Origin of the sequence: Parapedobacter koreensis (genome assembly GCF_900109365.1) — a bacterium.
Classification (GTDB): domain Bacteria; phylum Bacteroidota; class Bacteroidia; order Sphingobacteriales; family Sphingobacteriaceae; genus Parapedobacter; species Parapedobacter koreensis.
In genome coordinates, this window is sequence record NZ_FNZR01000003.1 from 1 (window position 1) to 57671 (window position 57671).

The window sequence follows — 57671 nt, forward strand, 5'->3', positions numbered from 1 at the left end:
GACGGCACGGGAACGGATAGGTCTGTACATCCGCACGTTCAATGAAAAGAACAGCCGCATCATCGAAAACCTTGACCTGCGGTGATAAATTTGGTAGGACGTACGTTCGCGAAGCCCAATAATGAACAAACAGGATCATATACACCGAGGCCATATACCCTTTGTACGGTTCTTACTAGCACTGCTGGTAGGCATAGGAGCCAGCTATGCGGTGGCACCGCTGCGGCCCCTGTATGTCGCAGCTTGGTTCATGCTGATGCTCCTATTGATAGTTTTTATCGGCTTAGTTTGGCTTACACAGCTACGGCGGCATAAGAGTTATGGCATATTGGGCTTTTTGATCTTGTCGGCCTTAGCTGTGGTAGGATTGATCCAGTCTTGGCATTCCGATCCGGCAATAGATCGTTCGCATTTCAGTCGCTATGCATCCAGGGCACTGATTGGTTATGTGGCCGATGAGCCGCTCATGCGGGGAGATCACTTACGTTTTCCACTTGTGATTACTCAGCGGTACGGCAGTGATGGGGTCACCGCCGTTTCCGGCAGGCTGATGCTTACCGTCCGTATCGCAGATAGCCTGTCCGGGCCAGCACTGGGATATGGAGATGAGCTCCTTATTCCTGCCGCATACCAGGAGATACCACCTCCATATAATCCTGGCGAATTGGATTACCAACGTTATTTGGCTAATAAAAACATAAGGCATCAAACCTATTTACAGGCCGAAAGCGTAGAAAAGATAGGAAAAGATAAGGGTAATCCGCTTATGGCCCATGCACTTGCCCTGCGACAACAAATGGTTGACAAATTTTCACGATATATCACCGATAAGGATGCCTTTTCAGTGGCTTCTACATTGATTTTAGGTTATCGTGCAGATTTGAGCGAAGCGCTACTGCAAGCGTTTTCTAATACGGGCACCATCCATGTCCTTAGTGTGTCGGGTATGCATGTGATTATTGTATTCTGGGTGATGTCTAAATTGCTCTGGTGGATGGATCGGAATAAAAACCTTCGGATAGGTAAGTTTATCTTGTTGTTTACAGCCGTATGGGGCTATGCGTTGCTCACTGGCTTTTCACCTTCGGTATCACGGGCGGCCATCATGATCACTTTTGTCATGGCGGCCGCCACTTTCAAAAAACAAAACAGGGTATATAATAGCATTGCGGCCTCAGCGTTTTTTTTATTGTTATATGAGCCTAAATTTATTGCTGACGTGGGTTTTCAGCTTTCTTATCTTGCCGTGTTGGGTATTGTTTTCCTGCATCCCATATTGCAAACAGTACGGCCGGTAGCTAACCGATTGACTAAACCAATAGTAGACTATGCTTGGATGTCGGTTGCCGCCCAAAGTGGTGCCGGCCCGTTGGCTGCATATTATTTTCATCAGTTTCCCCTCTATTTCCTGCCCGCGAATCTACTTATCGTGTTGCCGGCAAGCGGTATTATGTACCTGGGATTTGCCCTATTGGTTTTGCCACCGGGGCAACTGGCCTCTGCGGTGGGAGTGGTACTGGAAAAGCTGATTTTGGGAGTTAACGGACTGCTGAATAACATGGAAGCATTACCGATGGCTAGCATACACGGGATCTGGATGACTTGGTGGCAAAACTTACTGATTTATTCTTTGATACTGGCGGCAGTGTTTGCGTTATCAATGCGAAGTAAACGCTGGGCTTATTGTGCATTAGTCTGCGGGGCATTCTTGCTGGTTTCATCATTTTCAGCAAATGTCCGGGCACTAGGTCAGGAAGAAGTGGTCTTTTTTAACACCAGAAGGGAAGTGGCCGTTGGTTTGATCAGTAAAGGGAAAGGATGGATATATAGCAGTTTGCCGTCCGTTGATGACCAAACCATTCGTTATTCTGTGTTGCCTAAATTGGAAGCTCATGTTCCTACATCAGCTATACGTTTCATCGCACAGGATAGCAGCTACCATGATCAACGGGTATATGCAAAAGAATCTATCGTTCAGTTCGGCGATTTAAGGTTCATGGTATACACGGGTAAAGTGCACTACACAGGGCATGTGCATGTCGATATACTTTTGCTACGAAATAATCCGCAAATCACTTGGGAAAAGCTGATGGAAACGGTCAGTTGCAGCAAATTGATATTGGACGGTTCCAACAGTGATTCGGTCATTAGCCACCTGAAGGCGGCAGCGGAGAATTCGGGAATCTCGGTATACGTGTTGAAAAATAATTTCGCATATGTGTGGGATAACAAGGCTTCATCGTAAGCAGGCAAAATCATTTTTTGCGTGGCAACGAGTAACCAACCGTCCATTCCACAAAGTCAGCTACCGCCTTATGCGCCTTGATGGAAACCCCCATGTAGGAGTTGCCAAATACCCGATAGCGTACGCCCATCCGTAAATAGATAGGGTCGGTTTCGCCATTGAATTTGTTACGGTGCACATACCATCCAATATTACCGTTAAGGTAGAGTCGGCTAGTAAGCAAATGGTCGATGTTAATAGCTGGCCCGCCTGAAAATAGTGCCCCGAAGGTGGATGCTTCGTTGCCAGCTTTTTCAGGATCCCTTCCCGAATCGGAGTAAAAAATATCGGCACCCAGTCCCAACCGCCATTTGTAACCCACTGGACGGTTCCAAAACAACCCCAATGTGGATTTGAAATATCGCCGGTCTCCCTGGTCAAGTTGTTTGACTCCGGCGGCATAGTGGAAATCAAATCCTCCGATTGTTTCCAAGGTAAGCACGGAATCTTTGCTGAAATCAAAATGCTTCGGTGCGGGTATATAGGTGAGTGCCACCGTGAGCGGCACCAAATTAATGCCCGAATTGGGCTTTTTTATGGAGCCGTTTGAGAAATGGTGGAATGCAAACCCTGTACCGATCTGGAAATGATTGCTTAGTTTGTAGTTGGCTTGGATGCCCACATCGATAAATACATTTCTATGCGTACCAAGCAGTTCATTGAATGGGTTGTTTTCCTCGTCATAGGGCTCGAAATTACTGGCCAGACCCAAGGATATCCGGTAATTAAAATCCCATCGGCTAAATCGTCCGGGCCTGATTGGGACGGCGATAAAACCATACAGTGCGTTGGGAGTGCCAATCTCTGCCTTTCGGAACGTGCTGGAATATAGTCCGATACCGTAAACCGGATAGTTGAACAACTGGTGATGGCTATCCGACCCGTGCTCGGTTTGCCAGCCGACCCTAAGATTGATCCCGTTGTAATAGATCTCGCCCAACTCTTCCCGGATACGATCATTTTTATAGAGCATCCCACCATTTTCAACTTCCAATTGGATCAGGATATTCGAAAATTTACCTGTTGGCTCCGTGGACAAACCTTTGAGGTGATCATACCTTGGAACAATTTGCGACAGACCGAGACCGGGCATCAACCAGAAGGTGTGAAAGAAGATCACCACCGCAAAGTTTTGCAAACGGAAAAGAGCGTGGTATTGCTGGAATCGATATGAAGCCGATAAACGTAGGGGCATATACGCGGGATATAGAATACGCTTTTACCTTGGCGAAGGTATCATCTTTTGTTTAAAATTCATCTTAAAAATGTATTTTCTTAACATTAGGTAGTGTTTTACTGCGAAAATCACCAGAGGCCTAAACCGCCCTGTGCTTATGCGAATAATTTTTCAAATACTCGGTATCATTTTAGCACTCGTCTCCTTATATATAGTGAAAGGGGATGGAAGTGGATCGTCCTTGGAACCAATAAGAAACCAAATAAAAGTCAAATGAAAATTTACCTTGTTCTTCTCATGTTTGTGATTGGTGCTGTATTAGCGCTTCATTTAAGTATGAATGCGCAAGTCGGCGTCATACTCAGGAACCCTAAAGTAGGCAATGCCGTGTTTTGGGTCATCGGTGCTATCACCGCTATCATCATTGGCCTTACAGCCCATGATTCAGAGAGCTTGAATCGCTTGAAAGATGTACCACTTTGGCTGCTCACCGCTGGTGCAATCGGTGCAACATTGGTATTTGGCATTGCATGGGCTATTCCGCAACTGGGTGCTGCACCGGCTTTTCTATTGATGATAGCAGGACAGGTTGTGGCGGGGATGGTTTTTTCACACTACGGTCTTTTAGGCTCGCCAATCGAGCCGATTTCATGGATTAAGGTATTGGGTGTCATTTTACTTATCAGTGGTGCTGGCATCGTATCATTCGCCAAATAAATAAAGCAGACAAGGAATTAATAATGGAAACTAAAAATCAATTTAACAGACGAGATTTTATCAGATTGATGGGACTTGGGGCTGCGACAGCTGCTTTATTGCCGCCATTAGCCGTATGGGGGGCGCGAGATCGGAAATTCCAAATAGGTGCTACCTTTATTTTATGGGGCTACGGTCCCGATAACCTTGAACCAGCCCTCAAGGATATTTCCGAGTTAGGATACCATGCCTTTGAAACTTTCGGTTCAGTCATCCAGGAGTGGGAAGAGAAGCGTGGCGGACTAAATCAGCTGATTGAAAAATATCAAGTCCCCCTCATTTCGGGATTTTGTATGACGGACGTCTTAGACCCATCTAAAAAGAAAGACGAGCTCAAAAAACTAGTTCACTGGGCAAGGCTTTTGAAAAAAAATGGCGGTAAAGTCGTGGAATATTGCGCTTCCGGCATCGACCGCGAAAAACTCAAATTCGATTATCGGGAGCACAAGCAATATATGATCGAATCCATGAACGACTATGCAAAAGCCGTGACCGACGAGGGGTTGGTATGCGCATTGCATCCCCACACGGGTACACCTATTGAAACCGAAGAAGAAGTCTATTTCGTCATGGAAAACCTGAATACCGACTACATGAAGTTTGGTCCGGATGTAGGACAACTGGAAAAGGGTGGGGCCGATCCGGTGAAAATCGTCAAGGACTTCATTCCGTTGATTGAGCATGTACACTTAAAGGATTTCGAAGGGGGAGACAATGGTTATTTAGGTTATGCGCCGTTGGGCGTGGGACATGTCAAACTGAAAAAGATCCTTGACCTTTTAGAGCAGAAAAGGGATCAAATGGCAGGCATGATTATGTTTGAGCTTGATTTCGACCGGGATATTACGCCAAGATGGACCCCAGATAAGGCCGCTGAACTATCTCGTGACTACCTGCAATCGCTGGGCTATACATTCAATCACTAAAACATAAAAAGTATATAATGACGGACAAAACATCCATTCGTAAGCTGGAGGCAATCATCGGTGGGAAAGCGGTGATCAGCGTTTCAAACGAGCATTTCGATATCTATAACCCCAGTACAGGCCAGGTACAAGCGTTGGCACCAAAATGTACACAAGAGGAGGTTGTTGCCGCCATCGAGGCGGCACATCGGGTATTTCCGTCCTGGGCGGATGTGCCCGTGATGAAACGTATTACTGTACTCTATAAATTCAGGGATCTCATCGAACGCCATGAAGATGAATTGGTCGAGTTATTGAGCCGTGAAAATGGGAAAACGCTCGGGGAAGCACGTGGGGATGTGCTCAAGGCTAAGGAAGTCGTGGAGCTGGCGTGTGGTACACCTTCGCTCATGATGGGCGAATCAGTGATGAATGTATCATCTGGCTTTGATACGGTATCTTACCGTGAGCCATTGGGCGTATTCGCAGGCATTGCGCCCTTTAATTTTCCGGCGATGATTCCCCTGGGCTGGATGGTACCCCTGTGCATCGCCACAGGTAATACTATCGTCTTGAAGGCATCCAACGTCACGCCGATGACGTCTTTCCGCATGGTAGAGTTGCTCTATGAGGCTGGCTTGCCAGCAGGAGTCGTAAACGTGCTGACCTGTGATGATCACGCGGCTGCTCCCCTGTTGGAACATCCCCATGTCAAAGGGGTCACGTTTGTCGGGTCCACACGCACTGGCCAATTTATCTATCAGAAAGCTTCTGAACATGGCAAACGGGTGCAGGCGCTGTGCCAGGCGAAAAACCATGCGCTGGTGCTTGAGGACGCTGATTTGGAAAAAACGGCACATGCCATCATCAATGCGGCCTATGGCTGTGCTGGCGAGCGATGTATGGCCCTGTCGGCGGTGGTGGCACAGGAAACCATCGCGGACGATTTGGTGCAGCTATTGGTCCAGTATGCCCAGGCACTGAAAGTAGGGCCGGGCTATCATCCGGATACACAGATGGGACCACTCGTCACCCCTGCTCACCATGAAAAAGTAACGGGTTGGATCGCTAAAGGCTTGGAAGAGGGCGCTCAACTGGTGTTGGATGGCCGTCAATTTATCGTGCCGGGATTTGAAGATGGATGTTACCTTGGACCTTGCCTATTTGACCACGTCACGCCGGAGATGACCATTGGTGATGAAGAAATATTCGGGCCGGTATTAAGCATAAAACGCGTAAAAGATTTTGAGGAGGGCCTTGGTATTATGAACAACAATCCCTATGCAAACGGCTCCATCATATTCACCAACAACGGACATTACAGCCGCGAATTTGCCAGACGTACCCATGCTGGCATGGTCGGGATCAATGTAGGTATTCCGGTACCGGTCAGCATATTCCCGTTTACCGGCCATAAGCAATCATTTTTTGGTGATTTGCACGCCATAGGCAAAGACGGTGTGCGCTTTTATACGGAATCCAAGATTGTAACCACCCATTGGTTTGGCCCCGGCGAAGGGAAGAAAATGGATGCCTGGGGCGGCGCGATGTAAACCCATGTCAAACAGCTAAATGATGAATAACACATAACAAATGAAGAAAGCATATTGCCCACCATTTAACTTACAAACGCGGTTGCGGTTCCTTGGCCATGACTGCATCGTGACAGATCTGAGCCATACGATTAGCAAAGAGGATCCAACATTTATCGGGCACCAACGTACACTAATATGGGATCATTTGACGCATGAAGAAACCCAGCAGATGGGATTGACCAAGCCGCCATATTCGTATAAAGTGGTAGGATTTACCTTGTGTGATCATTCCAATACCCATGTGGATGCCATCAATCATGTGGTCAACGAGCCGGATGCGCGGGCAATAAACCAACTGCCCTTGGAATGGTTCATGGCGCCGGGCGTTTGGTTTGATTTTGCATGGAAGGAGCCGCGCAGCTATATCACACGGCAGGATATCGAAACGGCAATCGCGCAAACCGGAGTACACATACAGCCGCAATCCGTGGCTTTGATTCATACCGGATGGTACAAAAAATGGAAGGATCCCTTCAATTACATCCGAGACTACCCTGGTCTGGATCGCAGTGCCATGGAGTACCTTAATGATTTGGGAGTCATCAGTGTGGGGGCCGATGCGCCGAGTATCGATAGTTATCACGAAGTGGCTGTGGTCAAAGAGCAACCAGCGCACATTGTATGCCGTGAACGGGAAATATTGAATATGGAAAACCTTGCGCAGGTAGACCTGATACCAACCAAGGAGTTTTGGTTTATTGGCCTACCGTTAAAAATCAAGGGTGGGTCGGGATCGCCATTTAGGGGAGTTGCTGTTGTGCCACAAAATTAACGTATTAAGATGACGACATATCATGAGATGGATGCTTTGGTGTTGAAAGGTGTCCGCGATTTTTCAATAGAACGGGTGTCTATTCCGGTGCCGGGAGATGACGAGGTCATCTGCAAGGTTGATACGACTTATATATGCGGAACAGACCCGCATATCATCGGGGGTGATTTTCCAGGGTTTTGGCCTACTGCTTTTCCATTTATCCCCGGTCACGAATGGTCGGGAACGGTCACCGTTGTGGGTGCGAAGGCCGCTGCTCTTGGCTGGCGGGAGGGCGACCGCGTCTGTGCGATTTCCCACTGTGGCTGTGGATATTGCAGCATGTGCCTGAAAGGACGCTACAACATTTGCTTGAATTACGGACATGAGGAACGCGGGCATCGCCAATATGGGCATTATACGCCAGGGGCATATGCACAATACATGCGTACTTCAGTGAAAAGCATCTTCAAGATACCCGATGAAATGGAATTGGAATATGCCGCTTGTGTAGACCCACTTAGCATCGCTTTATATACCGTCAAACGTTCGCGTATGGAGCCGGGTGACGATGTATTGATCCTGGGTACGGGACCGCAGGGGTTGATGGCTGTCTTATGCGCGAAGGCACTTGGAGCCGGACGAATCTTTGCTGTGGGCAATGGCGATCGCCTCAATAAAGCAGAAGAGCTGGGTGCTGTCCCGATTAATTACCGGAATGATGATGTACTTGGCCTACTGCGGCAGTTTACTGAAGGTAAGGGCGTTCCGGCGGTGCTTGAATGTGCGGGAACGGCAGCGTCACTGCAACTGGCCTGCCTCGCTGCGTCAAAGGGTGGGGTGATTTCGGTCATTGGTATCCCCCATACCGATCCAAGTATCCCACTGAAACGGATGGTGCTTGATGAAGTGGAATTGGTGGGCAACCGAGCCAACCCCAATACGGCTCAAGAGGCTATCGATCTGCTGGTCAATAATCGGATAGATCTGCACCCACTCTTGACACACCGCTTCTTATTGAAAGACTTCAAAGAGGCATTGCAGACCTTCGAAGACCGGATCGACGGGGCCATCAAAGTTGCTGTCAAACCGAATGAAATGGACTAATTGTAAAATGTAGCGATAATTAAGAAAACAGCTATGAGCGAAAAAGTGATGATTGTAAGTGGCGGGGCTTCGGGTCTGGGATTGGCCGCCGCAATCAAGTTTGCCCAACAGGGCTACGATATTGTGCTTGTGGACATTGACAAGCAAAAGGGAGAAAAGGCCGCGGAGCAGATCCAGAAGATGGGCAGGCAAGCGCTGTTCTGCGAATGTAATATTGCCGATGGCCTTCGGATACGGGAAGTGGCCCAGCAAACCAAGGAACAGTTTGGGCGCGCGGATGCGCTGATCAACAATGCAGGTTTGGAACTCCGGGGAAGTATCCTACAATGTACGGAAGAAGAATGGGAACGTACATATGCTATCAACCTAAAGGGAATCTACCACATGGCAAATGCATTTGTGCCCATGATGATCGAGCAGGGCAAGGGAGCCGTGATCAATACGGGATCCATCCTGGGATTCCGCACGGTACCCGAGCGGGCGGCATATTCTTCATCCAAGGGTGCCATTGATACGCTCACACGGAGTATGGCGCTCGACTTGGCCCCTCACCACATCCGGGTCAATTGTGTGGCACCTGGAGCCATTGATACACCCCTGTTGCGCGGTTCCATCAACGATTCGCCGGACCCTGCCGCGACGGAGAAAATCTTGGGTTCCAAAAGCGTATTTAATCGAATGGGCACGGCGGAGGAGGTAGCCAATGTGATGTATTTCCTGGCTTCGGATGAAGCATCTTTTGTCACGGGCGCTACCTACTTCGTGGATGGTGGTTGGTCGATATTATAATGGTAAAATCCTTTAATACAAGTTGTTTTGATTAGTTTAGTAGCTAAAAAATCTCAGTTGGCGAAAGGTCTTGTCCGCTTGCTGGAAATAAAGGATGCCGATATTCGGTTGTCCAATTTGTATCAGTGTCGCTACGCCGTAGATCAGGCCATCCACATCGGCGGTGCATCATCGGCAGTTATTCCGATGGTAAGCGTTTATTACAGTGGCGTATTGGATAGTGATGTTGCACAGCCGACAGCGCCCGATCAAGACTTATTTATATTAAGCAAAGGGCATGCCGTAGCTACCTTAGCGTCCATCTACGCGGACTTGGGGTATTTCGCCGATACGGTGTTGCAAAATTCACGGTCGATATCCAGCATACTCAATGGGCATCCCGGTCCCATATTGCCCGGTGTGCATTTGGCCACGGGTCCGATGGGGCAGGGCATGGGTGTAGCACAGGGGTTTGCCATTGCAGGGCAACGATCAGGCAATTTTGATGTCTATGCGCTTACAGGCGACGGTGAATTGCAAGAAGGTCCGATATGGGAGACGGTCATGTACGCTGGATACAAACGGCTGGAAAACCTGTGCGTTTTAGTCGATCACAATGGGGGGCAACTGGATACCACAGCCAAACTGCATTTTCCATATACCCATTTGGCTGCAAGCTTCCAAAGCTTCGGCTGGCGGGTGATAGAGGTAGATGCTACGCAATACCATGGTGTGGTAAATGCCTTGTATACCTTTAAATTTGGGCGGCGGGATGGTCGGCCAACCGTTATTATCTGCAATGCTACAAAGGGCCAAGGCGGTTATTCGGATTACATGAATAACCATAAAGTATCCATAGCGGCAAATTTGCTTGATCAGGAAGAAAAACTTCTCCAACAACGAAGGCTGAATCATATCCGTCGTTTTGGCCAATATTTCCAACGTTTACAAAACGAGCGCTTGTCCGATGTTTGCGAGGCGCTGGAGCAGTATGCCGATCGGTTGGGCTATGTGTATTCATCGACGGAAACAGCGGCACGTCTTTTCTTGGAAAAGAAACCGGTGACGGTGAAAACGGTGAAGGCTCCAATACGCGAAAAACGTATCCGTTTTGATGCTGCATCGTTGCCCAAATTAGAAATGGGAGCCAACTATATGCCGCATAAAGTGATTGAAATGGTAATGAAAGTATTTGCGAAGGATGACAAAGTCGTCTCTGTGGATGCTGATTTATCATCAACAAGCGGGTTGCAAGCCGGTGTAGGTTATGTAGATCAGACTCGGGCGCTGAATGTAGGCGTTGCCGAGGCCAACATGATGCTTATCGGGGAAGCTTTCGCCATACTGGGTGGAAATGTCTGGATAAGCACGTTCTGCCCGTTTTATGATTGGAAAGTGCTACGCCGTATAGCGGTGGGTTATCAGGAACGATTGGAAGCTATTGCTGCCAATAGTTGGCTGTCCGAGGGCCATGGCATTGATTTGACGTTGGTGGCAACAGCCGCCGATTTGGAAACCCAGTCAAATGGTGCTACGCATATGGGCAATGATGACGCCGTGATGCTCGATGGATTGGCTCATCTCAAGATTATCAACGCTTCCTGTCCGCAGCAATTATTGGGGATCTTGCGTTGGATAGCGCAGGGGAATAAAGGGATTGTGTACCTACGGATACTGCGGGCAGCCGCACCGGTGATTTATGCAAGTGATTTTGAGTTTGAATATGGTCGTTCATATGTTGTGAAGGACGCAGCGGAACCCGACATCACGGTGGTGTCCAGCGGACGTCAGGTGTTTGAATCCTTGGTAGCAGCAGACGAGTTGGCCGCCAGGGGAATCGCGGTAAAGGTGATAGACATGCCGTCCATAGACCAACAAGTGCTGTTAGCGGAATACCATAGCGGTAGACCTATAGTTATCGCGGAACAAAACAATGGCTACATCTGGAACAATTTCATTAAGGTACTCTTTGAAAACGAAAAACAGGTTGATACTGGACAGCTTTACGCTGTGAATACCGTGGGTAAAGGGCCGTTACAATATATTCACTCTGGTACTTATGCCGAGTTAGCCGACTATTATGGACTATCGGGGAGTCGGCTTAGCGACTACCTCATTGATTTATTAAACAAAAATTGAGATGACAATCATTCACGAAGATGATGTGCGAGAAACCTTACAACCAGGCAGGTATATGCGATGGCTTACTAATGACGATACGTTAAAAGCACAATACCTGTCCGTTTGTGTGATACGTGTGCTGCCGGGAGAGGCTGTGCGCCCGGCACATTCACACCCTAAGAGTGAGGAAGCCATTTATATTATTAGTGGTAATGGAAAAGTAATGATTGAAGGGGAGGTGGGAAATGTGAAGGCGGGGTCGTTGGTACTCTTTGAACAAGGTAAAGTCCATATGCTGAAAAATACCAGCACGGAAGAAATGAAGGTGGTTTGTTTTTTTGCCCCGGCAACCAGTCTGGACAATTACCTGTTGTTTGAGGACGTCCAAATTCCCGATTAATAGTTAACCGTTGCTTAGGTATCATAATTATGTTGTCCATCATGGGTAGGGTACGAAAACTGTCGAAAACCGAAAAATATGTGTCGGGTGAATTTCCTATAAAGCGTGTGAAAACCGTGAACGATTATGCACAATTACCCGATAGATCAGTATGGGAAGCGTTTAAGGAAGGGGATGAATTGGCGTTTGTCAATATCTACAGAACCTACGTCGATGTACTGTTTAACTATGGTTGCCAGTTTACTGCCGACCGTGAAATGGTGAAGGATTGTTTACAGGATTTTTTTGTTTATCTCCGCAATAGCCGGGCAGGCTTGGGAAAAACGGATAATATCAAACTGTACTTGTTGAAAGCCTTCAGACGACGTGTGTTCGACTACCTCAAAAAGACAAATCGGGAGATCCAACACAATGAATATTTTGCCTTTCTGCAATTTCCTATTGAACTATCCAGTGAATCCATGTATATCAACCGACAAATAGAGGCCGAACAACTGGTACGGTTGAATACAGCGTTGCAGGCCTTGAACACCAAGGAGCGGGAGGCGATTTATTACTTCTATTACGAAGGGTTGAGCTATGAACAGATCGCGGAAATCCTGCATGTTACCCATGTGTCATCTGCTCGGCGTATCGTGTATCGGGGATTGAGCCATCTGAAAAAGTTTTTTTAACCAATTATCCAGTTTTTATTGTTTTATCCGGTATCATGGATCGCCTTTCAGCCTTATTATATTAAGCACGTCAGGGCATACCAATTTGCTCGCACGTAACTAATTCGAACTAAAGATGATGAATATGTTATTAGTTAGATCAACTAAAAGGGGAAGACTTTTGCCCATTCTCAGCGCGGTTTTGTGTGCCTTCGTTGTCGCGGGGTGCAGCCGTCCCGATTCCGCTGACCAATATACGACATGGATGAACTATGGGGGGGGTGCGGATCAATCCAAGTATTCCAAATTGGATCGCATCGATAAATCAAATGTGTCCCAACTGTCCGTGGCGTGGTCATATGCCACAGGTGACAATACTTCTTACCAGTTTAATCCGATTATTGTAGATACCGTGATGTACGTACTGGCAAAAAACAGTTCCCTGGTGGCACTCCACGCAGTTACGGGCGAGGAACTTTGGATACATGCCAATCTGAATGGGATCGCTCGACGGGGGATAAACTATTGGGAAAGCAAGGATCGCTCGGACAGAAGGCTGATTTTTCAAATCAACGATTACTTGCAGGAAATCGATGCACATACGGGACAATCGATACGGACGTTCGGAAAGGATGGGTTGGTCGATTTGCGGGAAGGGCTTGGGCGTGATCCGGGGACGATTGCCCGCGCGCAGTCGGGCACACCCGGAGCAATATTTGAAAATCTCATTATCCTGGGGGCTTCCACCGGTGAGGGGTTTCTTTCTACACCCGGTTTTCTGCGGGCTTACGATATTCTGACAGGCGATCTGGCTTGGACATTCCATACGATTCCCCAACCGGGAGAATTTGGTTACGACACCTGGCCCAAAGACGCTTATAAATACATTGGCGGAGTCAATACTTGGGGCGAAATTTCCCTTGACGCGGAGCGGGGGATAGCTTATTTTCCGGTAGGTTCGCCTACGTACGATTATTACGGTGCTGACCGGATTGGCGCCAATTTATTTGGTAATTGTTTGCTCGCGCTGGATGCCCGTACGGGTGAGCGCCTATGGCATTATCAATTGGTGCATCATGACCTTTGGGATTATGACCCTTCTGCAGCTCCACAACTGGTCACGGTCAACCATGGTGGTAAAGCCATCGACGCGGTGGCTATCGCTACTAAACATGGGTTTTTGTTTGCGTTTGACCGGGTGACGGGCGAGCCGCTGTGGCCCATTGAAGAACGTGCTGTTCCTGCCAGTGACCTGCCGGGCGAAGAGGCTTGGCCCACACAACCGTTCCCAACCATATTGCCCCCCTTTGCCCGCCAGCAGATGACATCAGCTGACCTTACGCCGTTTTTCTTGAATCCGGACGAACGGGAGGAATGGACGCGTAAGATTGATAGTATGCAAACGGGTTTATTTACACCATTGTCTCACCTGAAGGCAACCGTCACACAACCCGGTGCAGTAGGTGGGGCCAATTGGGGCAGTACGGCCGCCAATCCCGCTACGGGTATGGTATACGTCCGTAGCATTGATTGGCCTTCGTTTTATGGGAAGATGATTAGACAGGAAGCCCCCGATGAGCAAGCGGAAGCTGCTGGTCCCGGGGAACTGAGTGGAGACGCATTATATGTCCAATATTGCCAGGCTTGCCACGCGAACGATCGATCCGGTGGCGTAGGTCCCTCGTTGGTGGGACTGTCAGCTCGCATGCAGTTCAATGAATTTCATCAGCTTGTATCAGGTGGCCGCGGTGAAATGCCGGCACTCCACCACCTCGATGAGGAGGCTGTCCAGCGCCTGTATAGATACCTGGCCCGGCTCGACAGAATGAGTCCGCAACGGACAAACGATACCGTGGAGGGGCCAGTGGTCGCATCGGGAGGCATACCGGGTGGTTTGGAATTGCGGAAAGCCCCGAATCTGGGTAGTTATGGGGGGAATGATTTCGGCCCACCCTATCCTGCAGGCGTTGAAGCGCCTTCGCTTCGCTACTTCGTTCCTCCCGGATGGGGACTGGAACATCCATACCTCATCAGTCCACCCTGGTCTACGATTACAGCATATGATCTAAATGAAGGGACGATTAAATGGACAAGGGCTATTGGTGAAGATAAGATGGCGGCAGCGGAAGGGGGAAAGAACACGGGAGTACCAAGGGCGCAGCGAAATGGCATGATTGTCACTGCCACGGGACTTCTGTTTTCTACCAGCAAAGATGGAAAAATATATGCATTTGATGCAGAGACTGGTGAGCAATTGTGGGCTGGTGATTTGCCTATGGGAACGGAAGGCCTTCCCTCGCTTTACCGAGTTGGAGGACGTGATTACTTGGTGGTCTGCGCGTCCACACCCATCCGCTGGTCGATAGATAAGGGAGAAGGAGACGAGCAAGAGCAAGCAGGTCAGCAGGGCCAATATGTCGTCTTTTCATTGCCTGAAAATGTCGGCCAATAAAAAAATCAAATTATTCGGTATCATTTTCCGATAGCGTCCCTTTATTATAATAGTAAGCGAATTGTAAGGTGAACGTGCACGAATTTGAAATATTCCTCCGGTTGATTATGAACAAAGGGTTCCGTGATTGGGTGATCAATCCCAACGAGGAACGAAATTATTTCTGGAGAAAATGGATGGCAGAACATCCCGACGCTACAAATGTGGTCAAGAAAGCACGAGAGTTTGTCGATCGGATAAGTTTCAAACATGAACAGCTTTCGGACGACGAAAAAGAAGCGTTGTTAGGAAAGATCATCGCTTCTGAAAAGCATCAGTTCAAAGGCAGTCGTACGTCCGATTTCTACAGCAACGTGAGGTGGTGGATGAAGGTGGTAGCGGTATTGGTGCTTTGTTTTGGCTTGATTTTGCTGACCGACGATTTCACATCGCGGATTCAGATTAAACCCGAGCGGTTTTTAAATGAATGCAAGATCATACAGACAGGAAAAGGGCAACGGCATAAGGAAATCTTACCGGATGGAACTACGGTTTACCTCAACGCGGAAAGTACGTTACAATTTCCATTACATTTTAATGCTGCTATCCGAAGAGTGGAGCTCAAGGGAGAGGCTTTCTTCGAAGTGGTACGCATCGACACGGTGCCCTTTATTGTTTCGGCTCAGGGAATTGAAACACAGGTGTTTGGTACTTCGTTCAATGTAAGGGCTGTGGAAGAGGAGCTCGCAACGGAGGTGTCTTTAGTGTCGGGCAAAGTCAGTGTTGATGTGGCGGGTAATAAGGAAGGAATAGGGGGTTCGGTCTTGAAACCAGGAGAACAGTTCAGCTATAATTGGCACTTGGGAAAATCGGAGAAACATACGTTTGACATCCAAGAAATAACCGCCTGGAAAGATGGTATCATTTATTTGAAAGATGCAAGCTTGGATGATTTTATTGTGAAAATGGAAAATTGGTATGGTGTTGATTTTCAGGTTTTCGGTAAAGCATCCAAGGAATGGAGAATCAATGGACGGTACCAAAATGAAGAATTAGACAATATCCTCAAAGGACTCATGTTTGTATATGGCATTAGTTATAAAATTGACGGGGACAATGTCATGCTGATAGTTAACCAATAAGTTATGCGACCCGACGTAGGTCAATAAAAAGCGTCAATAGTGACATTTTTTGATTTGTAGTATTGGCGACTAACGGCCGTGGTCGGTGATCTATAATAAATGTTAGTTATAACCAATTAATTAATAAAACCTATATTATGGAAATTTTTAGATTACACTTGTCGTTTAAGGCAAGAGGATTGGTATTGGGAATCCTTTTGTCACAACTGAGTATGACTTGGGTGTTTGCACGCCAACGTTTGCGTGACCAAGTAGCTGCTGTTTCGTTTGTACAGCATACCTTGAAACCAAGAGGGGTAACCAGCCTGTTGGAAGGAACGATCGATTTAAATATCCGCAATGTAAAAGTTGCCGAGTTGTTCCAAACGGTCGAAGCAAAAACCGGTTTGAATTTCGTCTATGACAAAGAAGTGCTGACCTACAGTAAAACGTTTACGATAAAGGAGCGTAATATTACTATCCGCGCACTATTGGACGAGATCTCACGACAATCCAAACTTCGCTTTAAGGCAGTCAGCAACAATATTAACGTCCGGTTAGTGGATGAAAAACATCCTGAACCGCTGGAATCCAAAAGCATGGCAGATGTGACCATAAATGGTCAGGTTCAGGACAAGGATAATGTACCACTGGCCGGAGTCACCATTAAGGCAGCGGGCGGCACCCAAGGTGCGGCAACCGATGAAGAAGGTCGGTTTTCCATCACCGTACCGGAGAATGCCGTGTTGGTATTCTCATTGATTGGCTATGTAGAACAACGTATTCCGGTTGGGCAGCAGCGCACGCTCCGCGTGACGCTGGCGGAAAGCACTTCTTCGTTGGAGGAAGTGGTGGTCGTTGGTTATGGTACGCAACGACGCAGCGACGTTACCGGTGCCATTGCTTCGGTTACATCGAAAGAGCTTGAAGATGAACCTGTGTTGCAAGTGGGACAGGCCCTGCAAGGTAAGGTGCCGGGATTGCAGGTATCACAGAACTCTGGTGCGCCGGGGTCCGGTTTGTTAATCCGCGTGAGGGGTACCGGTACAGTAAATAACTCCGAGCCTTTGTATGTGATAGACGGTAACCCCAATGTCGAAGCCATTGATATCGCACCCGATCAGATCGAGAGTATCCAGGTGCTGAAGAGTGCAAGTGCTGCGGCCATTTATGGCGCCCAAGGTGCCAACGGCGTCGTGCTGATCACGACCAAACAAGGCCGGGCCGGGAAAACCCAGCTGGACGTTAATTTTTCTCAGGGATTACAGCAGATTCAGCGGTATTTCCCGATGACCAATGCCATGCAATACGCCACCTTGTATAACGAAGGTCTGGTGAATGCCGGGCAGGCCCCACTCTATCCGGATCCGGAAGCGTTAGGCGAGGGGACCAACTGGCAAAAGGAAATATTTCGCCTTGCTCCGATGACGGATGTGGGTCTTGCCGCCAGTGGCGGTAATGAATCAAGCAGGTTTTATTTTTCTGCTGGTTACACCAAGCAGGATGGTATTGTTAAGAACAGCACGTTTGACCGGATTAGTCTTCGCGTCAATTCTTCACATAAGATCAATGATTTTATAAGTTTAGGGCAAAACCTGTCCACGAGTCTGGCCACGTACAGTAATATTTCGGAGTTTGGATATGGCGTATTAAATAGCACGTTAACAGCCAACCCGGAAATACCTGTAAAAAACCCGGATGGAAGTTGGGGTTTCTCCGCAAACTCTTTGAATTCCAGTAACCCGGCAGCTGCTTTAAGTTATGTCAATGATGACACCAAACGTCCCGTAATCAACGGGAATGCTTATCTCGATATTACGCCACTGGAAGGATTAGTTTTCCGTTCTCAGCTTAATTTCAATATGGGTAGAAGCGAACGAAAAACCTTTACACCGGTGTATCGGGTTTCTACTTCCCAGTTTAACGACGTGGCTACGCTTGCCGAGCAAGAAAGTCGCTTTAACGAGTACAGTTGGGCAAATACATTGACATACCAGAAAGAATTTGGCGAACACAACCTGGAGGTGTTAGGAGGTTTCACCGTACAGGAATCATACCGGCAAAATATTAACGCATCAGGAAGGGGGCTTCCTCCCGCAGCCACCGACAATGAGGGTATTCGTTATCTCGACCTTGCGATTTCCAATTTCAGCGCCACAGGGGGTGCCGGGGAATGGGGTATCCTATCTTATTTAGGACGTGTTAACTACAACTTTGCCGGAAAATATTTTACAACGGTTAATTTTCGTGTGGACGGTTCTTCCCGTTTTGGCGAAAACAACAAATATGGTAGTTTCCCTTCTTTTTCACTGGGGTGGAAAATATCGGAAGAGAATTTCCTGAAAGATGCAAATTGGGTAAGCAACCTCATGTTAAGAGGCGGATGGGGCTCATTGGGCAACCAGAGTTCATTGCCAAACTACGCTTTCGCGCACCTTGTTACGCCGAATGTTAATTACGCCTTTGGCAATGCCGTTGTAAGAGGCCAGGCACCCACTACCCTGGGTAATCCGGACTTAAAATGGGAGTCAACCCGGGAAACAAATCTCGGTTTTGATTTTACCGGATTCGGGGGGAAAGTGAATGCTTCTTTTGACTGGTATTATAAGAAAACGACCGATATGCTGTTGCAGGTGCCGCTGGTAGGATACGCAGGTATTACTACGGCTCCTTATGTAAATGGCGGTGATGTGCTTAATAAAGGAATTGAAGCCATGCTGGGGTACAATCATTCGACCAGCAGCGGAATCAATTTTGAAGTGTCGGGAAATATAGCCTTCAATAAAAATAAGGTAACCGCGCTGAGTAACTCGGGTACCTCCATTCAGCAATTCCTGAGTTTCGTAGGACTGATGAATTCCACACAGGTGGGAGCGCCGATCGCCTCTTTTTACGGCTGGATCGTGGATGGCGTGTTCCAGTCGGAGGATGAGATTGCAGCACATGCCGTTCAAAGTAACGGTACTGCGCCGGGCGACTTTAAATTCCGCGACCTGGATGGTAATGATGTGATCGATGCCAATGATCAGACGATTATTGGCAACCCGTGGCCCAAGTTTACATATGGCATAAATGGGGGGATTTCCTATAAAGGGTTGGATTTGAAAGTACTGTTGCAGGGAACTTACGGAAATGACATTTTCCAGGCGTTTAAATTCAGGACAGAAGGGGCAAGCTTCTTCAACTATACCAAGAATGTTTGGGATAACCGGTGGACAGGTCCGGGCACCAGCAACACGATGCCACGGCAGACCACAAGCGATCCGAACAACAACATGCGTTCTTCTACCTATTACGTAGAAGATGGCTCATACCTCCGGGTCAGAAATATTCAACTGGCCTATAACATACCCGTGAAACGGGCTCTTTTACGCAATGCGAGGGTATATGTATCGGTTCAAAATGCATTTGTGTTTACAAAATACCCAGGTTTTGATCCGGAAATAGGAACGAATCGGGACGCGAACCCGCTATATATCGGAATCGATGAGACCAATTATCCTATTCCCCGTATTTACACGGTAGGGTTTAATGTGGGTTTTTAGTGTCAAGAAATAAATTTTAGTAGAAGTAAAACTATTAAAGATGAAGTACTTAGCTTATATTACTATACTGTCCGGTTTACTTTTAACCAACCAAGGGTGTAAAAAAGTCTTATATAAGACGCCGTTGGCACAATTGAGTACTGACGTGAACTATGTAACGCCAGACGATGCCGTAAGAGCGGTAACCGCCGCTTATACGCCCGCTGCCGGCAACAATTGGTGTTGTACGTATGTGGGAACGGGTTATATGCATTGGGTGTTGGGGAATGTGGCTTCAGATGATACGGATAAAGGCGGTGAGTCCGGTTCTGACCAGTTATATGCGCAACAGGTGCAGCTTTTTAATATTCCCGCAGACAACGATGCGACCCGGTTTGCTTACCAGGTTTCCTATATAGGGATTCGCCGCGTCAATTTGGTGCTTGAGCATATTGTAAACATACAAATGGACGAAAACCTGAAAGCCCGCTTCCTTGCTGAAGTTAAGTTTTTGAGAGGCTGGTATTATTTCAATTTGGTGAAAGCCTTTGGTGATGTGCCGCTGGTACTTTCTTCCGAACTTGAATCTTTTGATTTGGTGCGGTCGCCCAAAGCGGAGGTTTGGGCGCAGCTTATTAAGGACTTTACCGAAGCGGAAGCGGTATTGCCGGAAGCTTCCGAATACAGTGCAGCAGATCATGGCCGCGCTACGAAAGGCGCTGCACAGGCCTATCTGGGTAAGGCATATTTGTATCTGAATGACTTTGCGAAGGCGGAAGAGTGGTTTGGTAAAGTAATAGCCTCCGGTCAGTATGCGTTAAGTTCAGACTACCTGGAAATGTTTATGAGAGCTGGAGAAACCAGTAGCGAACACATTTTCCAGGTTAAATTTTTAAACGACCAGGGTGCACAACCTGCAAATAATAATAATATCGGTACCACCTTTGGTAGTCGGGCCAAAAATGGCTGGGGCTTTAATTTGCCTACACAGGATTTCGTGGATGCTTTTGAACCCGGCGATCCGCGGCTAAACCAAACGGTTTATAAAAATGGTGATGTCATGCCGGATGGCTGGATAGCAAACGTGGGAAACAGCACGACAGGCTATCTTGTTAAGAAATACTACGTGCCGGATTATGAGCGAATACAAGGTTCAGTACAGGCGGGAAGAGACGATATCTATATGCGGTTAGGAAAGGTGTACCTGTGGTATGCCGAAGCAGCCAATGAAATCGGTAAGACCACAGATGCTTTACATTACCTGAATGAAGTGCGTAGGCGGGCCAGACAGGGTAATAATGACGTATTGCCCGATATTACGGTGACTGATAAGGATGCCTTGCGATCAGCCATCTGGCATGAGCAGCGAGTCGAATTCGGACAGGAGTATGAACGCTTCTTTGAGCTGGTACGGCAGGACCGTGCAGGACAGGTATTGAGAGCCTATGCTGCCAAATACAATACCGCCAAAGGCGAAGGGTTCAGGGATGGAATCAATGAGATATTTCCCATACCTCAAACCGAAATCAATTTGAGCGGAGGTAAAATAGTCCAAAATCCTGGGTACTGATGAAGTATTATAGCTATCTTTTTGCTGTGCTGTTTGCGTTTCAGGCAACAGCACAGCCTGCACAGGACAGCGCGGTGGTTGCGCCGAGCATGACGTTCCTGCCCGACTGGACGTTTAAGGGAAACGAGCTGGCAGAATGGAAGGCTCTGGGAAACACGGCATGGCACGCAACGGATGGCGAGCTGCGGGCGCAATCGTCATCGGGTAAGCCCATGCGGGGATGGTTGGTAAGCAACCAGTCTTATCAGGATATTGGTTTCAGGGCATTGTTTAAATGCGAGGGAACCGCCGAAACGGGATTGCTGTTCCGCTTGGAGCAGCAATCATCCGGATACCGCGGTATATACCTTTCTCTCAAAATTGGTGATGTGGGATTGTATGCAGTAACCCTGGATGCTGACGGAAATCTGCAACAGCAGGAGCCCCTGCGCCGGGCAGGGGGAATCTGGTATCGGTTGGCCCCGCCGCCGGAAGAGGACAGCCGTGCTGTCGGTAATTTTCAACGTCCCAACCCCCCCGATGTTTACCGCCCAATAAGTCCACCCAATACCGACTATCAGCAGGGCGTGTGGAATCAGATTGAAGTGTTTTTTGACTTAAATACCATCCGCGCATTTCTTAATGACGGTCGGGAAATCGGTGGAGCTGCCGATGCATACCTGGAAGGGTACGGACCGGTGGCATTGTATGCCGCAGGCGAGGGAAGTGTGCAGTTCAAGGATGTGGGCATCAAGGATATCGCCCTCCGCTTTACGCCGGATGAAGAAACGTCAGCGCATTTCAAGTCGCAGCGGATAAGCGATATGTATTATTCGTGGGGCGCTGATGCCGCGGATTTCAACCGCGATGGGCATCTGGATGTCATTTCGGGCCCCAATATCTTTTATGGCCCCGATTTTACCACCCATCGTGAAATTTTCCCGGCAATAGCGGTGAGCCCTTCAAAGGAATTTACCGCTGTCAATGTGCAATATACCTATGACTTCAACGGTGATGGCTGGCCCGATGTGTTGGTGAGCCCTTCGCGGGCGGTGCTGTACCTGAATCCAGGGAACGCTTCGCGCCGATGGGCAGAGCATGTCGTTATCAAGGAAGTTCAGACTGAAATCACGGATTTCAAGGATATCGACGGGGATGGCAAACCGGAGCTTATCTATGGCGCAAATGGTTCACTTCGTTATGCCAAGCCGGATGGCGATGATCCGACCCGGCCTTGGAAGGAATACCGTGTTTCCGAAGACGGGTATGTGCTGGCCCACGGCATCGGCACGGGTGATATCAATGGGGACGGCAAATTGGATATCCTCGGTCCCTACGGGTGGTGGGAACAGCCAGCCACGCTGGAGGGACAGTTATGGAACTACCACCCCGTCGCTTTCGGACGTTATGGCCATCGCGGCAGCAACGTAGGCGGTGCCATCATGGCCGTCTATGACGTCAATGGGGATGGACTGAATGACGTGGTCACCAGTCTCAATGTACATGGATTTGGCTTCGCTTGGTTCGAGCAGCAACGGGATGGGCGGGATAGCATTTCGTTTGTCCGGCATATGATCAGCGATGATTACTCAAGGGATGGCGCTGGAGGCGTGACCTTTTCGCAAGCCCATGGAGCTACATTTGCGGATGTCGATGGTGATGGTGTGCTCGATTTTATCGTGGGGAAGCGCTATTTTACACACCTGGACAATTATTATGATCCCGATCCTTATGGTCCGCCGGTGCTTTACTGGTACCGTACAGTACGTAACCCCGATGCCCCCGGTGGTGCGGAGTTTGTGCCGGAGTTGATCCACAACCGATCCGGTGCAGGGTCCGAAGTCGATGCCATTGACTTAAACGGGGATGGCCGGGTAGATATTATCACAGCGACCAACCGGGGTACATTTATCTTTTGGAACCAATACGAGTAGGCGAAACATGCATTTGATGATGATTCAACGGTGGCTTAAATTTTTCACGGTAGTCCGCGCCATGCTGTTGCTTGCCGGCATGTCGGTGTTTTTGCAGACATGCAGCGACAAACGCGAGGGAAATCCCCGCATCCTGGTATTCAGCAAAACGGCCGCTTTTTACCACGAGTCCATACCTGCCGGCAACGCCGCATTGCTTAAAATGGGTGCAAATAACGGTATTGACGTGGATACGACCACGGATGCGAATAGGTTTAACGAAGACAGTTTGAAGCAGTATTCGGCCGTGGTTTTCCTGAGTACCACCGGCGATATCCTCGATCAATACCAGGAAGTGGCTCTTGAGCGGTACATCCAGTCCGGTGGCGGATTTGTAGGTATCCATGCTGCAAACGATGCGGAATACGACTGGGGCTGGTATGGCCGATTAGTGGGCGCTTATTTCCAAGACCATCCCCGCCCCCAGGAGGCCCGGTTTCGGGTGGTGAATTCCCAGCATCCGGCTACCGAAGGGTTGCCGGAGACGTTTACTTATGCCGATGAATGGTACAATTTCAAACGCATTTCGCCTGACATCAAGGTGCTCATCACCATCGATGAGCATAGCTACGAAGGGGGTACCCATGGCGATAGCCATCCCATGGCATGGTACCATGACTTCGATGGCGGCAGGTCGTTTTTCACGGCATTTGGACACTCGGCCGAATCGTTTCAGGATTCATTGCAACTGCGGCACATCCTTGGTGGCATCCGTTATGCGATTGGAAATAATGAAAAACTGGATTATCGGAAAGCCAAAAGCAAACTTGTCCCCGAACGGAAACGGTTCGTGAAGACGCAACTGATGAAGGGCGAACTGTTTGAACCTACCGAAATGGCCTTGCTTCCCAATTCGGATATCTTGGTGGCCCAACGTAGGGGTGAATTGCTGCTGTATCAACAGGCTACGGGAACAATAAAGCAAGTGGGACAGTTGGATGTATACCATCGTACCGAAGTGCCCAATGTGAATGCCGAGGAGGGACTATTGGGAATGGCCCTGGATCCGGCGTTTGAAAAAAACAACTACGTATACCTTTTTTATAGCCCCACGGATACTTCCGTAAACCGCCTGTCCCGTTTTGTGTATGACCGGGATACATTGGATAGGGCGTCTGAGCAGGTTATCCTTCAGTTTTATTCACAGCGGGACATCTGCTGCCATACCGGAGGGTCCATCGCTTTTGGCAGTGACGGACTGCTGTATCTATCCACTGGCGATAATTCCACGCCTTTTGACCAACCGGATCCTTCCCGGTACAAAAATCAGGGATTTGCGCCGATGGATGGCCGCTCCGGTTTCGAGCAATACGACGCCCGCCGATCCTCCGGCAATACCAATGATTTGCGGGGCAAGATTCTCCGAATAAACGTACTGGCCGACGGAACCTACGATATACCGGAAGGCAACTTGTTTGCTGTGGGACAACAGCATACCCGGCCGGAGATTTACGTCATGGGCACACGCAATCCGTACCGCATATCCGTTGACCCGAAGACCAACTTTCTCTATTGGGGTGAGGTAGGGCCGGATGCTGGTGAAGACCGTGTGGACACGCGGGGTCCGCGCGGTTATGATGAGGTCAATCAAGCGCGCGAGGCTGGATTTTTCGGGTGGCCATTCTTTGTCGGAGCCAATTATGCTTATCGTTCGTATGATTACGGCACTGGCCAATCGGGGCCGTTGTTCGACCCTGAAGGCCCGGCAAATACATCACCCAACAATACCGGGCTCAATAGGCTTCCGCCAGCGCAGCCAGCATTTATCTGGTATCCTTATGCGGCGTCTCCTGATTTTCCGCAGGTGGGTACCGGCGGCCGTAATGCTATGGCGGGGCCGGTATACCATGTGGATCGGTTCCCGAAAGCAACACGTTATCCCGACTACTATGACGATAAATTAGTTATCTATGATTGGGTAAGGGGCTGGGTGAAGGTGGTGACCATGCTGCCAAATGGAGATTTTGACCGACTGGAACCGTTCATGGAGGGTGAATCGTTTGCCAGCCCCATCGATATGGAGGTAGGCAGGGATGGGAGACTTTATGTCTTGGAATACGGTAAGGGATGGTACTCGAAAAATCCCGATGCTGGTATTGCCCGGATTGATTACTATCCTGACAATATCCCGCCGAAGATAGGTGGGCTTACAGTCGACCGGAATAGTGGCGATGTGCCTTTTACCGTAAATGCCCGCGTGGATGTCATGGATGATGAAAACGATCCACTGACTTATCAATGGCATATCGACGGTGTATGCGTACAGACAGACGGGCCTATGCTTACACATACATTGGAAACCGTGGGCGAGCATGGCATTAGCGTCACGGTTGAGGATTCCAACAGTGGGCGGGCTACAAGTTCCCCAATACTGGTGTATGCTGGGAATGACCGTCCGGCTATAGATATTCTTGTCGCTAATCCGGAAAGGACATTTCATATGGGCGATGCCATTGCATATGAAGTGCGGATAGACGATGGTGGACGTGCCATCAACCCGGACAACTTGGTGGTGACGGTAGACTACCTGCAGGGTACGGATCTAGCCGGAGCGTCGACGGGCCATCAACAGGCATCACAACTTATTGAGGGACGGAGCCTGATGCAGGCGTCAGACTGCCAATCTTGCCATAAACTTGACGAACCGAGCATAGGGCCATCCTTTATGCAAGTGGCCACACGTTACCGGGGTAAGCATGATTCGCCGACGTATTTGGTAGAGAAAGTTGTGAAAGGTGGCAGCGGTGTCTGGGGGGAAGTAGCCATGGCGGCACATCCCGATATGAAAGAAGCTGAAGCGCAACGTATTGTACAATGGATCCTTTCATTGGCAGAAATATCAGATGGCAGGAAATCCTTGCCCGCTAAAGGTATCATCATTGCTAAACCGCCTTTTGGTAACGATGAACCGGCCGTTTTGCGGATTACCGCGCAGTACACGAATGCGCCTGAACCGGGCATACGGCCACTCACAGGGGTCAAAACACTTGATTTGACATTGGTTGGCGATAAGTGATATGCATTTAGCACCAAATAGCAATTTGTAGGTTTGCTATACCCACCAATTGGGGGTGTTTGTATTCATGCCACGGCTATCTTTGCCGTGGCATCGCCTTTTATGCAACTGTCCAACACGCGTATCCCACCAGCCTTGCATGCGCGGCTAAGGATAATTTTGTATGTTTGGGGGGTAGAAGCCCAATCGCAATGAACAGTGTAGAAATCCTGCGTAAATACTGGAAACATGAGTCGTTTCGGCCTTTACAGGAGGAGATCATTCAATCGGTACTGGGTGGTCGTGACACACTGGCATTGATGCCGACTGGAGGTGGCAAATCGATTTGTTTTCAGGTGCCGGCGCTGGCCAAGGCCGGCATATGCATCGTGGTGACACCACTTATCGCGTTGATGAAAGACCAAGTGGAAAACCTCAAAGCTAGAGGGATTGAGGCCATAGCCGTTTTTTCGGGCATGACGAAACGGGAGGTAGATATTGCCTTGGACAATTGCATCTACGGTCCGGTGAAATTCCTCTACCTTTCTCCAGAACGGCTCGCAAGCGAGTTGGTGCAGGAACGGATCCGGCACATGAAGGTCAACCTATTCACCGTCGATGAGGCACATTGCATTTCGCAGTGGGGTTATGATTTCAGACCGGCTTACTTAAATATTGCCTCATTGCGGGCATTGCATCCCAATGTGCCTTTTCTCGCGCTCACCGCTACAGCCACCGCTAGGGTAGTGGACGACATCCAGGAAAAACTGGGGTTTTCTGCCATCAATGTACTGAAGAAAAGCTTTTTGAGGGGTAATCTCGCTTACATGGCCTTTGAGGAGGAAGATAAGATGGGACGTATGTTGCGTATCATCCGCAAGTTGGGGGGCAGCGGCATCGTGTACGTCCGCAACCGGCGTGAAACGCAGGAAGTGACACGTATCTTGCTGCATGAAGGGGTGTCAGCTGATTTTTACCATGCGGGCTTGGAAACACCCGAACGCGCGCGTAAGCAGGAAGCTTGGAAAACCAACGCCGCGCGGGTTATCGTTGCTACCAATGCCTTCGGCATGGGCATAGATAAACCTGATGTGCGTTTTGTCATCCATCTGGATCTGCCGGATTCATTGGAAGCTTATTTCCAAGAAGCCGGCCGGGCGGGGCGTGATGGCAAGAAAGCATACGCAGTGCTGCTGCATCATGGAAGCGATCGTGACCGCCTGCTCAAGAACTTTGAGTTGAGCTTCCCTCCGATTGATTTCATCAAACAAGTCTACCAGCAATTGGGTAATTATTACCAATTGGCTTATGGGGCAGGGGAGGGGATTACAATGGATTTTGATGTGGCCGATTTTTGTGGCCGTTATAAGTTAGATGTCGTAATGACGCTCAATGCCTTGAAATTTCTTGAACGTGACGGTTGGATCGGTGTGAGCGAAAATGTATACCTGCCATCGCGGGTTAAGTTTGAGGCCAATCAACAGGATCTCTACAGATTCCAGGTGGAAAATATGGCTTACGATGGGTTTATCAAAACCGTCTTGCGGAGTTATGGGGGCGCATTTGATTATTTTATCCCCATTCGCGAATATGACCTCGCCCGCAAGACGGGTAAAAGTGCCGCGACGATTATCGAAATGCTGCGGTATCTCCAAAAGATGGAAATTCTCACCTACCTTCCGCAAAGGGATAGCCCGCAATTGCAGTTTTTGCGGCCGCGAATGGATAGTAGCCGATTATTTATTGATAACCAATACATCCGTATACGCAAGGAAACAAAGCGCGAACAATTGGAAGCGGTTTTCCATTACCTGGAGGATGGGGCCTGTCGCAGTATACAGTTGCTGGCTTATTTTGGCGAGCAAAAGTCGAGGCCCTGCGGCATTTGTGATTGCTGTATCAAAGCCAAACGGCATGAAAATGTAGAACACCAACTGATGGCGGAGCTTGTTGAGGTGCTGGCAGATGGGCCAATGACCATCGATCTCCTTATCTCGGGCATGCAGTCGGGCGATGAGGCGGCCCGCTTGGCATTTATCCGTAAACGGTTGGATGAGGGAACGCTAAAAGTGAATGGCGACAAGTATTATTTAAGTTAAGTGCCGGCAAGGCTGTTGACTGCCCACCATTTTTTGACTACATTTGTTGCCATTCATGGAAATAAATAACCTTTCGCACCAGTAACTTTTGATCGTACATAACATGTCTGAAAACGCCAAAATTCATTACACTAAAACAGATGAGGCCCCATTGCTGGCCACGTATTCGTTTTTACCCATTATCAAAGCATTTACAGCCTCGGCGGGCATATCGGTCGTCGAAAAAGATATTTCGTTGGCAGGACGGATTATTGCAAACTTCCCGGAATACCTTAAGGATGACCAAAAAACTGGGGATGCCCTGAGCGAACTCGGGCAACTGGCCACCACGCCGGAAGCTAATATCATCAAGTTGCCAAATATCTCGGCTTCCATTCCCCAATTGAAGGCTGCGATTGCCGAGTTGCAGTCCAAAGGGTATGCGGTGCCCAATTATCCCGAAGAACCCAAGACCGACGAGGAAAAAGCTATCAAGGCGCAATACGCTAAGGTGCTTGGCTCGGCTGTCAATCCGGTGCTGCGTGAGGGCAATTCGGATCGCCGTGCTCCACGGGCGGTGAAGAACTATGCAAAACAGCACCCGCATTCCATGGGCGCTTGGACGGCCGACTCTAAAACTCGCGTAGCTTCCATGGCCAATGGCGACTTCTATGGAAGCGAACAGTCTGTCGTTGTACCGCAAGATACCACCTTCGTCATTGAATTCGTCGGCGAGGATGGTGCCAAGACACAGCTAAAATCACCAGCGAAGTTGTTGGCAGGCGAGGTGATCGATTCATCACGATTGAGCATCCGCGCATTGAAGGATTTTGTTGCCACGGAAATCAAGGCAGCCAAAGAAACAGGGGTACTCCTGTCGGCACACCTGAAAGCCACCATGATGAAGGTGTCGGACCCGATTATTTTCGGGGCTATCGTAGAAGTCTATTTTGCGGAAGTATTCGCTAACTATGCGGCATTATTTGCCGAGTTGGGCGTGGACACACGCAATGGCCTTGGTGACGTTTATGCGAAAATCGCGGGACACCCCGACGAGGCGGCAGTGAAAGCAGCCTTGGCGCAGGCTATTGAAAATGGGCCGGACTTGGCTATGGTCAATTCCGATAGGGGCATCACCAATTTGCACGTCCCTTCAGATGTGATCGTGGACGCCTCCATGCCAGCGATGATACGCAGCTCAGGGAAGATGTGGAACAAAAATGGGGAATTGCAAGACACCATTGCATTGATTCCTGATCGGTGCTATTCGGGCGTATATGCCGCCGCTATAGCTGATTGCAAGCAGCATGGCGCACTTGACCCTTCGACGATGGGCTCCGTGTCAAACGTGGGTTTGATGGCGCAAAAAGCAGAAGAATATGGGTCACACGACAAGACATTCCAAGCCACAGCTAAAGGCATCATCCACGTGGTAGATGGTGAAGGCACCGTATTGATGGCGCAGGAAGTGGAAGCGGGTGATATTTTCCGGATGTGCCAGACCAAGGATGCGCCGATTCGTGATTGGGTGAAATTGGCTGTAAATCGTGCCCGCTTATCCAATACGCCAGCTGTATTCTGGTTGGATGAAAATCGTGCACACGACAGGCAGATTATTGAAAAGGTAAATGCGTACCTGAAGGATCATGATTTGACGGGCTTGGATATTCGTATCCTGAACCCGGTAGACGCCACAAAGTTTTCGTTGGAACGTATTCGTAAGGGCGAAGATACCATCTCTGTTACAGGAAATGTATTGCGGGATTACCTGACCGATTTGTTCCCAATCCTTGAGTTGGGCACATCGGCAAAAATGTTGTCCATTGTCCCCTTGATGAACGGTGGTGGCTTGTTCGAAACCGGCGCCGGTGGTTCTGCGCCGAAACACGTGGAGCAGTTCCTCCAGGAAGGGTATTTGCGTTGGGATTCATTAGGTGAGTTTCTGGCGTTGGCTGTTTCGTTGGAACATGTAGGCCAAACCCTGGGGAATACCAAAGCGCTGGTGCTGGCAGAAGCCCTGGATGCCGCCACGGAGAAATTCTTGGAGAACGACAAGTCTCCTGCTCGCAAGGTAGGGCAGATAGACAACAGGGGTTCGCATTTTTATTTAGCACAGTATTGGGCTGAAGCATTGGGTGCGCAAGATAAGGATGGGGCTATCAAGGCGATGTTTGCTCCGATAGCTGAAAAATTGGCGGCAAATGAAAGCATCATCAACGAAGAGCTGATCGGTGCCCAAGGAAAGGCGCAGGATATCGGTGGGTATTATTTCCCGGACGACACATTGGCCAGCAAGGCCATGCGGCCAAGTACTACGTTCAATGCCATCATCGAATCGCTGTAACTAAGGCTTGATCTTCGTGACCTTGTCGCTTGTCTCAAGGTAAGCGGGCAATGCCGCAGAACCATACCAATCGAAAAGCTCCACTTCAAGGAGCTTTTCTTTTATGGCGGGATCTGTTTGTAGCATGGCGGACACTTCATCTTTGTCTTGGGAATCAAAAATGAACAGGCCACGGTAGGCGTGGCTATTTTCCCCGAATGGCCCGGCGATTATTAGTTTTTTCTGCTCAACAAGCCGGTTGATATTGTCCATGTGGCCCCGGAATAATTCGCCTATTTTTTGCTGATCATCGATTTTGGCGGTGCCGGATTTCAGGATAACGAAGATGTACGACTTCATCCCATATTCGTCGGCACCCATGGAATCTGCCAGTGCCTTATCGTAGCCGGGGTTGGCCGTCTGTGCCCATACGCTGCCGTATCCCAGCATTCCGGTAATAAGCAGAACATTCCCTATTCCACGCATATGCAAAACCAACTGTGCCATCTGTATCGCAATATTCGGGATGATAAGGTTTTTTTTAAAGGTTTTCATACGATGGTCAATTTGTTAAACAAACTTCGATAAAGTTTTGCTTAAATGCAAGAATACGAAAAGGTGGCTGTACAGGACAAAAAAACTCCCGCTATATTCTAAGTATAGCGGGAGTGGTATTTAACTGTTGATTCGTTAATCGGTCAACTTACTTTTTGGCTCTTTTAGCGCTTTCTTCGTCTTCCAATTGCTCTTTCAATTGTGCAAGAACGTCCAAATCGCCCAATGTAGATTTCTCTACTGATTCTTTCACCTTTTTCACCGCAGAAGTCGCCGCTCTGGCTTCTTTTTTGCGGTTATTGAATTCTTCCATCCGCGCTTCAGCCCGTTGGTCTTCCCAGATGCGGGAATGCGAAATGACGACGCGTTTGTTTTCCTTATTGAATTCGATGATTTTGAAATCAGCCGTTTCATCCAGTTTCAGCACACTGCCATCTTCTTTCACGCTGTGCTTAGCAGGGCAGAAACCTTCAACACCATAAGGCAACGCGACGATATTACCTTTTTCGCCTACCTTGATGACCGTTCCTTGGTGGATAGAATCAAGCGTGAAAATGGTCTCGAAGGTATCCCATGGGTTTTCTTCCAATTGCTTGTGGCCAAGGCTCAACTTGCGGTTATCTTCGTCAAGCTCCAATACAACCACTTCCAGTTCTTCACCAACTTTGGTAAATTCATTCGGGTGGTTGATCTTCTTAGACCAAGAGAGATCGGAGATGTGGATCAAGCCGTCGATACCTTCTTCAAGTTCTACAAATACGCCGAAGTTGGTCATGTTTTTCACAACTGCTTTTTGTTTAGAACCTATTGGGTAACGATCTGCAATATTTTTCCAAGGATCAGGCGTCAATTGTTTAATGCCGAGGCTCATTTTGCGCTCGTCACGATCCAAGGTCAGTATTTGGGCTTCTACCTCGTCACCCACTTTCAGGAACTCCTGTGGGCTACGCAGGTTTTGCGACCATGACATTTCCGATACGTGGATCAAACCTTCTACACCAGGAGTGATTTCGAGGAATGCACCGTAATCGGCCACGGTCACGATTTTGCCTTTTACTTTTGAGCCTACTTCCAATGACGGATCCAAGGATGCCCAAGGATGCTCGGTCAATTGTTTTAAGCCAAGTGCAATACGTTTCTTTTCGTCGTCGAAATCCAATACCACCACATTGATGGTTTGGTCAAGCTGCAATACTTCTCTCGGGTGCTCGATACGGCCCCAAGAAATGTCTGTAATGTGCAGCAAGCCATCCACGCCCCCAAGATCGATGAATACACCGAAGTCGGTAATGTTTTTGACCGTACCTTCCAGTACCTGTCCTTTTTCGAGTTTGGAAACGATTTCGGTTTTTTGGTTTTCCAGATCGTCCTCGATAAGTACCTTATGGGATACAACCACATTCTTGAATTCATGGTTTATTTTCACCACCTTGAATTCCATGGTCTTGCCCACGTAGATATCATAATCACGTATGGGTTTAATATCAATTTGTGAACCGGGTAAGAAGGCTTCCACACCTTTGATGTCTACAATAAGACCACCTTTGGTACGGCTTTTCACGAAGCCATCAATGATGGTGTCATTTTCAAGGGCTTCGTTGATTTCTTCCCAGGATTTTTGGGTTTTGGCGCGTTTGCGCGAAAGCACCAACTGTCCGTTGGCGTCTTCTTGTGATTCGACAAATACGTCTACCGCATCACCTACCTTCAAATCGGGGGTGTCACGGAATTCAGAAAGGGATACCAAGCCATCTGACTTGAAACCGATGTTGAGCACCACATCCTTGTTGTTGATGGATACAACGGTGCCCCGTACAATTTCCCCTTTGTTAACGGAATTGAAGGTACCGGCATAGAGGTCTTCCAACTTAGTGCGTTCTTCATCACTGTAGCTGCCAAAACCTTTTTCGTCCCGATCCCAGTCAAAATCATCATCGGGGGTGTTCCAAGTAGTTGATTTGATTTCGTCAATGAACTTCGAATCGGCTTCCGACTCGATGTCTTCTTTTTCTTTCACTAAGGTGTCCTCAGCGTCTTGAAGTTCAGCTTTTTTTGCTGCTAATTCCTTTTCTGCTTCTTGTTTTTTTGCCATTAATTCATTTTTCTCCTTTTTCCCGATTTTTATCGGGACTGCAAAGTTACGAAAACTTTTATTTATAGGGAGTTATTATTTTAATTTTCTGGTTCTTCTACCGGTTGTTTACTCCTGATTTACCGGTTGTTTATGATTGCCTTACCCCTTACTTACCTTTTCCTTACCCTTTGTTTACCTTTTCTTTACCCTTTGCTTACCTATTCCTTACCCATTGTTTACCTTTTCCTTACCCTTTGTTTACCTTTTCCTTACTCCTTGGGTAAAGAAAAGGTAATGCAGGCGTATCCGAATGGCCCACCAGGGTTAAGACCAACCTCTTAGAAGCGGTCATCTCCTTGGTAGGCGGCTACCAATAAACCAGATGGCCAAAAAACAAGCCAGTAAGACTGAAAAAGAAGCTACTGCACCGGCAATGTCATTCAAAAACCCCATCGCAGGGGGGATGATAGCCCCACCTGTAATTGCCATGATCATGAGGCTGGATAGTTCGTTTACCCGTTCAGGAAGCCGCGAGATAGCTACCGAAAAGATGAGCGGAAATAGGTTTCCTGCCCCGATTCCGATGACGAAAATACCAACATAAGCAATTGTCATCGTGCTGGAAAACCATAGGATAAAAAGCCCCCCTATCGCGACGGCTGTCGTAGCTAGCAGGAAAAGACGGGGATTGGCCACCATTAGCAAAAATGCGCCAACGAAGCGGCTGATGAGCAATGCGGTAAAATAGATGCTGATGCCATAAGATGCCTGTTCCAACGGGATTTGATGCAAATGGATGAGGAAACCTTGGATGTTGGCATTCATCCCCACGTCTGCACCGACAATTAGGAAGATGGCGCCGGCCATTAACGCTACAAAGCCGTTGCTAAGCAGGCTGAATGCCGACCGGAAAGTTGCGCGGGGCAACTCGCTTTTCGGAATGGATTCGCGAATCGTGGTATTGGACAACCACAACAAACTGCTTACCGAAAAGAGTGCGTATACGGCAAACACCAATTTCCAGTTGTCCCATTGCATGGCTGCATAGGTCGCCAATAGGGGGCCGAGCAATGACGTAATCGCCTTGAGGAATTGGGAAAAGCTGAGGAAGCCGGAGAGCCGTTCAGCAGGGACGGCATCCTGCAATAGCGGATTGGCGGCTACCTGTATCATGGTGTTCCCGACACCAAGCAGGATGAAGGTGACCAGCATCATCGGGAAGGAATAGTGGACAAACGGCAATACCATCGCTACCGTGGTCACGAAAATTCCAATAACCATTGCCCGTTTTTTCCCAAATCGATCCTGAAGGATACCTGTGGGTACGGAAAGGAGGAGAAACCAACCGAAGACCATCATCGGAAGTAGCTGTGCCGCTTGGTTGCTCAGGTGGAAGTCCTGTCGGACATAGCCGGTGGATACCCCCACGATATCCACAAATCCCATGACAACGAAAGTCATTAAGACGGGCAGCAGGCTGAAAGGTTTCATCGGCCTATTGGTGATGGGTTTCTGCATAATCTTCAAGCAGTTTAATGGCATCATAAAGTACACCGGCAGCACCACGGAATGTTCCTGATCCTTTTGGCTCATTGGCAATGGAATACCATTCGTAAAATCCATTGTTTTCGACAGCACGCGTCAGCATGGGGCACAATTGTTCATAGGCCTCCTTTACAAAACCGTGGCGAATGAGCTGTTGGATCATCCTGCCACCAAACCAATCCCAATCTCCGCCATTTTGGTAGCCATAGGGATACATGCCGGGATTCTGGAAACTTCCAGCAGGGTAGGTGGGATAGATTGTCAATCCGATGGTAGGGGCACCCGACTCCTTCACATTGGCCACCATGCGGCCGAGCGCCTGGCCCACTTGTTCTTTCGATAGCAACCCCGCCTCGATGGCTACCGCCGTTCCGCCGTGGTAGTACACTTCTGATTCGTCAAAATCAGTCGGGAAAGGCGATTCACCGAGGTACAGATGTGGAATGAATTGCTGACGTTTTTTGTCCCACAGGTGCCGCATGCAGTTTGCAGCGATGTGGCCACGTATGGTATCCCATTTTGCCTTGATACCCGGCACCATAGCCGTCAGGTTATCCAATGCGATCAGGAACATCGCATTGTCATAGATGTCGACGGCATAATGGGTGTTGTCATCCAAATAAACTCCCCATGAATGCTCGGGTTGTACGTCTCCCCAGTCAACGGTGGTCGCTCCCCAAAGTAGGCCGTATTGCTCATTGTAGCGGTGCTGCATCAGAAAATCCATGGCCCGCTCCAAACGGGTAGCGACAGCTTCGTTGCCGATTGTTTCTTGGAGGAAGCTATGGTCTTCGGTTTTTTTGATGTATTTGTATACGGCCTGTACCAACGAACTTTCCTGGTCGGTTTCTACCGTGTTTTTATGGCCAGCAAACCGAAGTTCCAATGGGGTGTGGATATATACATAACCGCCCTCGGCGGCCGTTGCTTTTTCTTTGGCAATGAAGCCGTCCACAATGTTGCCATCGATGCCCTGCAACCGGAAAAATACACGCAGGTTTTCTTTGATTTGATCGGGTGGATGTATTTCCGTGGCCAGGGTAATGAATGTATTGTAATCGCGTATCCACACTTCACCGTACCCGTCGCCTGCGTTAAATCCGGATTGGACGGTTTTTCTGGCCATGGTTTTAATGGTTTGCAGCAACGTATCCTGGCTTATACGCTCTGCTAACTGTTGGCTTTCGCTGACTGGGGATTGGCATGCCAGGAGTGTGCATATACTGATGATGAGTGAAAATCGAAGAGTCATATTGCGTTTGATAATTAGTATTGGTTAAACAGGAGGTATTTATGTTCAATCCGTTCGGCCCGTTTTGTTGGAAGATACCGTTTGCGGGAGTGGGCCGGTACCCCAAGACGAGTTGGGGGTTGGCCCCATGTCCAAGATCAATGATCCCCCTTTTAAAAGCTCGTCCGCCGGAAACCAGAAGCTTTCGAGCGGTTTTCCATTGAGCCATGCCTGCTGTACATAGCAGTTTTCCCGTGAGTTGTTTTTCGCTTCGATGGTAAAGGTCTGCCCCCTGCCATAGCGGCCGCCCAACTGGATGGTCGTTCGTTCAAAAATGGGGCTGCCGATTTCATAGATAGGCTGCTGCCGCGCTCCGCCATCTAGCTGGAATAATCCTAATGCACTCATGACAAACCATGCGCTCATTTGTCCTTGATCTTCATCCCCCAAGTAAGCATTGGAAATCCCGTAGCCATAGTAGCGGTCCATGATTGCCCTGCTCCATTGTTGGGTAAGCCAGGGTTTCCCCACCCAGTTAAACAGGTAGGCAAAATGCATGGACTGCTGGTTGCCCTGCACGACCGGGTAATCCCAATACTGGTCGTTTGGGCCGTTGAACCGCCATTTATAGCTTTCGCCGAATCCCCACTCCAGGCGCTTGGTGAACGTGGTCTTGCCGATCATTTCGGCCAACCCGGGGATATCCTGTGGTACAAAGAAGGTCAGTTGCCAGGCATTGCCTTCGACATAATGGTGGTTGGCCCCGGATTTGAATGGATCAAAGTCCGGCAACCAGTTGCCCGCGGCATCTTTCATGCGGGCATAGCCCGTGGCGGTGTCAATGACATTGCGCCACCAGTTGCCCCGATCGGCGAAGTATGCATAGTCGTCATGCTTGCCGAGTGATTTGGCCAGTTGGGATACGGCCCAATCGTCAAAGCTATATTCCAATGAATTAGAAAACCGCCCTTCATCATGCGGTACGTACCGATGTGTGAGGTAGGTTTCGAGGTCGCGGTTGCCAGCCAAGCCACCACCCACACGTTGGGCAGGCGTAGTCTGCATTTTCCGGATGGCTTCGTAGGTTTTCTCGGCATCGAAATCGCGTATGCCCATGTTATACGCGCTTACCATTAATGGAATCTCGTGCTCGGCGACCATCACAGGGATGTATTCCATGCCTGCTGGACCTTTGGCCAGCCAGCCGTCGGTGTCATACATCGCGAGTTGTGAGCGTACCCACCGGCTGGACCATTCCGGGGTGACGAGGTTCCAGAATTGATTGAGGTTCCAGAACGTATTCCAAAAGGCATCGCAACCTAATGCGACATCGTCGGTATTGCTGAATTGCTGGACACGTTCCTCTGCATCGCGCCAACGTCCGTCTACGTCACTGAAGGTGTTGCGGCTGGCCAATGAGCGGTACATATTGGTATAAAACCGCATCTTCTCAAGGCGGTCGTCGCTGCCTACTGCAATCCGGCCCAATAGTTCATTCCACACGTCTCGTTGGTGGTTGCGCACGGCATCGAAATCCCAACCGAAAGGTTGCGTAATCTCACTGTTGAGGTTCGCCGCTGCGTTGTCAATGCTGACGTAGGAAATACCCGTACGAAGCTGCACGGTGGGCGATCGGCGGGTATCAAATTCGACATACATGCCCGCTGTTTCGGGTTGTTTTGCATGGAGACTGGAGCCAGCTGATAGATTGCCGTTTAGCCAATAGCCGATCCGGCTGATAGGCTGGTCAAATTCCATCACGAAGTGGACGATATAATCTTGGTTGACGCCACCGGACCAGACATTGGTCGATAGCTGCTTGCTGTATCCACTGATACGGTGCGTGTCCAATTGCTTGATTTCCAATGCTTCGATGCCATATCGGTATTCCGAAGGAATCATCAGATCGATCATTACCCTTCCGGTATCGGTATCATGGTACGTATAGCGCTGGAAGCTGGCCCTCGTCGTAGCAGTCAGTTCCGCGGTTATCCCATAGTCTACGAGGTCAACCTTATAATATCCCAACGGAGCTTCTTCCGTCGTCTTATCTATCCGTGAGCGGTATCCGGAATCGGGATTGGATTGATCGCCAATTTCCGTGCGTATTGGGCCGTTCACGGGAAAGGTGCCTAATCCGGCCATCGTCCACTCGTGGATATGGCTGAATGTGCCGATGGATTCGAAGGAAGGATCATATCCGGCTTGCCAGCCGCTGTTTTGGTTGTCAGGGCTCAATTTGACCATCCCGAAAGGCATCCAGGGGCCAGGCGCAATCATCCAACGGGAATGGGCCGCGCCCATCATGGTATTGACGTAGTCTGCCGGCGTAATCAGCGGTTGGGGCGCGCGGGTAACGCTTCCGCTATGAAGTTCCCGCCCATCCAGCAAGATCGTAAATTGACTGGTTGTATCCTTGGCCACAGCAGGCATGGGCACCTCCAAACCGTATTCACCGCGTTCCATGCGCCGCTTGAATAGCGTTGTTCCGTCGAGCTCAACGGATAACACGGGGGAATTTTTGATGTGCACCGCATCCACAAGCAATGGCTGAAAACGGTTGCCTCCAATGGAGGTTTCATAGCTGGCGGGCGCGATGGTTTTGACCAACACATCGGGGTTATTGTCCAGCTTTACATCTGATGGTCCCGTCAGTTGCAGCGCATCAAACACCAGCCAGCCTCCAGAGAGGGTAGTCAGGCTAATTTCGTTGTAGCCCTGTTTAATCAGGCCTTGCGGCAAATTGGCGGTAAGGAGCTGCTCGTATTCATTTGAATACGGGCCTTCGGGAAACGTTTGGCCACTGCCGTCCTGAAGTTGGTAGGTGCGCGCATGACCGTTTATCGTGGTTTTCAGCAAGGGAGGATTTTCGCGTTCGGCATCGAGAATATCCACAGTAAATACCCAGTCTCCGGCTCGGGGAATCTGCCGTATATAAAAGCAGATGGTAAGTGTATGCGTGCGGATACCGGCTGTCGGGCCAGTGCCGCCCCATTCATTTGCCGGACCTGGAAGCACATAGGGCCAGTCGGTGCCGGAATTGGAATGCCCTACCAGAAAAAAGCGGTCTTCAAAGCCGAAATCATGTTCGACGAATTTTGTGTAATTTCCCGGCGACAGGGCCATGTAGCGGGGCGTACCGTCGTTTTCGCCGATTTGCCATACGGTATGGCCTGTAGGCGGCTGTGCTTGGGCAGCTGTCGTCAGTCCGATCAGTAATCCCAGCAAATAGCGATTTATGTTATGCATGACAATTTCTTTATACATGGCAAGCTTCTTCTTTTACAAACGCTACGACCACCTTGGCACCGACCGGGCCACGGTTGGTCAGCCGGTACCTAGCAGCCGCAGCAGGTATAGCAAAGGTTTCCGCGAAATGGAACGTTGCCAGGTAGCCGTTTTCCGTCTCCACATCAACTGTTGTCCCTTCCACCAACATCAGCACATGGCATTGCGCATGTGTATCGATATTCACTAGGGTGTCAAATTCATAGCGATGGATCTCATAGAAATGTTCCGGGTGGGTAGGAAGCTTGAATTGCTTCCAGTCAGGTCCTTCTTGTACCACTTGGGGCCTGGATACCAACGTTTCCTGTACTACATTCCCCTTGCGGCTAAAATTGAGGTTTTCAAAAGCACGGTCGATATTCAGCGGGCGCGGATGGCCATCAAGGTCTACGCGCAGCCAATCATACATTTTGAACGTAAAAATGTATGGCGTTGCACTGATTTCGAGTACCAGATTATTTATGCCAGAGCAATGTACCGTGCCATGGGGTATCAAGAACAGTTCGTGTTTGTGGGAAGGCATGACTTGCACAAATTTGCTTACGTCAAGCGCCTCATGCCGTTCGAAGCTGGTTTCTAGGGCTTGGCGGAATACTTTGGGGTCTATATTTTCCTGGAAACCGAGGTAAACCTGGGCGTCAGGCGCGGCATCCAGGATGTAATAGGTTTCATCTTGGGTAAAATGCTCGCCGAAGTGCGCTTTCGCATATTCGGGAGAGGGATGGCATTGCAGCGATAGGTTGCCGCCGTTGAAGGTATCCAGGAAATCAAAGCGGATGGGGAAATCATATCCGAACCGCTTGGCAGCCTTCCCCAGTACCTCGTCCGATTCCTGGTACATCAGCAAGTCAAATGAAATTTCCATCGTGTTGCCGCTGTCGTGAATCAGCAATCCATTTTCTGGCACAATCATCTCAAAGGACCAAGCGTAGTTAGGTGCATCCTGATCAAGCCCAAGATGATTTTTCATCCAATCGCCGCCCCATACGCCGGGTTCAAACCAAGGCCTTACACGGAAACAGCTGGTGCTCATCCGGTGCAACGTCTGCCGGAGTATAGCTCCGCTGGTCCAAGTGACGGTGCCGGCTACTTGCTGGTCTGCAATCCATTCCAACTGGGGCAGCAACTGCTGTTTATGCTTATTCAAGACAATCCAATCTACGAAATAACACCGCTTATAGGTGGCTTTGAATGATGTCGGCAGCATTGCGCCCAAGTTGCGGTGGGTTCCGGCTCTGATGCGTCGCTGAATCTCATTTTTAGGCACATCGAAATAGGCGATTGGGGCATCCCAGTGTAAGAGCGCGGCACCGCATCCGTATACCAAGTACAAGTCTACCGTGGGATCGGGCTGCAAAGCGGCAAGCTTTTTGGTATCGAAGAAATCGGCCAATTGCAGCGTGGTCCTGCTACCGAACAGTGGGTCATCTCCCCCCAGGAATGGCTCGACGAGTTTCCAGATGGCTTTTTCCGGAAGCATCGCTTCAGCCACGGAAGCGAACTGGACGGTTTTCCCCAAAGCCGAGGCTTGGTCATGGATGTGGGTGGTCACCTCATCCCAATCGACGCCCGAGTATCCGTCAATTAAACAAACTTGATGTTCCAACAATAAGGAAACCAGCCGGGCATAGCCGGCATGGATTTCACCATTTGCTGGATACACTGGAAAAATGTTATAGGTGTTAGACGATGTGTGTTGGCTTGTTCTTGTAGATAGTAAAACCTGATCTGGAAAACTCATGATGGTATGTAATGGAATAGCTGCTATGAATATGAATGAAAAAAATTAATGTAATGAAGTGTTATTTGCATATCCACAGCATGGAATAAATCCTATTCCATGCTGTGGACGATGTTACCTGAATGCGCTTAAGGTTGATAACCCGGATTTGGTTCCAAAGCGGGGTTACGTTGCAGTTCGTCATCAGGCAGCGGGAAGAGCAGATGCTTTTCCGCGTAAGTTGCTCCGAAGCTGTTTTGTTGACCTACAACGTCTACAAATGAAATCTGTCCGTTTTGCGTTACCGGGAATTTCCGGGTACGTTGGATATCAGACCAAAGGCCAAACTGGAAGATTAATTCGCGCAACCGTTCTTTCCAGACCTCTTCCACAAATTGCTGGGGTGTGAGGTTTGCTAAGGTTGCTTCCACCTGCTCGGTGGTTTGTTTCCAGTAGGCCCGAGCCCTTACCTGGGCGAGGTAATCCACGGCTTCGGGGGTGACGCCATCCGAAAGGGCGATGGCCTCGGCACCAATCAATAGCACGTTGGCATAAGTCAGGATGGGAAGGTCCTTGCCGGAAGTAGCCGTCTCGAAAGCCGCCTGATCGTCATGCCAAAAATAAGGGGCCGTTTGGAAGTTGACCACCGTTCCATCCGCCTCGGTGAATGACGTATGGAAGTACTGCTTTTCTTGTCTCCGTAAATCCGCATCGGCATCATACGCCCGCAAGAGGCTTGCAGTGGGACTGTAGGCGTTATTCGAGATGGCGTAGGCCAATTCCGGTGCTACGCTGGCTGGAAATGCCCATTGCGCATATACGGAAGTCTCGATGCCAACGCTGTACTCAAAATAATAGAGGTGTTCATTTGGTAAATTGTCGGCAAGCCGTGCTTGGTTGTAGGCACTGTTGGCCATGTCCACTTCGCCTTGGCTGTTGCGCCCGTGTTGGGTGAGGTTGTAGACACCGCTGTTAATCAGTTCGCGTGCCTCACGCGCAGCATCAGCATATCGGTTGGCCTGTAGGGGGAAGCCACTCATCGTCAGGTACACTTCGGCCAGCAATGCTTTTGCGGCGCCCAACGTGATGCGGTTGCCATTGTCGCTCATACGTGAGTTGGCCAATTGCCCTTGTTGGGTGGCATACTCCAAATCGGAGGTAATGAGCCCGTAAATTTGGTCGACCGGTGCCCGCTCTACATAGAGGTTTTCAAGGCTTTCGTAGGGCTCCGTAATCAAGGGCACGCCACCGAAAAGGCGCACAAGCTGGTAATAAGCCAGCGCCCTGAAAAAGCGCGCCTCGCCCGTCAGGCGGCTGATTTCGGCCTCGGATAGCCCTGGCGTCTGCGGGACGTATTTGATGGCATTATTGGCACGGGATATGCCCAGGTAGAGATCGCGCCACATCCCGCCGAGGTAGCTCGAAAGATTAATGCTATTGAAGGTCAGCTGTTGGGCATGTTGTACATGTACTTCCTGGCCTTTATATTCATTATCCACAAATCCGGATGTGTAGGGGCCAAACATCAGCCGCGATCCCGAATAAACACCGCCACCAAACAGCGAAGGTGCGCCGGTACGGTACAACGCGTTTACCGCGTTATAAGCATGATCAGGATTGGTGAAAAACTGACTCGGGGCAATTTCATCTTTAGGGATTTCCGTTAGGAAATCCGAACATGAGGAGGTTAAAAGCCCCAGAGATACTATCATTATTGTTAATTTTTTCATCGCTCAAAGTATTTCGGTTAAAATTGGAAGCTGGTACCTAATGTGAATGTCCTCGGGTTGGGATACTGGAAAAAGAAGATATTTTGCCCCCATTGGTCGCCGCCCCATGATGTTGCTTCCGGATCATAACCCTTGAAGTCGTCTGATTTGACCAAGAATGCATTCTGTACGCTTGCATAGATACGCAAGCCCTTCAGGTTCCATTTGTTCAGTGCCAGATCACCGAAGTTATAGCCGAGTGAAATAAGGTTGCCACGGATATAGGATCCGTCGGCGACCCAATGGTCATCCACTTCGCTATTCTGCCCCGAATAAGGGCCGTTCCGGATTTGCTGGATCATGGTGTTTTGGTTGTCTTCGGTCCAGCTTTCATACAAGGTGGAGGCAAATCCGTTCGAATAACCCGTACGATCCTGCATCGAGTGGAAAAACTGCTGCAGGATGTTGACACCGAACACAAATTGGACATCGACCGTCAGGTCGAAGTTTTTGTAGCTTACATTATTTACGAAGCTTCCCACCCAGTCAGGCAGCCCCTTGCCGATGACCATGCGATCGGCACTGCGTTTGGCTTCGCCGGGAATGGCACCCACCGCGGCTGCTTCAGCGGCCTCATCAGTGCCCCATGTACCCAGGCGGCGATAGCCCCAGAATGAACTAAGCGGTTCGCCCACACGCAGGATGGTTTGGCTGCCGGATACCCAGTTAGGCCCAGGGAAGATATCTTCGTCATTTTCACCCAGTGCTTCTATCCGGTTTTTGTTGTAGCTAAAATTAAGCGTAGATTGCCAGCGCAAGGCGTCATTGGCCACCGGGGCACCCGATACTAATATTTCAACACCCCTGTTGGATACTGAGCCGATATTGTCCCGTACACCGGTGAATCCGGTAGAGGTAGGCACAGGTTTGTCCAGCAGCAGGTCTGTAGTGAGTTTGTAATAATAATCAACACTCATGCTCAGCCGCCTGTTGAATAAGGCCAGATCAAACCCAATGTCAAACTGTTTGGTCTTTTCCCATTCGAGGTTGGGGTTGGGCAGACGGTTTACGTAGCTCTGCGATACACGGGAGCCGTTTAGCAGGGTGGTTCCTGTAGAAATGGTGCCAAGCGATTGGTATGTCGGGATTTCCGTATTGCCGGTAATACCAAAGCTGGAGCGCAATTTCAACTCATTCAACCGTTCAATCCCGCTAAGGAACGATTCTTCGGACAATACCCATCCAAGCCCCGCCGAAGGAAAGATGCCGTATTTGTTGTTTTCCCCGAAGCGTGACGATCCGTCGACACGGCCCGTTACTGTCACCAAGTATCGGTTTTTAAAGCTGTAGTTTCCACGAAGGAAATACGAGTTCATTGTCCATTTGTCGTAAGACGAACCCGGCGCGCCCGGTTGGCTGGCCGACTGGATGGCGTTGAACCGGAAGAAATCATCAGCAAACCCCTGTGCGGAAATGTAATTATTTTCATAATTGCGCTGTTGCCAGCTTAATCCCAATGCCGAATTGATACGGTGTTCGCCAAATTCCTTGTTGTAGTTCAGGTAGGTTTCCTCCTGCCAGTAGAAGGAACGTTGGTTTTCGAGGTAAGCGTAGCCGAGCGGTGCGGAGATGTTGATCAAATCCGTGGGGCTATACTCCTGAATGTTGTTATCGTGCTTGTCAAATCCGAATTGTGTACGTAAGTCCAATCCGGGAAGGATGTGAAACGTTAGGTAGGCATTGCCAAACAATTGCTGCCGTTTGCGGAGCCTGTCTTGGGTTTCCAATACGTGCACGGGGTTCGGGATGGCTTCCAATCCGTAAGCATCTGTGATCATGCTGCTGTTTGCCCAAGTGCCGTCGGGAAACTTCACAGGAAATATCGGTGGCATTTCCAGCATGGATCTGCGGGGCATCTGATGGCCACCGCCTTCTTCAAACTCGTTTTCACGCGTGTAGTTGGCCAGTAGGTTGATACCTAGTGAAAGCCATTTTTTGGGTTGGGCATCATAGGCGATTTTGCCATTTACACGCTCCACCCAACTGCTCAGCATGATACCCTGCAGATTCGCATAATTGAGGAATGCGCCAAAGGACGAATTGTCGGCCTTGGTTTGTACCGAAAACTGGTGTGTGTTTGAAAAAGCAGTGCGGGTGGCCTCTTCCTGCCAATCGGTATCATACAAGGGGTTTCCCTGCGCATCGAACAGGCGGGGGTCGTTGCGGGTAAATGCCGGTGGGGAGCCATCTGGGTTATATTTGGCGTAATTAGCAAAGCCGCGCTCAAGGACTTCCATGTACTCCTGGGCATTGAGGACGTCGAGTTTGCGGGGCAGGACGCCCACGGTAGCGAATCCATCATAACCCACAATGGTACCGCTCACCTTAGCGCCGCGTTTGGTAGAGATCAGTACGACGCCATTGGCGCCACGCGCCCCATAGATGGCGGTAGAAGAGGCGTCCTTGAGTACTTCCATGCGTTCGATGTCATTGGGGTTCAGAAACTGGATGTTTTCCATGACCACGCCGTCTACCACAAAGAGCGGATTGGAAGACGAATTGATGGTGCCTAGTCCCCTGATCAGGATGCGTGGACTGCCCGAAGGCGACCCGGAATTCAGGAATACGTTCACCCCCGCCACGCGCCCCTTCATGCCCTGCAACGGGTTCGATACGGGAGCTTTAAGCAAGTCATCGCCGGATAATACCGCGACCGAACCTGTCAGGTCGGATTTGCGCTGCGTTCCGTAGCCTACTACAACCACTTCGTCAATCTGTTGGTCATTCGGCGTGAGCAGCACCTCCAATGTTCGGTTGCCAGCTACGGCGATCTCTTGGCTTTGATAGCCCAGGTAACTAAAGACCAACACCGATTCCGTTGAGGGAACTTCAATGGCAAAGCGCCCGAATTCGTCTGTTGTGGTTCCTTTTTCAGTCCCTTTCAGCATGACACTTACTCCGGAAAGCGGGGGATTGCCTTGCGTGGCGTCTACGGATTTGACGATACCGGAGACCGTGACCCCAGCAGGTTGACCATGCCCTATGAAAGGGCATAGTATCCCAAAAATTACACCTATGGCAAGCACATGGGATCTGAGCTTCGATAGGCAATAAGCATAGTGGTTCATCATAATAATTGAATAATTGGTGTTTAATAAAAATGTATGTACATATAAAAAATATGCTAATTGTGGTTGCGTATTTGTTGTTTTATTAGTTTTATAAACCGGTTTGTTTGTTAGTATGTATATACATATGCAAATATATATAAAAATCTAACAAATCAAATTTTTTTCTAAATTTGCTTCCTACCGTCGCTTTTGACTGGGAGTACTTACTTGGTAAAACTTTAAATGATTTGAATCTCAGGATAGATCACAGTAGTCCAATACCGCTTCATCTTCAGGCAGAAGAACTATTGCGTAAAATGATTACACAGTCTGAATACCAATCCGGTAAACTTTTGCCTAATGAAGTAGATTTAGCAAAGCGGCTTGCGATATCCCGGGCCACGTTGCGACAGGCTATCAATAAACTGGTTTATGAGGGGTTGCTCGTCCGGAAAAAGGGAGTTGGCACCAAGGTAGCAAGCCGGAAAGTCAGTTCTAAATCCAATAACTGGCTGAGTTTTTCACAAGAGATGGCCGCGCGCGGTGTTCCTATCAAGAATTTTGAGCTTCATGTATCGTGGGAAACCCCGGACGATATGCTTGTCCGTTTTTTTGGCATCGACCCCCGCCAAAAGGTGTTGAAACTGGAGCGGGTGCGTGGACGGCAGGAAGGCCCGTTTGTTTATTTTGTTTCCTTTTTCCACCCGCGTATCGGTCTTACGGGCGATGAAGATTTTACGCGGCCGCTTTATGATATCCTCGAAAAAGATTTCCACGTGGTGGCCGATTTGTCAAAAGAAGAGATCAGTGCACTGGTGGCTGATGAATTTTTGGCTAAGAAGCTGGAAACCGATACCGGGGAGCCGGTTCTCTTCCGTAAACGTTTTGTCTTCGACCAGGCGGATAGGCCGCTTGAATATAACCTGGGATACTACAAGGGGGATAGCTTTAACTATACCGTCGAGAGCAGGAGGCAGGGCATTTCAGGATAACCCCGTTATTTTTGGCATCAAGTTGGCATGGTATCTCCTGAATATATTAAAAAAGGAGACGTTATGAAACGGTTGTCAATATACGCCGGTATGGCCTTTTTGGCTATGGCGTTGCTCTTGCCGGGATGCGTGAGTAATAAGAGGTATAACACGCTTCAGGAGAACTATGATGCAATTCTTCTGAAGGAACGGGAGGTGGCCGCACGTTACCAAGATGTGCAAAAGCAGCTTTCTTCCGCGAATACCAGGGTAACAAGCTTGGAAGACCAGATTGCCTCGGAACGGGCTAATGTGAAATCGCTCCAGGAGGCACTTAACCAGTGCCTTACTTCCTCTAACCAAGGCAATGTGAATATTTCCAAATTGGTGGATGAGATCAATGCTTCCAACCGGTATATCCAGCATTTGGTAAACACCAAGAACAAAAGTGATTCGCTGAATATGGTGCTTACCAACCGGCTGACCCGCTCATTGAGCCGGGAAGAAATGCAGGATGTGGATGTGCAGGTACTGAAGGGCGTAGTCTATATTTCTTTGTCAGACAATATGCTTTACAAATCAGGTAGTTATGAAATATCTGAACGGGCAGGTGAGACACTCAGTAAGATTGCCAAGATTATCATGGATTATAGCGACTATGAAGTGTTGGTGGAGGGCAATACGGATAATGTGCCTATTTCACAACGCAATATCCGCAATAATTGGGATTTAAGTGCGTTGCGTGGCTCTTCGGTGGTGCAGGCATTGCAAAATGACTATGGGGTAGATCCCAAGCGCCTCACTGCTGCCGGGCGGGGTGAATACAATCCTATTGCGAGCAATGACACAGAAAGCGGAAAGACACGCAACCGCCGTACCCAGATTATTATTACACCGAAGCTCGACCAATTCATGGAGCTAATTGACAAAGCGCCGGAAAATGGCGCTACCCCAGACACAGGAAGCACCACGGTGGATACGACCCGGGTATTGCCTATTCAGCAATAACGACATCAATCATCACATGCAGCCCGTATTTAACGGGCTGCTTTTTTGCCAACCGTACCGCCTGTAACATTTATATCACATCGGCTACCAGCATGTAGCAGTACACGGTTTTTATCTAAATTGCACCAAAAAAATCAAACCGATGACTGAATGAAACCTGTATGGGGGCTACTGCCCGCAGGAAAGCATGTGAGCTCATGCAGGCTTCATCACCATTAAAAAAATTATTTATGTAGATGAAAAAAATCTTACTATCCTTATGTGTGGCATTGTTGTGTGGAGGTAGCCTCCGTGCACAATCCAATTACAGCAACAGGCAACAGCTTGCCCAACGCGTGAATACACTTGCAAAAAGTTATCCCCAATATGTCAAAACACAATCGCTGGCCAAGACGGTTGGTGGTTCGGACATCTGGATGGTCACCATCGGCACGGGACAGACCGACCAGAAACCGGCCATTGCCGTGGTAGGCGGGGTCGAAGGCAAACACCTGCTCGGGGTCGAGCTGGCTATCGGTTTTGCTGAAAAGCTGCTTGCCGGTGCAGTCGCGGATAGCGTCCGGCAATTGCTTGATGAACAGACATTTTATGTGTTTCCGAACATGAGTCCGGATGCCACGGAGCAATATTTTGCTGCGCTCCAATACGAGCGTAGTGGGAACGCGAATAAGGCCGACTATGATCGGGATGGCCAAACGGGGGAAGACGGCTACGACGACTTGGACGGGGATGGCAAAATCACATTTGTCCGTGTGGAAGACGCGACAGGCACACATATCCTCAACCCCGACGATCCGCGCTCGTTGATTCCAGCAGATTTGGCAAAGGGACAGGCTGGCCAGTACCTGTTGTTTGCCGAAGGGATTGACAACGATAAGGACGGCCAGTTTAATGAAGATGGTGAAGAAGGGATTCATTTCAATAAAAATGCGACCTACCGGTACCGGAATTTCCTGCCCGGAGCTGGTGAGCATGCCGTATCGGAAGTGGAAAACCGGGCGTTGTTTGATTTTTTGTATGACGCCTTCAATGTGTATGCTGTGGTGGCTTTCGGGCCGTACAATAACCTCTCGACGCCTGAACAAGTGGGCAGGAGCGGCGGGGATGAGCAGCCGCAACTGGGACGGCGCCCGGGGGGACGCAAAATTACAAGCTGGTCGGCACAAGATGCCAAAGCGAATGTGTTTGTCTCCGAGCAATACAATAAAATAACCGGAACAACAGGGGCTCCAAAGACGGTGGCTGGTGAAGGAAGTTTTGCCGAATGGGCTTACTACCATTACGGAAGGTTCAGTTTCAGCACACCGGGCTGGTGGGTACCTTCGGTGAAAGCAGACTCCACAGGACGGGCACGTGGCATGGGCAGTAGCGCATCAGACCCTGTAGGGGCTTACCTGAAATGGGCGGCATCCGAAGGGATTACCAACAATTTCACGGAATGGAAGGCCATTGAACACCCGGATTTCCCCGGCAAACGTGTGGAAGTGGGAGGGATTCATCCCTTTGTGCTGACCAATCCGCCATATGCCTTGGTTGACGGCATTGTTGGCAAACATACCGATTTTGTCATCGCCTTGGCGGGCATGGCGCCGAAAGTCGATGTGTTGGATCTCAAAACGGAAAAACTGGATAATGGACTTACGCGCGTATCGTTGAAGGTGTTTAATTCGGGATTGCTACCCAACCTGACGCAGGTGGGCGAACGCAGTTATTTCCTGAAACGTATCGCCGTGAATGTACAGACCACAGGCAATCAGCAGGTGTTGAGCGGACGCAAATCGCAAACTCTTGATGCCATCGGTGGCCGTGAGACCGTTGAGTTGAGTTGGCTTGTGCAGGGCAGCGGCAAGTTGAGCATCAAGGCTGGAAGTGTTTCCTCGGGCACAAAAACTGTTGAAGTAACCCTTTAAATCTGACAAACCATGACAAAAAGCAAAAAATATATACTGACATTGTCCGTAATGATGACCATGGCGTTGATGGCGATGGCGCAAAAACCGGAGAATATCCTGGCGGCGGCGGGGTCGCCGCCTAATCCCAAGGTGCCAATCAGCTGGAATAGGTACCATGATAATACGGCGCTGGAGGAAATTTGCCGTAAGATGGTAGCTGCCCACCCGGGCTTGGTGTCCATGGCCTCCATCGGCAAATCCGTGGAAGGACGTGAACTCTGGATGCTCACCATCACCGATAGGGAGCAAGGCTCGGCGGATCGAAAGCCTGCGGCCTATATAGACGGCGGCATCCATGCCAATGAAATACAAGGTGTCGAGTTTGCTTTGTACATCGCTTGGTATGTCACAGAAATGCATGCCGCTGGAAATCCGTTTTTCAAGCAACTGCTTGCAGAAAAGACTTTTTATATTGCGCCAAGCATCAATCCGGACTCCCGGGATCATTTCATCCATAACCCCAATACGCAAAATTCCTCCCGATCGGGGCAAAAACCAGTGGATAATGACCGCGATGGCTTGGTAGATGAAGATGATTTTGATGATCTCAATGGCGATGGGCATATTACCCAAATGCGGCGCAAAAGCCCGTATGGCGAATACGTGTTGGATCCGCAAGATCCCAAACGTCTTATTCCTGCTGGAGAGGGACAAAAGGGTGAATATGAATTGCTGGGCTATGAAGGGATTGATAATGATGGCGATGGATTGGTGAATGAGGACGGCGCAGGGGGGTATGACCCCAATCGGGACTGGGGATGGAATTGGCAGCCCAACTATATCCAGGGCGGCGCTTATAAGTATCCATTCTCGCTTCCGGAAAATCGTGCGGTGGCTGACTTTTTTCTAAGCCACCCCAATATTGGGGCGGCGCAGAGCTTCCACAATACGGGGGGACTTCTTTTGCGAGGTCCCGGTGCGCAGGAGGATGAGCCCAACTTCACCCGAGATGACATCGCCGTGTACGATGCACTCGGCAAGAAGGGCGAAGAGCTAATACCCGGCTATCGGTATATTGTCACCTATAAAGATTTGTATTCGGTATACGGTGGCGAATTTGATTGGATGCATGGTGCACGTGGTGTCTTCGCGATGAGCAATGAACTGTGGAACGCCAATTTTTACTTCAACCGGCAGCAGGGAGGCGGAAGATCACAGGCTGATCAATACCTGTTTGACCAGTACCTGATGTTTGGCGATGGTTTTGTGGAATGGAAACCTTATAACCACCCCCAATATGGTGAAATCGAAATCGGTGGCTTTAAAAAGAATTACGGACGCTTACACCCTGGTTTTCTGTTGGAAAGCGACGCGCATCGGAATGCGTCATTCGTGATATACCATGCCTACCATACCCCGAAGGTAGCGGTAGCTGATGTTGAAGTGGTCGATGCGGGTGGAGGACTCAAGCAAGTGACCGCAGTAATAAAGAACGAGCGGATTATCCCTACACACTCGGCTCATGATATCGCGCACAAAATTGAAGTGCCTGATGTGGTATCACTCAGCGGCGGTACGGTGGTGGCTGGCATGGTCGTGGAAAACCGGGATCTGGGCATCACGACCGAACAACGGAATGACCCCGCAAACATCAAAGTGTCCAATATACCGAGCAACGGCATTACAACTGTACGATGGCTGGTGAAGGGGGGAGATAAATTCACCGTGACCGTTGACAGCAAAAAAGGTGGTACGGCGTCTAAATCACTTTAATGAATAGCAAGCTGACGGGGTATCACCCTGTCAGCTTGCTGGGTTAATGTCAAGCAAGTGCTTTTAAAATAGCTTTCACGATCTCAGCTTCTGTAAACGGCTTTTCAATGAACCCATCAAATGACGCTTCTGTCGGCCTTTCTTCTGCATACTTCAACGTAGACATGTCGGCAGAGATGGCTAATACACGGATGGACTTATAGCGTCCTTCGTTACGGATTTTTTCCAGCAGCTCTACACCGCTTATACCGGGCATATTGATGTCCGTAATCACAACATCTACAAGTTGTTCCTGTAGGAACGCCAATGCATCTTCCCCATTGTTGACGGTGTAGGTATATCCGACGCCCTTGAAGAACTGTTTCATCAGGAGGATGTTTATGGGATTGTCATCCACTATCAATAGACGTAGGTTACGGGGCAAATCTGATAGCTTGGTTTGCTGTTGCCCTTGCGTTTCGATTTTACGCTGGGTGAACGGAATGTCTGCAAAGAAAATTGATCCCTGCTCCTGTTTGCCCTTTAGCCCGATGGTGCCGCCCAATTCCTCAACCATGATTTTGGCGATGTATAATCCCAAGCCGATGCCTCCTGAGTTTGGACTGGCGGTAAAATATTTGCGGAAGACATGGGGGCGATTTTGCTCTTTGATGCCTATGCCACTATCCTCGACTTCGATATGCAAGCAGGAGTCGCCGCTGGTGCCGGAAAGAGATGCCCGGAAAATGATTTCGCCTTTCTGGGTATACTTGATGGCGTTACTTAAGAAATTAGAAGCTATTTGCCTTATCCTGAATTCGTTGCTTAATAAGTGCAGGTGCGGGTCTATCTCGATTTCTGTGCATAAACGCAGGTTTTTTAATTCTGCTTGGTTTTTATGCAAGGTGACCACCTCTTGGAATGATCGATGGGGTGCAAAATATTCCAAAGCGATATCCCCCTTATTGGATGCTTCGAGCTTGCTGAGACTCAGGATGTCGGAAATGTTGTTGCTGATGATGTTGATGCTGTAGTAGGCGGAATCGATTAACTTCGCATCGATATTGCCGGATGCCGTCCTGTTTTTAAACAGGTCAATAATGCCCAAAAGAGAATTGAGGGGGGTGCGAATTTCATGGCTGATATTGGCCAGCACATTGGTTTTCTCTTCTGCGAGCTTAGCGGCATAGTCTTTTTCTTCCCGGAGCCTGCGTTCGTAGGAGGTGGCATAAACTTGGTAGTAGCCCAAGGCTACTATCATGACAAGCATGAGGATTAATGCAAAAATCAACTGCTTGCCAAATCGCTCGATATTTTTTTTATAGAGCGTAAAATCGTGCTCTTCCGCTTGGCGAAGCACATAGATATCAAGTTCCTCAATGGTTTCGACGTTTTCTTTTAGCCCGTTCAATAAATCGAGGTTTGTGGTGATCAGTTGTCTTTCCTTTTCTTGGAGCCGTAAAAACGTATTCCGGAGCTGGTTGAGGCTGCTGGAGTACAATTGGGCTATTCCCTGCTGGACGGCCGATAGGTTCTCTTTAAGTAAAGTTACCCGCTCGATATCGAGCTGCTGATGTTCATTCGCTACTACAATGGTGTCGTCCTTTGCGTTGAAAATCCGTTTGAACAGGCCCGGTTTTTTGCGTACTATGGTGTCCGCCATTCGCTTTTTCGTTGAATCGATCAATACTTGATTGACAATAGCGTCCATTTTCGATGGCCTGATTGGCTTTACGCGGATTGATCCATTAAGCAGGCGAAGTGAATCGCTGGTATGTAATACCAAATGATCCAGCCGCTTTTTGAGCGTGGCAAACTCCATCGCGATTTTTTGCTGGTCTGCTACCTTTAAAGCAGCATTGTTCATCGGATTATTGCTGAGGGGTAGGGAGGCCAGTGAGTCTACAAAACCCTTGAGTAAATGGAGTCTCCCAAGGTATGCGTGATAATTGCTGTCTGCAAAGTCCAAGGTGTACAAACGGAATAGGTTTTCGACCTCACCGTATGTTGAAAACAAATACCTGAGACTTTCCGATCCTGTTTGCCGTATTTCATAGGCGTTGGTCAGCCGCTTTTCCAATACCCGGTATTGGCCGTATTGGTAAATAAAGACAGCTCCAATAAACAGGAACAAGATGACAAAACAGCATAGCAATGCAATTCTGACGGCAGGCGTTTTTTTGGCGTTTTCTTTCATGGTTAATCGGCTGATGTGCGATAGGCACGGCCAGATGTGGTTTTAACCCATAAAAGTGTGCCAAAATTTCATTTTTAGAAAAAAAATTAATTCTTATTTTTTTGTTCGTTTTTTGGATGTACCGATTCGTCAGGCGCGTTGTCTGTCTTGAACGAGTTGAGCTTTCGGGGACGTACAATCTTGATACTCTGCTTAGAAAGGGCAATACTGGCGTTTAGTTCAAATCCGACCAGCAGTATCAACGAGTTGAGATAAAGCCAGATCATGATGACGATCAAGGTACCAATCGATCCGTAAATTTTGTTGTAAGCGTTAAAATTATTAATATAAAATGCAAAGCCGGAAAATGTCAATATGGCAAGTATGGTAGCCAGCATGGCACCTGGGCTAAAAAGCTTCCACTTCCTTGACGATGCTGGACCGAATTTATAGAGTATGCTTACCGTGAAAAAATAGATACCAAAGAGGATCAGCCAACGGGACGCGGTGATGACAAAACGCCAGAAAGCTGCATTGAACGCGATGGTTTCGCGCAAATAGCCAATGACATAACCAGCCACGGTGAAAATTGTCATCCCGACGGTGAGGGCAATGATAATCATTAGCGTGAGGCCGATGGCAGCCAACCGTTGGTGGCCCCAACTGCGGCTTTCTATAAGCAATGACGCTTTATTGAAGGCAAGCATCAATGAGCTTACCCCATTGGTTGCGAAAAACGTGGCTAGGATGAAACCGACGGAAAGCAAGCCGCTGTTTTGGTTTTTTACGATATCTTCCAGCGTCGACTCCACGGCGAGGAACGCGTTTTCCGGCATAATTACTTCCATGAAATCAAGCAGTTGCTGTTGGAAATTGGCGATCGGTATATAGGGTATCAGTGTAAATAAGAAGATGATGCCGGGAAAGATGGCCAACATGAAGTTGTATGCCAGTGAGGATGCTTTGTTGAGAATCGATTCGCGGGCAATTTCCTGGAAAAAAAATGTAGCGACCGTATACAAAGGTAGTGATCCAAACCCGGGAAGCACAACGCTCTTGGTCCATTCGACAAAATGGCAGTATGGTTGGAATTTCAATAGTATACGATGCGCCCAACTCATGGTTTATCAAAATAGGGTTGCAGGCGACTCAAGAAATCGGGAGGAGCCATACATGGTTTGTTGCGGGCCATATCTACGAAGACCAACGTGGTATGTCCCGTGTTTAGCAACTCACTTCCCTCGTTAAACAATTCATAGTCAAACCGGATTTTTACCGCGGGTTTTTCGTTCAGATAGGCCTTTACCGTGATTTCTTCGTCATACCGCGCGGGTTTGAAAAACCGGGAATACAGCTCCAATACCGGTAGCATAATGCCGCTGTCCTCCAATGCTTTGTATGAAAACCCCAAGCTGCGGAATAATTCTACACGACCCACTTCGTAAAAAGCAGCGTAGTTGCCATAATAGACATACCCCATCTGGTCGGTTTCAGCATAGCGAACCCTAAGTTTCGTTTCAGACGTATACATTAGCGCATGATATTTCGTTCATTGAGAGCTTGCTGGAATTTGCGTGCATTCCTGCTATGTTCGGCTTGCGTCACCGCAAAGTTGTGGTACCCCGAAAAATCGTCCTTGGCTACCATGTAAAGGTAGTCATGATGCTGGTAGTTCAATACGGCGTCAATGGCAGCGATGCTCGGCATCATAATAGGTCCCGGAGGCAACCCACGGTATAGATAGGTGTTGTAAGGCGAATCTGTGCGCAGGTGCCTGTATAGTACGCGGCGGATGGTGAAGTCCTGGTTGGCAAAGATCACCGTAGGGTCGGCTTGCAACAACATGCCCTTCCGCAGCCTGTTGAGGTAGAGACCGGCTATAGTAGGCATCTCATCGGTATGCAATGCTTCACCTTTTACGATGGCAGCCAGTGCGCTGACCTCCTGTGGGGTCAGATTGAGCTTTGCTGCTTTTTCGCTGCGTTCTTCATTCCAAAACTTCTGGTATTCTTCGTGCATCCGCTCCATAAAATGAGCAGCGGACGTATTCCAGTAAAATTCATACGTATTGGGAATAAACATGCTGAAAAAATTCTCGCCATTGAATCCGTAGCGGGCAGCAAGACTATCGTCATCCAGCAGGTTGATAAAGGCAATGGAATCCGGTTCAAGTTGATTGGCTAATATACCCGCCAGATTTTCCTTCAGCCGGATGTTCTCGAAGCGGAGCTTTACGGGTTCTTGGAAGCCGCCGCCTAATTTATTGATCAATGTCCGGTTGTTCATGCCGGGCGTAAGCTTGTATTTTCCCGGTTTTACCCGGCTGGGATATTCCATTTTGTTTGCTGCCCAGCGGAAAGAAGCGGTATCGTTTACCGCGTGTAGCTCTCCGATGCTGGTCATTACATCTTCAAAATCCCAGTGTGTATAAATATATAAATATTCGCTTTCCGCCGTGACGTTAGGTTTAAAAAATCCCTTATAATATCGATAGCCAATGACGCCCCCGGCAATTACTGCGACTAGTACAATGACGAGCAGTGTCTTGAAAAGCCCTTTTTTTTTCTTTTTTTTCATACTGTTGTTTCTCGACTGCTTCCCATTGTTCATGTTATTGCTGTTCATCGTCGGTTGGCCATCATGGGTTAACCAATGCGATGTTAACTGGTGTCCCGATGCTGACCATGGGATCTTCGTGGGTGGGTGTCTGCGAGATGACCACAGCACTAAGGCTGTCGGTCACTATGCCCATGTAATTTACCGTGCCCAGTGTCAGCGATGCACCTTGCAATGCAAAGCGAACTTCGGCCAAGGTCAAACCGCTGAGGTCAGGCACCTGAACTTCATTCGCCCCTCGTCCGTCGCCCAGTACCAAATCAACAGTCGATCCTTTCGGGACCGGCCGGCCGGCATTAAGCCGTTCGCCTCCGAACTTTACATCCAGGACGACATCGCGGGCGATATCAGGGATATACGTGGTATCACCCAGCTTGAGGCCATAGCTGTTCAGGACAGCGCGCGCTTCCACAAAAGTTTTTTCCACAAGCTCGGGAAAAGCTACTTCCGGTGCAGTTCGCGTAATGATCGTCAGGTAAAGGGTCCGGTTCTTTTTTACCTTGGTACTGGGATCGGGATCCTGCTCGATCACCAAACCGGGGCGTGCATCCACTTGATACACGGAGTCCAAATCGTATTCGAAACCTTGTCCCTGCAATTTTTTTATCGCGTCGTCTATCAGCAACCCTTTAAGTTCGGGTACGGCGACAGATTCATTGTGGCGCGTATATTGGCGGAGGCTGAAAACAATGATCAGAAAGAAAACGGTTAGCCCGATGAGTGCGGCAATGAGGTTTTTTCTAAATGTTTCTGTTCTTAGGTACTGAAAAATTTTTACCATGTTATATCCTGTCATATCGGCACTGTAGGCCATTTTAAGGTGTAATGCTGCAATATTAACGCCACACTTTGTATCCCATGAAATAAAGTGGGATCTACAGGGCAAACTTAGCCAAACTTGCTTTCATATGCAAGTGAGGAGGTGCCGTGCCAACGCCGGTAGAAAATTTCGTTTTTCTGTATTTCACCGTTTATCTTTGTCAACTATGAAGCTTAAAATCGCATTGCTTACTGGAGGATACACGGCGGAATCCGAGGTTTCGTTGAAAAGCACGGAGTTTGTCTACCAGCAGCTGGACAAATCTAAATTTGAGGTTTACATGATTACCATCACGACCGGCGGTTGGTTTTATGTGGGTGACAACGGGGTAAAGCATACCATCAACCGGGACGATTTTACATTATCCCTGGATGGGCATATCATTCGTTTTGACGTAGTTTTTATCATGGTACACGGATCGCCGGGAGAGGACGGTCGGTTGCAAGGCTATTTTGACATGGTGGGGTTGCCCTATACCTCGTGCGATGCGCTTACTTCGGCCCTGACGATGAATAAGGCTTACACCAAGGCTGTCTTGGCAGGCATCCCTGATTTGTACTTGGCCAAGTCGGTACAACTGTTCGAGTCGCAACGCGAAGAAGCGGCAGATATGGTATGCCGCGAACTGTCATTGCCTTGTTTTGTGAAACCGAATGCGGGAGGCAGCAGCATCGGGATGACGAAAGTGAAAAC

37 protein-coding genes (1 of these 37 running past the window's edge) are annotated in these 57671 nt (G+C 49.0%); 23 read left to right on the forward strand and 14 right to left on the reverse strand.

Annotation, left to right across the window (positions count from 1 at the left end; genetic code table 11):
* Window positions 1-121 precede the first annotated feature (121 nt).
* On the forward strand, window positions 122-2245 hold the full coding sequence (locus tag BMW65_RS07750; RefSeq protein WP_090604333.1) for a ComEC/Rec2 family competence protein: 2124 nt from the start codon (window positions 122-124) through the stop codon (window positions 2243-2245).
* Window positions 2246-2255: 10 nt separating this feature from the next.
* Here the strand turns inward: BMW65_RS07750 and BMW65_RS07755 are convergent, their stop codons facing one another.
* On the reverse strand, window positions 2256-3479 hold the full coding sequence (locus tag BMW65_RS07755) for an acyloxyacyl hydrolase (RefSeq protein ID WP_245747549.1): 1224 nt from the start codon (window positions 3477-3479) through the stop codon (window positions 2256-2258).
* A gap of 279 nt (window positions 3480-3758) precedes the next feature.
* On the opposite strand from BMW65_RS07755, the gene BMW65_RS07760 reads away from it, so the two are divergent.
* From BMW65_RS07760 to BMW65_RS07840, 17 genes are all read left to right on the forward strand, one after another.
* Window positions 3759-4178: a DMT family transporter gene (locus tag BMW65_RS07760; protein WP_262497323.1), complete on the forward strand. Its 420-nt coding sequence runs from the start codon at window positions 3759-3761 to the stop codon at window positions 4176-4178.
* Window positions 4179-4201: 23 nt separating this feature from the next.
* The gene (locus BMW65_RS07765) at window positions 4202-5143 is read left to right on the forward strand and encodes a sugar phosphate isomerase/epimerase family protein (protein ID WP_090604337.1); all 942 of its coding nucleotides are present in this window, start codon (window positions 4202-4204) and stop codon (window positions 5141-5143) included.
* A 17-nt stretch (window positions 5144-5160) separates the two neighbouring features.
* The gene (locus BMW65_RS07770; protein WP_090604339.1) at window positions 5161-6675 is read left to right on the forward strand and encodes a CoA-acylating methylmalonate-semialdehyde dehydrogenase; all 1515 of its coding nucleotides are present in this window, start codon (window positions 5161-5163) and stop codon (window positions 6673-6675) included.
* Window positions 6676-6715: 40 nt separating this feature from the next.
* Complete coding sequence (locus BMW65_RS07775) at window positions 6716-7489, forward strand: cyclase family protein (protein ID WP_090604340.1); 774 nt, start codon at window positions 6716-6718, stop codon at window positions 7487-7489.
* A 9-nt stretch (window positions 7490-7498) separates the two neighbouring features.
* Window positions 7499-8575, forward strand: coding sequence for a zinc-dependent alcohol dehydrogenase (locus BMW65_RS07780; protein ID WP_090604342.1), 1077 nt, complete (start codon window positions 7499-7501; stop codon window positions 8573-8575).
* A gap of 33 nt (window positions 8576-8608) precedes the next feature.
* Entirely contained in the window at window positions 8609-9364 is a 756-nt protein-coding gene (locus BMW65_RS07785; protein WP_090604344.1) for an SDR family NAD(P)-dependent oxidoreductase, read from the forward strand.
* Between the two features lie 27 nt (window positions 9365-9391).
* Window positions 9392-11482, forward strand: coding sequence for a transketolase C-terminal domain-containing protein (locus tag BMW65_RS07790; RefSeq protein WP_177181048.1), 2091 nt, complete (start codon window positions 9392-9394; stop codon window positions 11480-11482).
* Window position 11483: 1 nt separating this feature from the next.
* Window positions 11484-11864: a cupin domain-containing protein gene (locus BMW65_RS07795; RefSeq protein ID WP_090604348.1), complete on the forward strand. Its 381-nt coding sequence runs from the start codon at window positions 11484-11486 to the stop codon at window positions 11862-11864.
* Between the two features lie 41 nt (window positions 11865-11905).
* A complete protein-coding gene (locus BMW65_RS07800) occupies window positions 11906-12538 on the forward strand; it encodes an RNA polymerase sigma factor (RefSeq protein ID WP_177181049.1) in 633 nt (210 codons plus the stop codon).
* Window positions 12539-12662: 124 nt separating this feature from the next.
* Window positions 12663-14969: an outer membrane protein assembly factor BamB family protein gene (locus tag BMW65_RS07805; RefSeq protein WP_177181050.1), complete on the forward strand. Its 2307-nt coding sequence runs from the start codon at window positions 12663-12665 to the stop codon at window positions 14967-14969.
* A gap of 68 nt (window positions 14970-15037) precedes the next feature.
* Window positions 15038-16090: a FecR family protein gene (locus BMW65_RS07810; RefSeq protein WP_090604354.1), complete on the forward strand. Its 1053-nt coding sequence runs from the start codon at window positions 15038-15040 to the stop codon at window positions 16088-16090.
* Between the two features lie 137 nt (window positions 16091-16227).
* A complete protein-coding gene (locus BMW65_RS07815) occupies window positions 16228-19614 on the forward strand; it encodes a SusC/RagA family TonB-linked outer membrane protein (RefSeq protein ID WP_090604356.1) in 3387 nt (1128 codons plus the stop codon).
* Window positions 19615-19654: 40 nt separating this feature from the next.
* Window positions 19655-21163, forward strand: coding sequence for a RagB/SusD family nutrient uptake outer membrane protein (locus tag BMW65_RS07820; RefSeq protein ID WP_090604358.1), 1509 nt, complete (start codon window positions 19655-19657; stop codon window positions 21161-21163).
* Entirely contained in the window at window positions 21163-23076 is a 1914-nt protein-coding gene (locus BMW65_RS07825) for an FG-GAP-like repeat-containing protein (protein WP_090604360.1), read from the forward strand. Before BMW65_RS07820 ends, BMW65_RS07825 begins: the two co-directional genes overlap by 1 nt.
* 16 nt (window positions 23077-23092) lie before the next feature.
* Window positions 23093-26131, forward strand: coding sequence for a ThuA domain-containing protein (locus tag BMW65_RS07830; RefSeq protein WP_177181051.1), 3039 nt, complete (start codon window positions 23093-23095; stop codon window positions 26129-26131).
* 191 nt (window positions 26132-26322) lie between these two features.
* Window positions 26323-28209 (forward strand): RecQ family ATP-dependent DNA helicase, encoded by a 1887-nt coding sequence (locus BMW65_RS07835; RefSeq protein WP_090604364.1) that lies wholly within the window; start codon window positions 26323-26325, stop codon window positions 28207-28209.
* 103 nt (window positions 28210-28312) lie between these two features.
* On the forward strand, window positions 28313-30532 hold the full coding sequence (locus tag BMW65_RS07840) for an NADP-dependent isocitrate dehydrogenase (RefSeq protein WP_090604366.1): 2220 nt from the start codon (window positions 28313-28315) through the stop codon (window positions 30530-30532).
* Here BMW65_RS07840 and BMW65_RS07845 read toward each other — a convergent pair whose 3' ends face one another.
* From BMW65_RS07845 to BMW65_RS07880, 8 genes are all read right to left on the reverse strand, one after another.
* Window positions 30533-31066: a YciI family protein gene (locus tag BMW65_RS07845; protein ID WP_218145368.1), complete on the reverse strand. Its 534-nt coding sequence runs from the start codon at window positions 31064-31066 to the stop codon at window positions 30533-30535. It abuts the gene before it with no gap.
* Window positions 31067-31214: 148 nt separating this feature from the next.
* Window positions 31215-33158: a 30S ribosomal protein S1 gene (rpsA, locus tag BMW65_RS07850; protein ID WP_090604368.1), complete on the reverse strand. Its 1944-nt coding sequence runs from the start codon at window positions 33156-33158 to the stop codon at window positions 31215-31217.
* Between the two features lie 330 nt (window positions 33159-33488).
* Window positions 33489-34658 carry an MFS transporter gene (locus BMW65_RS07855; protein ID WP_218145369.1) on the reverse strand — a complete coding sequence of 390 codons (1170 nt, stop codon included), beginning with the start codon at window positions 34656-34658 and terminating at the stop codon, window positions 33489-33491.
* Window positions 34636-35937, reverse strand: a complete 1302-nt coding sequence (locus tag BMW65_RS07860; RefSeq protein WP_090604370.1) for a glucosidase family protein — start codon at window positions 35935-35937, stop codon at window positions 34636-34638. The genes BMW65_RS07855 and BMW65_RS07860 overlap by 23 nt, the downstream gene beginning before the upstream one ends.
* 45 nt (window positions 35938-35982) lie before the next feature.
* A complete protein-coding gene (locus BMW65_RS07865) occupies window positions 35983-39165 on the reverse strand; it encodes a GH92 family glycosyl hydrolase (protein WP_090605359.1) in 3183 nt (1060 codons plus the stop codon).
* A 10-nt stretch (window positions 39166-39175) separates the two neighbouring features.
* Window positions 39176-40867, reverse strand: a complete 1692-nt coding sequence (locus BMW65_RS07870; RefSeq protein ID WP_245747551.1) for a class I mannose-6-phosphate isomerase — start codon at window positions 40865-40867, stop codon at window positions 39176-39178.
* A 206-nt stretch (window positions 40868-41073) separates the two neighbouring features.
* Window positions 41074-42636, reverse strand: coding sequence for a RagB/SusD family nutrient uptake outer membrane protein (locus tag BMW65_RS07875; RefSeq protein WP_245747552.1), 1563 nt, complete (start codon window positions 42634-42636; stop codon window positions 41074-41076).
* A 35-nt stretch (window positions 42637-42671) separates the two neighbouring features.
* The gene (locus BMW65_RS07880) at window positions 42672-45764 is read right to left on the reverse strand and encodes a SusC/RagA family TonB-linked outer membrane protein (protein ID WP_245747554.1); all 3093 of its coding nucleotides are present in this window, start codon (window positions 45762-45764) and stop codon (window positions 42672-42674) included.
* Window positions 45765-45991: 227 nt separating this feature from the next.
* Between BMW65_RS07880 and BMW65_RS07885 the strand changes: the two genes are divergently transcribed.
* From BMW65_RS07885 to BMW65_RS07900, 4 genes are all read left to right on the forward strand, one after another.
* The gene (locus BMW65_RS07885) at window positions 45992-46735 is read left to right on the forward strand and encodes a GntR family transcriptional regulator (RefSeq protein ID WP_090605364.1); all 744 of its coding nucleotides are present in this window, start codon (window positions 45992-45994) and stop codon (window positions 46733-46735) included.
* Between the two features lie 63 nt (window positions 46736-46798).
* Window positions 46799-47722, forward strand: coding sequence for an OmpA family protein (locus BMW65_RS07890; RefSeq protein ID WP_090605365.1), 924 nt, complete (start codon window positions 46799-46801; stop codon window positions 47720-47722).
* 236 nt (window positions 47723-47958) lie between these two features.
* A complete protein-coding gene (locus BMW65_RS07895; RefSeq protein WP_090604375.1) occupies window positions 47959-49632 on the forward strand; it encodes a M14 family metallopeptidase in 1674 nt (557 codons plus the stop codon).
* A gap of 12 nt (window positions 49633-49644) precedes the next feature.
* Window positions 49645-51387, forward strand: coding sequence for a M14 family metallopeptidase (locus BMW65_RS07900; RefSeq protein WP_090604377.1), 1743 nt, complete (start codon window positions 49645-49647; stop codon window positions 51385-51387).
* 49 nt (window positions 51388-51436) lie between these two features.
* Here the strand turns inward: BMW65_RS07900 and BMW65_RS07905 are convergent, their stop codons facing one another.
* The 5 genes from BMW65_RS07905 to BMW65_RS07925 form a co-directional block, all read right to left on the reverse strand.
* Window positions 51437-53563, reverse strand: coding sequence for a response regulator (locus BMW65_RS07905; protein ID WP_090604379.1), 2127 nt, complete (start codon window positions 53561-53563; stop codon window positions 51437-51439).
* Between the two features lie 86 nt (window positions 53564-53649).
* Complete coding sequence (locus BMW65_RS07910) at window positions 53650-54663, reverse strand: YihY/virulence factor BrkB family protein (protein ID WP_090604381.1); 1014 nt, start codon at window positions 54661-54663, stop codon at window positions 53650-53652.
* Window positions 54660-55073, reverse strand: coding sequence for an acyl-CoA thioesterase (locus BMW65_RS07915; RefSeq protein ID WP_090604383.1), 414 nt, complete (start codon window positions 55071-55073; stop codon window positions 54660-54662). Before BMW65_RS07915 ends, BMW65_RS07910 begins: the two co-directional genes overlap by 4 nt.
* Entirely contained in the window at window positions 55073-56119 is a 1047-nt protein-coding gene (gene mltG / locus BMW65_RS07920; protein ID WP_090605367.1) for an endolytic transglycosylase MltG, read from the reverse strand. The genes BMW65_RS07915 and mltG overlap by 1 nt, the downstream gene beginning before the upstream one ends.
* Window positions 56120-56180: 61 nt before the next feature.
* Window positions 56181-56939 (reverse strand): PASTA domain-containing protein, encoded by a 759-nt coding sequence (locus tag BMW65_RS07925; RefSeq protein ID WP_090605369.1) that lies wholly within the window; start codon window positions 56937-56939, stop codon window positions 56181-56183.
* Between the two features lie 205 nt (window positions 56940-57144).
* Here BMW65_RS07925 and BMW65_RS07930 point away from each other — a divergent pair, with 205 nt between their 5' ends.
* Window positions 57145-57671 carry the 5' portion of a D-alanine--D-alanine ligase gene (locus tag BMW65_RS07930; RefSeq protein ID WP_090604385.1) on the forward strand. The gene runs 475 nt beyond the window's last position, so the window shows 527 of its 1002 coding nt (coding positions 1-527); the start codon lies at window positions 57145-57147; its stop codon lies off the right edge, out of view.

Coding starts and splice junctions, on each gene's coding strand:
- BMW65_RS07750 (WP_090604333.1), top strand. CDS start 122: ATGAACAAACAGGATCATATACACCGAGGCCATATACCCTTTGTACGG.
- BMW65_RS07755 (WP_245747549.1), bottom strand. CDS start 3,479: ATGCCCCTACGTTTATCGGCTTCATATCGATTCCAGCAATACCACGCT.
- BMW65_RS07760 (WP_262497323.1), top strand. CDS start 3,759: ATGTTTGTGATTGGTGCTGTATTAGCGCTTCATTTAAGTATGAATGCG.
- BMW65_RS07765 (WP_090604337.1), top strand. CDS start 4,202: ATGGAAACTAAAAATCAATTTAACAGACGAGATTTTATCAGATTGATG.
- BMW65_RS07770 (WP_090604339.1), top strand. CDS start 5,161: ATGACGGACAAAACATCCATTCGTAAGCTGGAGGCAATCATCGGTGGG.
- BMW65_RS07775 (WP_090604340.1), top strand. CDS start 6,716: ATGAAGAAAGCATATTGCCCACCATTTAACTTACAAACGCGGTTGCGG.
- BMW65_RS07780 (WP_090604342.1), top strand. CDS start 7,499: ATGACGACATATCATGAGATGGATGCTTTGGTGTTGAAAGGTGTCCGC.
- BMW65_RS07785 (WP_090604344.1), top strand. CDS start 8,609: ATGAGCGAAAAAGTGATGATTGTAAGTGGCGGGGCTTCGGGTCTGGGA.
- BMW65_RS07795 (WP_090604348.1), top strand. CDS start 11,484: ATGACAATCATTCACGAAGATGATGTGCGAGAAACCTTACAACCAGGC.
- BMW65_RS07800 (WP_177181049.1), top strand. CDS start 11,906: ATGGGTAGGGTACGAAAACTGTCGAAAACCGAAAAATATGTGTCGGGT.
- BMW65_RS07805 (WP_177181050.1), top strand. CDS start 12,663: ATGTTATTAGTTAGATCAACTAAAAGGGGAAGACTTTTGCCCATTCTC.
- BMW65_RS07815 (WP_090604356.1), top strand. CDS start 16,228: ATGGAAATTTTTAGATTACACTTGTCGTTTAAGGCAAGAGGATTGGTA.
- BMW65_RS07820 (WP_090604358.1), top strand. CDS start 19,655: ATGAAGTACTTAGCTTATATTACTATACTGTCCGGTTTACTTTTAACC.
- BMW65_RS07825 (WP_090604360.1), top strand. CDS start 21,163: ATGAAGTATTATAGCTATCTTTTTGCTGTGCTGTTTGCGTTTCAGGCA.
- BMW65_RS07830 (WP_177181051.1), top strand. CDS start 23,093: ATGATGATTCAACGGTGGCTTAAATTTTTCACGGTAGTCCGCGCCATG.
- BMW65_RS07835 (WP_090604364.1), top strand. CDS start 26,323: ATGAACAGTGTAGAAATCCTGCGTAAATACTGGAAACATGAGTCGTTT.
- BMW65_RS07840 (WP_090604366.1), top strand. CDS start 28,313: ATGTCTGAAAACGCCAAAATTCATTACACTAAAACAGATGAGGCCCCA.
- BMW65_RS07845 (WP_218145368.1), bottom strand. CDS start 31,066: ATGAAAACCTTTAAAAAAAACCTTATCATCCCGAATATTGCGATACAG.
- rpsA (WP_090604368.1), bottom strand. CDS start 33,158: ATGGCAAAAAAACAAGAAGCAGAAAAGGAATTAGCAGCAAAAAAAGCT.
- BMW65_RS07855 (WP_218145369.1), bottom strand. CDS start 34,658: ATGCAGAAACCCATCACCAATAGGCCGATGAAACCTTTCAGCCTGCTG.
- BMW65_RS07860 (WP_090604370.1), bottom strand. CDS start 35,937: ATGACTCTTCGATTTTCACTCATCATCAGTATATGCACACTCCTGGCA.
- BMW65_RS07865 (WP_090605359.1), bottom strand. CDS start 39,165: ATGCATAACATAAATCGCTATTTGCTGGGATTACTGATCGGACTGACG.
- BMW65_RS07875 (WP_245747552.1), bottom strand. CDS start 42,636: ATGATAGTATCTCTGGGGCTTTTAACCTCCTCATGTTCGGATTTCCTA.
- BMW65_RS07880 (WP_245747554.1), bottom strand. CDS start 45,764: ATGATGAACCACTATGCTTATTGCCTATCGAAGCTCAGATCCCATGTG.
- BMW65_RS07890 (WP_090605365.1), top strand. CDS start 46,799: ATGAAACGGTTGTCAATATACGCCGGTATGGCCTTTTTGGCTATGGCG.
- BMW65_RS07895 (WP_090604375.1), top strand. CDS start 47,959: ATGAAAAAAATCTTACTATCCTTATGTGTGGCATTGTTGTGTGGAGGT.
- BMW65_RS07900 (WP_090604377.1), top strand. CDS start 49,645: ATGACAAAAAGCAAAAAATATATACTGACATTGTCCGTAATGATGACC.
- BMW65_RS07905 (WP_090604379.1), bottom strand. CDS start 53,563: ATGAAAGAAAACGCCAAAAAAACGCCTGCCGTCAGAATTGCATTGCTA.
- BMW65_RS07910 (WP_090604381.1), bottom strand. CDS start 54,663: ATGAGTTGGGCGCATCGTATACTATTGAAATTCCAACCATACTGCCAT.
- BMW65_RS07915 (WP_090604383.1), bottom strand. CDS start 55,073: ATGTATACGTCTGAAACGAAACTTAGGGTTCGCTATGCTGAAACCGAC.
- mltG (WP_090605367.1), bottom strand. CDS start 56,119: ATGAAAAAAAAGAAAAAAAAAGGGCTTTTCAAGACACTGCTCGTCATT.
- BMW65_RS07925 (WP_090605369.1), bottom strand. CDS start 56,939: ATGGTAAAAATTTTTCAGTACCTAAGAACAGAAACATTTAGAAAAAAC.